The organism is Qipengyuania sp., assembly GCF_964227205.1.
Lineage (GTDB): Bacteria > Pseudomonadota > Alphaproteobacteria > Sphingomonadales > Sphingomonadaceae > Qipengyuania.
Window position 1 is genome coordinate 1 of the sequence record NZ_CAXQVB010000007.1, and the last position, 48754, is coordinate 48754.

At 66.8% G+C, this 48754-nt stretch carries 45 protein-coding genes; 17 read left to right on the forward strand and 28 right to left on the reverse strand.

Features of this window, described 5'->3' with window-relative positions; all coding sequences use genetic code 11:
- Positions 1 to 170 precede the first annotated feature (170 nt).
- From ACEQZ0_RS14305 to ACEQZ0_RS14315, 3 genes are all read right to left on the reverse strand, one after another.
- Entirely contained in the window at positions 171 to 1355 is a 1185-nt protein-coding gene (locus ACEQZ0_RS14305) for an acyl-CoA dehydrogenase family protein (RefSeq protein WP_370191727.1), read from the reverse strand.
- Complete coding sequence (locus tag ACEQZ0_RS14310) at positions 1352 to 1621, reverse strand: hypothetical protein (RefSeq protein ID WP_370191728.1); 270 nt, start codon at positions 1619 to 1621, stop codon at positions 1352 to 1354. Before ACEQZ0_RS14310 ends, ACEQZ0_RS14305 begins: the two co-directional genes overlap by 4 nt.
- Before the next feature lie 90 nt (positions 1622 to 1711).
- Complete coding sequence (locus tag ACEQZ0_RS14315) at positions 1712 to 2002, reverse strand: hypothetical protein (protein ID WP_370191729.1); 291 nt, start codon at positions 2000 to 2002, stop codon at positions 1712 to 1714.
- A gap of 120 nt (positions 2003 to 2122) precedes the next feature.
- Here ACEQZ0_RS14315 and recQ point away from each other — a divergent pair, with 120 nt between their 5' ends.
- The 5 genes from recQ to ACEQZ0_RS14340 all read left to right on the forward strand — a co-directional run bounded on the left by recQ (position 2123) and on the right by ACEQZ0_RS14340 (position 6473).
- Positions 2123 to 3898 (forward strand): DNA helicase RecQ, encoded by a 1776-nt coding sequence (gene recQ, locus ACEQZ0_RS14320; protein ID WP_370191730.1) that lies wholly within the window; start codon positions 2123 to 2125, stop codon positions 3896 to 3898.
- A 59-nt stretch (positions 3899 to 3957) separates the two neighbouring features.
- Positions 3958 to 4869, forward strand: coding sequence for an SPFH domain-containing protein (locus ACEQZ0_RS14325; RefSeq protein WP_370191731.1), 912 nt, complete (start codon positions 3958 to 3960; stop codon positions 4867 to 4869).
- A 22-nt stretch (positions 4870 to 4891) separates the two neighbouring features.
- Positions 4892 to 5086, forward strand: coding sequence for a toxin-antitoxin system HicB family antitoxin (locus ACEQZ0_RS14330; protein ID WP_370191732.1), 195 nt, complete (start codon positions 4892 to 4894; stop codon positions 5084 to 5086).
- 81 nt (positions 5087 to 5167) lie between these two features.
- On the forward strand, positions 5168 to 5431 hold the full coding sequence (locus ACEQZ0_RS14335; protein ID WP_370191733.1) for a hypothetical protein: 264 nt from the start codon (positions 5168 to 5170) through the stop codon (positions 5429 to 5431).
- Positions 5432 to 5465: 34 nt separating this feature from the next.
- Positions 5466 to 6473 (forward strand): right-handed parallel beta-helix repeat-containing protein, encoded by a 1008-nt coding sequence (locus ACEQZ0_RS14340; RefSeq protein ID WP_370191734.1) that lies wholly within the window; start codon positions 5466 to 5468, stop codon positions 6471 to 6473.
- A gap of 13 nt (positions 6474 to 6486) precedes the next feature.
- On the opposite strand, the gene ACEQZ0_RS14345 is transcribed toward ACEQZ0_RS14340, so the two are convergent.
- From ACEQZ0_RS14345 to xth, 3 genes are read right to left on the reverse strand one after another with little or no spacing between them, the layout of a single operon-like run.
- Positions 6487 to 6987, reverse strand: a complete 501-nt coding sequence (locus tag ACEQZ0_RS14345; RefSeq protein ID WP_370191735.1) for a GNAT family N-acetyltransferase — start codon at positions 6985 to 6987, stop codon at positions 6487 to 6489.
- The gene (gene ribA / locus ACEQZ0_RS14350) at positions 6984 to 8090 is read right to left on the reverse strand and encodes a GTP cyclohydrolase II (RefSeq protein ID WP_370191789.1); all 1107 of its coding nucleotides are present in this window, start codon (positions 8088 to 8090) and stop codon (positions 6984 to 6986) included. The genes ACEQZ0_RS14345 and ribA overlap by 4 nt, the downstream gene beginning before the upstream one ends.
- Complete coding sequence (gene xth / locus ACEQZ0_RS14355; RefSeq protein WP_370191736.1) at positions 8039 to 8830, reverse strand: exodeoxyribonuclease III; 792 nt, start codon at positions 8828 to 8830, stop codon at positions 8039 to 8041. The genes ribA and xth overlap by 52 nt, the downstream gene beginning before the upstream one ends.
- Positions 8831 to 8933: 103 nt before the next feature.
- Between xth and ACEQZ0_RS14360 the strand changes: the two genes are divergently transcribed.
- Positions 8934 to 10373: an alkaline phosphatase gene (locus ACEQZ0_RS14360; RefSeq protein WP_370191737.1), complete on the forward strand. Its 1440-nt coding sequence runs from the start codon at positions 8934 to 8936 to the stop codon at positions 10371 to 10373.
- A 318-nt stretch (positions 10374 to 10691) separates the two neighbouring features.
- Here the strand turns inward: ACEQZ0_RS14360 and ACEQZ0_RS14365 are convergent, their stop codons facing one another.
- The 5 genes from ACEQZ0_RS14365 to pabB form a co-directional block, all read right to left on the reverse strand.
- Positions 10692 to 11354 carry an outer membrane lipoprotein carrier protein LolA gene (locus ACEQZ0_RS14365; protein ID WP_370191739.1) on the reverse strand — a complete coding sequence of 221 codons (663 nt, stop codon included), beginning with the start codon at positions 11352 to 11354 and terminating at the stop codon, positions 10692 to 10694.
- A gap of 75 nt (positions 11355 to 11429) precedes the next feature.
- Positions 11430 to 11597, reverse strand: a complete 168-nt coding sequence (gene rpmG / locus ACEQZ0_RS14370; protein WP_103023992.1) for a 50S ribosomal protein L33 — start codon at positions 11595 to 11597, stop codon at positions 11430 to 11432.
- Positions 11598 to 11713: 116 nt separating this feature from the next.
- Positions 11714 to 12118, reverse strand: coding sequence for an alternative ribosome rescue aminoacyl-tRNA hydrolase ArfB (gene arfB / locus ACEQZ0_RS14375; RefSeq protein ID WP_370191740.1), 405 nt, complete (start codon positions 12116 to 12118; stop codon positions 11714 to 11716).
- Complete coding sequence (locus ACEQZ0_RS14380; protein ID WP_370191741.1) at positions 12119 to 12781, reverse strand: RluA family pseudouridine synthase; 663 nt, start codon at positions 12779 to 12781, stop codon at positions 12119 to 12121. It lies immediately after the preceding gene.
- A complete protein-coding gene (gene pabB, locus ACEQZ0_RS14385) occupies positions 12778 to 14589 on the reverse strand; it encodes an aminodeoxychorismate synthase component I (protein WP_370191742.1) in 1812 nt (603 codons plus the stop codon). The genes ACEQZ0_RS14380 and pabB overlap by 4 nt, the downstream gene beginning before the upstream one ends.
- A gap of 109 nt (positions 14590 to 14698) precedes the next feature.
- On the opposite strand from pabB, the gene ACEQZ0_RS14390 reads away from it, so the two are divergent.
- Entirely contained in the window at positions 14699 to 16237 is a 1539-nt protein-coding gene (locus ACEQZ0_RS14390) for a helicase HerA-like domain-containing protein (protein ID WP_370191743.1), read from the forward strand.
- 84 nt (positions 16238 to 16321) lie between these two features.
- Here ACEQZ0_RS14390 and ACEQZ0_RS14395 read toward each other — a convergent pair whose 3' ends face one another.
- The 5 genes from ACEQZ0_RS14395 to ACEQZ0_RS14415 all read right to left on the reverse strand — a co-directional run bounded on the left by ACEQZ0_RS14395 (position 16322) and on the right by ACEQZ0_RS14415 (position 21680).
- The gene (locus tag ACEQZ0_RS14395; RefSeq protein WP_370191745.1) at positions 16322 to 17707 is read right to left on the reverse strand and encodes an ATP-binding protein; all 1386 of its coding nucleotides are present in this window, start codon (positions 17705 to 17707) and stop codon (positions 16322 to 16324) included.
- On the reverse strand, positions 17707 to 18444 hold the full coding sequence (locus ACEQZ0_RS14400) for a response regulator (protein WP_370191747.1): 738 nt from the start codon (positions 18442 to 18444) through the stop codon (positions 17707 to 17709). The genes ACEQZ0_RS14395 and ACEQZ0_RS14400 overlap by 1 nt, the downstream gene beginning before the upstream one ends.
- Before the next feature lie 50 nt (positions 18445 to 18494).
- Positions 18495 to 19199 carry a hypothetical protein gene (locus tag ACEQZ0_RS14405; RefSeq protein WP_370191749.1) on the reverse strand — a complete coding sequence of 235 codons (705 nt, stop codon included), beginning with the start codon at positions 19197 to 19199 and terminating at the stop codon, positions 18495 to 18497.
- 214 nt (positions 19200 to 19413) lie between these two features.
- Positions 19414 to 19806 carry a VOC family protein gene (locus ACEQZ0_RS14410; protein WP_370191750.1) on the reverse strand — a complete coding sequence of 131 codons (393 nt, stop codon included), beginning with the start codon at positions 19804 to 19806 and terminating at the stop codon, positions 19414 to 19416.
- 71 nt (positions 19807 to 19877) lie between these two features.
- A complete protein-coding gene (locus tag ACEQZ0_RS14415) occupies positions 19878 to 21680 on the reverse strand; it encodes an aminopeptidase P family protein (RefSeq protein WP_370191752.1) in 1803 nt (600 codons plus the stop codon).
- Between the two features lie 158 nt (positions 21681 to 21838).
- Here ACEQZ0_RS14415 and ACEQZ0_RS14420 point away from each other — a divergent pair, with 158 nt between their 5' ends.
- Together ACEQZ0_RS14420 and ACEQZ0_RS14425 are read left to right on the forward strand one after the other, a co-directional pair.
- Positions 21839 to 23968, forward strand: coding sequence for a S9 family peptidase (locus ACEQZ0_RS14420; RefSeq protein WP_370191791.1), 2130 nt, complete (start codon positions 21839 to 21841; stop codon positions 23966 to 23968).
- Positions 23965 to 24357: an acyl-CoA thioesterase gene (locus ACEQZ0_RS14425; protein ID WP_370191753.1), complete on the forward strand. Its 393-nt coding sequence runs from the start codon at positions 23965 to 23967 to the stop codon at positions 24355 to 24357. The genes ACEQZ0_RS14420 and ACEQZ0_RS14425 overlap by 4 nt, the downstream gene beginning before the upstream one ends.
- On the opposite strand, the gene ald is transcribed toward ACEQZ0_RS14425, so the two are convergent.
- The 4 genes from ald to ACEQZ0_RS14445 form a co-directional block, all read right to left on the reverse strand.
- Complete coding sequence (gene ald, locus ACEQZ0_RS14430) at positions 24354 to 25469, reverse strand: alanine dehydrogenase (RefSeq protein WP_370191755.1); 1116 nt, start codon at positions 25467 to 25469, stop codon at positions 24354 to 24356. The genes ACEQZ0_RS14425 and ald overlap by 4 nt on opposite strands.
- Positions 25470 to 25537: 68 nt before the next feature.
- Positions 25538 to 27127: a DUF389 domain-containing protein gene (locus tag ACEQZ0_RS14435; RefSeq protein WP_370191757.1), complete on the reverse strand. Its 1590-nt coding sequence runs from the start codon at positions 27125 to 27127 to the stop codon at positions 25538 to 25540.
- Between the two features lie 55 nt (positions 27128 to 27182).
- Positions 27183 to 29525: a DNA translocase FtsK 4TM domain-containing protein gene (locus tag ACEQZ0_RS14440; RefSeq protein WP_370191758.1), complete on the reverse strand. Its 2343-nt coding sequence runs from the start codon at positions 29523 to 29525 to the stop codon at positions 27183 to 27185.
- A 56-nt stretch (positions 29526 to 29581) separates the two neighbouring features.
- A complete protein-coding gene (locus ACEQZ0_RS14445; protein ID WP_370191760.1) occupies positions 29582 to 30085 on the reverse strand; it encodes a thiamine phosphate synthase in 504 nt (167 codons plus the stop codon).
- 49 nt (positions 30086 to 30134) lie between these two features.
- On the opposite strand from ACEQZ0_RS14445, the gene ACEQZ0_RS14450 reads away from it, so the two are divergent.
- On the forward strand, positions 30135 to 30806 hold the full coding sequence (locus tag ACEQZ0_RS14450) for a YggS family pyridoxal phosphate-dependent enzyme (protein WP_370191762.1): 672 nt from the start codon (positions 30135 to 30137) through the stop codon (positions 30804 to 30806).
- Between the two features lie 25 nt (positions 30807 to 30831).
- Here the strand turns inward: ACEQZ0_RS14450 and ACEQZ0_RS14455 are convergent, their stop codons facing one another.
- Both ACEQZ0_RS14455 and ACEQZ0_RS14460 read right to left on the reverse strand, forming a co-directional pair.
- Entirely contained in the window at positions 30832 to 33591 is a 2760-nt protein-coding gene (locus ACEQZ0_RS14455) for a [protein-PII] uridylyltransferase (protein ID WP_370191763.1), read from the reverse strand.
- On the reverse strand, positions 33588 to 35282 hold the full coding sequence (locus ACEQZ0_RS14460; protein WP_370191765.1) for a class I adenylate-forming enzyme family protein: 1695 nt from the start codon (positions 35280 to 35282) through the stop codon (positions 33588 to 33590). Before ACEQZ0_RS14460 ends, ACEQZ0_RS14455 begins: the two co-directional genes overlap by 4 nt.
- A 163-nt stretch (positions 35283 to 35445) precedes the next feature.
- Here ACEQZ0_RS14460 and lgt point away from each other — a divergent pair, with 163 nt between their 5' ends.
- Both lgt and ACEQZ0_RS14470 read left to right on the forward strand, forming a co-directional pair.
- Entirely contained in the window at positions 35446 to 36321 is an 876-nt protein-coding gene (lgt, locus tag ACEQZ0_RS14465; RefSeq protein WP_370191767.1) for a prolipoprotein diacylglyceryl transferase, read from the forward strand.
- Entirely contained in the window at positions 36318 to 37406 is a 1089-nt protein-coding gene (locus ACEQZ0_RS14470) for a class I SAM-dependent methyltransferase (RefSeq protein WP_370191768.1), read from the forward strand. The genes lgt and ACEQZ0_RS14470 overlap by 4 nt, the downstream gene beginning before the upstream one ends.
- Here ACEQZ0_RS14470 and ACEQZ0_RS14475 read toward each other — a convergent pair.
- The 4 genes from ACEQZ0_RS14475 to ACEQZ0_RS14490 are packed head-to-tail and all read right to left on the reverse strand — an operon-like array spanning position 37403 to position 41763.
- A complete protein-coding gene (locus ACEQZ0_RS14475) occupies positions 37403 to 38947 on the reverse strand; it encodes an ABC transporter permease/substrate-binding protein (RefSeq protein WP_370191769.1) in 1545 nt (514 codons plus the stop codon). The two genes, ACEQZ0_RS14470 and ACEQZ0_RS14475, sit on opposite strands and share 4 nt — an antisense overlap.
- Complete coding sequence (locus ACEQZ0_RS14480; RefSeq protein ID WP_370191771.1) at positions 38944 to 39711, reverse strand: ATP-binding cassette domain-containing protein; 768 nt, start codon at positions 39709 to 39711, stop codon at positions 38944 to 38946. The genes ACEQZ0_RS14475 and ACEQZ0_RS14480 overlap by 4 nt, the downstream gene beginning before the upstream one ends.
- Entirely contained in the window at positions 39708 to 40187 is a 480-nt protein-coding gene (locus ACEQZ0_RS14485) for a hypothetical protein (protein ID WP_370191772.1), read from the reverse strand. The genes ACEQZ0_RS14480 and ACEQZ0_RS14485 overlap by 4 nt, the downstream gene beginning before the upstream one ends.
- Positions 40188 to 40236: 49 nt before the next feature.
- Positions 40237 to 41763 (reverse strand): sensor histidine kinase, encoded by a 1527-nt coding sequence (locus ACEQZ0_RS14490; RefSeq protein ID WP_370191773.1) that lies wholly within the window; start codon positions 41761 to 41763, stop codon positions 40237 to 40239.
- 152 nt (positions 41764 to 41915) lie between these two features.
- Here ACEQZ0_RS14490 and ACEQZ0_RS14495 point away from each other — a divergent pair, with 152 nt between their 5' ends.
- Entirely contained in the window at positions 41916 to 43097 is a 1182-nt protein-coding gene (locus ACEQZ0_RS14495) for an acyl-CoA dehydrogenase family protein (RefSeq protein WP_370191775.1), read from the forward strand.
- On the opposite strand, the gene ACEQZ0_RS14500 is transcribed toward ACEQZ0_RS14495, so the two are convergent.
- Complete coding sequence (locus ACEQZ0_RS14500) at positions 43094 to 43654, reverse strand: hypothetical protein (RefSeq protein ID WP_370191777.1); 561 nt, start codon at positions 43652 to 43654, stop codon at positions 43094 to 43096. The two genes, ACEQZ0_RS14495 and ACEQZ0_RS14500, sit on opposite strands and share 4 nt — an antisense overlap.
- Positions 43655 to 43720: 66 nt before the next feature.
- A complete protein-coding gene (locus ACEQZ0_RS14505) occupies positions 43721 to 44353 on the reverse strand; it encodes a hypothetical protein (protein ID WP_370191779.1) in 633 nt (210 codons plus the stop codon).
- 188 nt (positions 44354 to 44541) lie between these two features.
- Between ACEQZ0_RS14505 and ACEQZ0_RS14510 the strand changes: the two genes are divergently transcribed.
- From ACEQZ0_RS14510 to ACEQZ0_RS14525, 4 genes are all read left to right on the forward strand, one after another.
- Positions 44542 to 46149, forward strand: a complete 1608-nt coding sequence (locus ACEQZ0_RS14510; protein ID WP_370191781.1) for a carboxyl transferase domain-containing protein — start codon at positions 44542 to 44544, stop codon at positions 46147 to 46149.
- 46 nt (positions 46150 to 46195) lie between these two features.
- Positions 46196 to 46816, forward strand: a complete 621-nt coding sequence (locus tag ACEQZ0_RS14515) for a lysophospholipid acyltransferase family protein (protein WP_370191783.1) — start codon at positions 46196 to 46198, stop codon at positions 46814 to 46816.
- A complete protein-coding gene (locus ACEQZ0_RS14520; protein WP_370191785.1) occupies positions 46813 to 47616 on the forward strand; it encodes a DUF1295 domain-containing protein in 804 nt (267 codons plus the stop codon). Before ACEQZ0_RS14515 ends, ACEQZ0_RS14520 begins: the two co-directional genes overlap by 4 nt.
- Before the next feature lie 71 nt (positions 47617 to 47687).
- Positions 47688 to 48314: a hypothetical protein gene (locus tag ACEQZ0_RS14525; RefSeq protein WP_370191787.1), complete on the forward strand. Its 627-nt coding sequence runs from the start codon at positions 47688 to 47690 to the stop codon at positions 48312 to 48314.
- Positions 48315 to 48754 lie beyond the last annotated feature (440 nt).

Below are 48754 nucleotides of genomic sequence, written 5' to 3' on the forward strand. Positions count from 1 at the left end.
CTCCCGGCCACCCACGGCACTGTATCTTATGGGTGGCCGGGAGGGGGAGCGGGACGGAACAGCAAGGACCGGACGGATGTCCGGTCCGCACCCGACAAAAACGCCGGGTGGAGGAGTGGGCCGGTGCCGGGCGCGCAAGCGCCTTCACAACAGGAATGCGCGCGAGCAAATCAAAGGCCACTCGCATATTCGCGCAGCATATGTTTCGCGATCTGGAGCTGGAGGATCTGCGTCGTGCCCTCGTAGATGCGGTAGATGCGCGCGTCGCGGAAGAAGCGTTCGGCATCGTATTCGGCGAGATAGCCTGCGCCACCGTAGATCTGCACCACGCGGTCGACGACGCGGCCGCACATCTCGGAAGCGAAGACCTTGAACGCGGCGGCGTGCTTGACCGTGTTCTCGCCCCTGTCGACGCGTGCGGTGACGTCGGCCATCATCGCCTCGGCGGCGTAGATCTCGGTCCAGCTGTCGGCCAGCATCGCCTGGATCAGCTGGAAATTGGCGATCGGTTCACCGAAGGCCTGCCGCTCGTTGGCATATTTGATCGCGCTGTCGAGCGCGCGGCGGGCATAGCCCGTGCTCGCCGCGCCGACCGAGATGCGGCCGTTGTCGAGGCTCATCATCGCGAAGCGGAAGCCCTTGCCGGTCTCGCCGCCGAGCAGCGCCTCGCCCGGCACATGCACGTCGTCGAGCATCACGTCCGAGATATGGCTGCCCGACTGGCCCATCTTCTCGTCGGGGCTGCCGGTCGACACGCCCGGCGTCTCCATCGGCACGATGAAGGCGCTGACATGCGCGTTCTTGGGCAGCGCATCCTTCTCGGTGCGCGCCATGATCAGGCCGACATCGGCATGCGGGGCATTGGTGATGTAGCGCTTGGTCCCATTGAGGATCCAGCCGTTGCCATCGGGATCGGGCCGTGCAGTGGTCGCCATGGCGGCGCTGTCGCTGCCCGAACCGGGCTCGGTCAGGCCGAAGCAGGCGATTGCGCCCTCGGCGATTTTCGGCCACCACTCCGCCTTCTGCCCGTCTGTGCCGCCGTTCTTGATCGCCGAATTGAACATGCCGACATTGATCGAGAAGATCGAGCGGTATGCGGGCGCGGCATAGGCCATGGTCTTCACGACCTTGGCGTACTGCGTCGTGTTGAGGCCGGCGCCGCCGAATTCTTCCGGAACGGTCAGGCCGAACAGCCCCATTTCCTTCATTTCCTCGACGATCTCGTCGGGGATCTTGTCGTCGGCGATGACCTGCTTTTCCGCCGGGATCAACCGTTCGCGGACATAGCGCTCGAGCTGTTCGAGGAACTGGTCGAAAACATCGGCGTCCATGCCCGGGTTCACGGCGTCGCTCATTGCGGAAGCTCCATCTTTTCCGGCCCGCCCGATTCGCGTGGCGCGGGATCGGCGGGATCGGCGACCGCAGCGGGCGTGGACGAATCGCCGTCCTCGACCGGAACGACCCCGTCGGGCAGCCGCCGCGATTCGATCATCTCGGCGGCATCGTCTAGCGCGGCCGCCTCGCTCTGGCTGACCGCACCGATCGGCTCGTCCGCCTCCTGGTTGCCGGAGCATGCGGACAGCGCGGCGAGCGCGGCGACAAGGGGCGCGAGTCGGATCATGCGGCGCAAATTAGGCGCAGCCGCGCGTCACGCAAAGGACGCTACGGCGCGGCTGTGTGCGGGCGGGCGCGGGGCCCGCCCGAAATCCGCTCAGTTGCCTGCGTCTTCGCTCATCGCATCCATGGCGGCCGCCGCGGTATCGGCGGCCTTGTCGCCGGCTTCCTGGATCTGGGCCTGTTCGCTCGGCGACATGTCTTCCCTGGCGACCGGTTCGGCATTGGCTTGAGGATCTTCGACCGGCATTGCCTCGACATCGCTCAGCGCCTCGTCGGCGGGCATTTCGACGGTGTCGGCCTCGGCTTCGGTGGAGGCGTCTTCAGTGCTGCCGCAGGCGGCAAGCGCGAGCGTGGCGGCAGCAGTCAGGGCGATACGAAAGTTCATGGGTCTTCTCTCCGGATGGGGTGGGTTGCGCAGGGGATAAAGCGCAAGCGCGGGGCCGGGGGCAAGGGAAAATCGCCTCGCGCCGGTTGAACCCGCGCCGCCATCTGGCATCAGGCGGGCATGGATGCGATCGCGGGTGTACACCAGTCCCTCAAGGACGTCTTCGGCTTCGACGGGTTCCGTGGACGGCAGGAGGCGGTCGTCGCGCGCGTGCTCGAAGGACGCTCGACACTTGCGGTGATGCCGACCGGGGCGGGCAAGTCGCTGACCTACCAATTACCCGCAGTCATGCTGCCCGGCACCTGCGTGGTGGTGAGCCCGCTGATCGCACTGATGCACGACCAGCTGCGCAGCGCGCGCGCGAATGGCATCCGCGCGGCGACGCTGACCAGCGTCGATGCCGACTGGCGCGAAACGCAGGACGCGTTCCGGGCAGGCGAGTTGGACCTCCTCTATGTCGCGCCCGAGCGCGCCAGCCAGCCTGCCTTCCGCGAGTTTCTTTCCGCCGCACCGCTGTGCCTCTTCGCGGTGGACGAGGCGCATTGCGTCTCCGAATGGGGGCATGATTTCCGTCCCGACTACCGCCTGCTGCGCGGGTTGATGGATGCCTTCCCGCACGTGCCGCGGCTTGCGCTGACCGCCACCGCCGATCGCCAGACGCGCGCCGACGTGATGGCGCAGCTCGGCATTCCCGAGGACGGGCTCGTGCTTGCCGGCTTCGACCGTCCCAATATCCGCTATGCGATCCGCCACCGCGACAATCCGGTGCGCCAGCTGACCGGTCTGATGGCGAGCGAACCGGGCCCGGGGATCGTTTATGCGCCGACGCGGCGCAAGGTCGAGGATCTGGCCGAGAAGCTTGCCGCGGCGACCGGTCGGCCGGTGCTGCCCTATCATGCGGGGCTCGATGCCGATCTGCGCGCGGCCAACCAGGCCGGTTTCGTCGCCAGCGAAGACATGGTGATCGTCGCCACGGTCGCCTTCGGCATGGGCATCGACAAGCCGGACGTTCGCTTTGTCGCGCATGTCGGCGTGCCCAAGTCGATCGAGGGTTATTACCAGGAGACCGGCCGCGCGGGGCGCGACGGCGACCCGGCGCAGGCAGTGATGTTCTGGGGCGCAGGCGATTTCGTCACCGCGCGCCAGCGGCTCGCCGAGGTCGACGAGGCGCGCCGCAATGCCGAACGCGCGCGGCTCGACGCGCTTGCGGGCTTGGTCGAGACCGCCGAATGCCGCCGCGCGGTGCTGCTCAGGCATTTCGGGGAAGAGCCGCCGCAGGCCTGCGGGAATTGCGACAACTGCCTCGAACAGCCGAGCGTGACCGATGTTACCGAACTCGCGCGCAAGCTGCTCTCGGCGGTCTACCGCACGGGGCAGAGCTTCGGGATGGGTCATTTGCAGAAGGTGCTGACCGGCAGCGCGGACGAGCGCGTGCGCCAGCGCGGCCACGACACCTTGAGCGTTTTCGGCATCGTCGAGGGCGAGGAGGCGCGCCTGCTCCAGCCGCTCTCGCGGGCATTGCAGGCGCGCGGCGATCTGGTGGCGACCGAGCATGGCGGGCTCGCGCTGGGCGGGTCGGCGCGGTCGATCCTCAAGGGCGAGAGCGGCGTCGAGATCGTCGTCCCGCCCAAGCGCCAGCGGGGGCGCGGGCGGCGCGGCGATGCAACGCCCAACCCGGTCGGAGACCCGCTGTTCGAGGCGTTGCGGGGACTGCGCAAGGAGCTCGCCGAGGAGGGGCAGGTGCCGCCCTATGTCATCTTTCACGATTCGACCCTGCGCGAAATGGCCGCCCACCGCCCCGCAACGCTCGCACAATTGGCTCAACTGCCGGGCGTGGGGGCGAAAAAGCTCGAGGCCTATGGCGAGCGCTTCCTGATGGAGATCGCCCGCCATTGACGGTAGCCGCCGGCTGATATAAATATGATATCATAATTATATCGAAGGAGCGATTCGTCATGTCGGTCGAACTCAAGGGAATGAACACCAGCACCGAGCGCGCCGGGTCGAGCTTCAGCGGCTACCCGGTGCTCGCGCTGATCCTCGTCCTGCTGGCTCTGATGGTGTGGAACGTCGCGGGCAGCCTGCCGCCCTACGACGCGACCAAGGCGGAGAAGCTGACCTTTGCCGGCCTGCTGGTGGGGCCGCTGCTCGTGCTGGGTTTCCTCGCCGCCGGCTTCTTCATGATCCAGCCCAATCAGGCCGTCGTGCTGACGCTGTTCGGCGCCTATCGCGGGACCGAGCGGCGCGAGGGGCTGCGCTGGGTGTGGCCATGGATGGGCAAGGCCAAGATCTCGGTCCGCGCGCACAACATCCATTCCGAACGAGTCAAGATCAACGACCTGCGGGGAAATCCGATCGAGATCGCCTGCAACGTCGTCTGGCGCGTCGCCGACACCGCGCAGGCGAGCTTCGACGTCGACGATTACAAGGAGTTCGTGAACATCCAGATCGAGGCCGGCCTGCGCACCGTGGGATCGCGCCATCCCTATGACGATTTCGAGGGCGAGGAGGTGACGCTGCGCGGCAGCGCCGAGGTCATCAACCGCGAGCTGCTGGAGGAACTGAACGACCGGCTCAGGGTCGCCGGCATCCTCGTCGACGAGGCGGGCCTCACCCATCTCGCCTATGCCAGCGAAATCGCCAGCGCGATGCTCAAGCGCCAGCAGGCCGATGCGATCATCGCGGCGCGCGCCAAGATCGTGCTGGGTGCGGTCGGCATGGTCGAGGATGCGCTGACCAAGCTGGCGCAGGACGACATCGTCGACCTCGACGACGAGCGCCGCGCGGCGATGGTTTCCAACCTGATGGTGGTGCTGTGCGGCGACAAGGAAGCGCATCCGGTCGTCAACACCGGCACGCTCTACTGAACGAAGTCCCGCGCGGTCCGGCATGAGCAAGAAGAAGGCCTTCGCCCTGCGGCTCGATTCGGCGGTCCACGCCGCGATCGAGCGGCTGGCCGCGGCCGAATTGCGCAGCGCCAATGCGCAGATCGAAATGCTCCTGCGCGAAGCGCTCGCCCAGCGCGGGATCGAAGTGCCCGCATCGCGTCCGCCCCGCCGGGGTCGACCCAGAAAGGACGATTGAGATGACTGCGTCGCGGTTGTTTTTCGCCGCCGGCCCCTTGGCTGTCGACGGCCTCGACGGATCAGCACAGGAGACAGGCGAATGAGCAGTTCGAACGACCGCGCGTGGTTCGCCGCCAAGCGGTTTGGCTATGGCGCAGGGTGGCCGATCGCGTGGCAGGGCTGGGTCCTGCTCGCCCTCTACATGGCCGTGATGCTGGCCCCGGCGCCGCTGATCGAGTGGGATCCGATCATCGGTACCGGCGTGGCGATATGCATCTGGTTCGTCGCGACGATCGCCGTGATCGTCATCGCCAAGCGCAAGACGCGCGGCGGCTGGCGTTGGCGCGACGGCGAAGACGACTAGCGCGGGCCGGCAGCGCGTTATCCCGATATTAACCATGCCGATCTATCCCGCTGCTATGGACTCGCCTTTCGCCCAGCCCGCATCACGCCTGCCGCGCTGGCTCCTCGCCGCGGTCGGGGCCGTCGCAGTCAGCGCCATTCCGCTCGCCGCCCTGCTCGCACAGGGCCACGGGCCGGCCAGCTTCACCGTCGCCGAAACCGGGCGCGGCTACGGCTCGCTGCAGGACGCAGTCGATGCGATCGGCGATCGCGAGGGCACCGTGGTGATCGCTTCGGGCAATTGGAACCAGTGCGCCGTGCAGCAGGCCGGCGTGGTCCATTTCCGCGCCGCCGAACCAGGCAAGGCGCTACTCGGCGGCAAGGCCTGCGAAGGCAAGGCCGCGCTGGTCCTGCGCGGACGCGGCGCGAGCGTCGAGGGGCTCGTCTTCGCCGATCTGGCAGTCGATGACGGCAATGGCGCGGGCATCCGCCTGGAACGCGGGCCGCTGCGCGTCTCGCAGAGCTGGTTCCGCGACAGCCAGCAGGGCATCATGACCACCAATGGCGTCGACAGCGAACTGGTGGTCGACAAGTCGACCTTCACCCGCCTCGGCACCTGCGAGAACTCTGCCGGCTGCGCGCATTCGATCTATGCCGGCGATTATGGCCGCGTTACCGTGACCCGCAGCCGCTTCGAACAGGGCACCGGCGGGCATTACCTCAAATCGCGCGCGGCGCGTATCGTGGTCGAAGATTGCAGCTTCGACGATGCCAACGGCCACGGCACCAACTATCTCATCGACCTGCCCAATGGCGGCAGCGGCGCGATTCGCGGCAACTGGTTCGTCCAGGGGCGCGACAAGGATAATTGGTCGGCCATGATCGCGATCGGCGCAGAAGGCGCACGCTACACCTCCGACGGGCTGGTGATCGCCGACAACGACGCGCGGCTCGTGCCCGGCCTTGCGCGCAGCCCGGCCTTCGTCGCCGACTGGACCGGCGATACGCTGGTCTTCGGCAACAACACGCTCGGACCGGGCGTCCGCCGGTTCGAGCGTCGCTAGGCGCCGAGCGCGCTCAGCCGAACGCCCGCGCGTAGGATACGACACCGCTCGGCGGCTCGCCATCGAGTACGAGCCGCTGGAAATACTCGGGCGGCGGTCCGGGATAGCGCAGCGCCGGATCCGCTTCGAAACCGAAGCGCGCATAATAGGCCGGGTCGCCCAGCAGCACGATTCCCCGCGCGCCCCGCACCCGCAGATCGACAATTCCGCGCTTCACCAGCGCCGAGCCGATGCCCCGACCATGCAATTCGGGCCAGACGCTGACGGGTCCCAGCCCGAACCAGCCCTCGCTGCCATCGGAGAGCGTCACTGGCGAAAAGGCGATATGGCCGACGATCTGTTCGGCATCCTCGGCCACCAGCGAGAGCGCGAGGTCGCCATCGGCACGCAGGCGGTCGACCAGCTGCGCCTCGTCGCCGTCGCTGAAGGGCATGTTGCGGAAGGCCGCCTCGGTCAGCGCGGATATGGTCGCCGCGTCGCCCGGCGCTTCGGGGCGGATCGTCGCTGCGATCACAGGAGGTGGCCGGAACGGTCGCGCTTGGTGCCGAGATAGCGGGCGTTGTGCGGATTGTCGGGCAGCGTGTGCGGCACGCGTTCGGCGACCGAGACGCCCTCGGCCTCGAGCGCGGACACCTTGGCCGGGTTGTTGGTCATCAGGCGGATCGCCTTGATCCCGAGCAACTCGAGCATGCGTGCGGCGGTGGGAAAGTCGCGCGCCTCGTCGGGCAGGCCGAGCCTCGTGTTGGCATCGACCGTATCGTAGCCCTGATCCTGCAGGCGATAGGCGCGCAGCTTGTTGATCAGTCCGATCCCGCGCCCTTCCTGACGCAGGTAGAGCAGCACGCCCCAACCGCCCCTGTCGGCCTCTTCGGCCATGGCATGAAGCGCGGCGTCGAGCTGCGGCCCGCAATCGCATTTGAGGCTGCCGAGAATATCGCCGGTAAGGCATTCCGAATGCAGCCGCACCAGCGGGGCGCGGTCGGAGGACTGTTCGCCGATGACCAGCGCGACATGCTCGCGCGTGTCGTCGGGGCTGCGGAAGGCGACGATCCGCGCATCCTCGGCCGCGGATACCGGCAGCCGCGCGCGCGATGCGATCTGCAACCGCCGGGCATCGGCATAGGCCGCGACGTCGGTGGCGGTGAGCGCAACCGCCTCGCCGGCGCCCTGCGGATCGACGAGGAAGGCCGGGAGCACGCCCGCGAGGCGCGCGAGTTCGAGCGCGGCACGCGCCTGCTCTTCCCATGCGAGCGCGAGCGCCTTGAACGGACCCTTCATGGGATGCGCCATGTCGAGCGCGGGGTCGGCCACCGCCAGCGCGGCGGAGAGATCGAACCGCTCGGCTGCGCGCATCAGCACCGGCTGGCGCGGTGCGGCGGCTTCGATCTGGTTGATGAGCTTCAATGTCGCCGCGCGCGTTGCCGAAATCAGCATCGCTTCGCCCGACAGATCGCCGAACGCGGTCTCGACCGGCTGGAGCAGCGGTGCGCCCGCGATGGCGAGCGGCCAGCCATGGCGCAGCGCGTCTACCGCCTGCGCCGCACGGCGGGAGGCGCTCGGCTCGCTCAGAGCGTGAACTCCGTCACCAGCGGGACGTGGTCGGACGGCTTTTCCCAGTCGCGGGCATATTCGTGAACCGAATGCCCGATCGCCTGCCGCGCGAGCTCGGGGCTCGCCCACATATGGTCGAGCCGGCGGCCGCGGTCGTTCGCTTTCCAGTCCTTCGCGCGGTAGCTCCACCAGCTGTAATAGCGTTCGGGCGCCTTGATGTGCTCGCGCCCGATGTCGGCCCAGCCGTGCGCATCCATGAACCGCTGGAGGCTCTCGACCTCGACCGGCGTGTGGCTGACTACCTTGAGCAATTGCTTGTGGTTCCACACGTCGCTTTCGAGCGGCGCGATGTTGAAATCGCCGACGATCAGCGTCGGGCGGTCGACCGCATCGGCCCAGCGGGTCATCCGCTCGAGGAAGTCGAGCTTCTGGCCGAATTTGGGATTGACCTCGCGGTCGGGCTCGTCACCGCCGGCGGGAACATAGACGTTCTCGACGATCATTCCCTGGTGCTCGGTCAGCTCGACGCCGACATGGCGCGCCTCGCCATTGTCCTGCCAGTCGTGGCGCGAGAACTCCTTCAGCGGGGTCTTCGAAACGGTGGCGACGCCGTGATAGCCCTTCTGCCCGTGGACCGCGATATGCTCGTAGCCGAGCGCGCGGAATGCCTCGTAGGGGAACTGGTGCTCCTGGCACTTGATCTCCTGCAGGCACAACACGTCGGGCGCCTGTTCGGTGAGAAAGCGCTCGACGATCGGCATGCGCAGGCGGACGGAATTGATGTTCCAGGTAGCGATAGAAACCATGCCGAGCGGGTTAGGTGAGCGCCCCCGCTCCCGCAAGCGTCATACTTCCTTCGCACACCGCGCTGATATAGGGCGGCGCCACGAACCAGCCGGGAGAGCCTTTATGACCATCCGCACGATCTTCCTCGCCACCACCACCGCGGCCGCACTGGCGCTGGGGGGCTGCACCACCGTCAGCGCGCAGGATGTGCCGGCCACCGTCGCCGCACCCGCCCCGGCGCCGGCCAGGGCGAAGAACGTGATCCTCTTCATCGGCGACGGCATGGGCGTCTCCACCGTTACCGCAGCGCGGATCTATGCCGGGCAGAAGCTGGGGCACACCGGCGAGGAATATGTCCTCCCGTTCGAGACCTTCGAGCATCTCGCGCTGGTCAAGACCTACAATGTCAACGCGCAGGTGCCCGACAGCGCGGGGACGGCCAGTGCGATGAACACCGGGGTGAAGACCAATATAGGAATGCTCGGCTACGCGCCCAAGGCGCATCATGGCGACTGCGCTTCGGGCAGGGGGCACGAACTGCCGCTGGTCAGCGAAGAGGCGCGCGCCAACGGCAAGGCGCTCGGCATCGTCAGCACCGCACGCATCACCCATGCCACCCCGGCAGCGGTCTATGCCCGCAGCGTCAATCGCGACTGGGAAGGCGATTCGGCGATTCCGGAAGACCAGCGCGGGCTCGGCTGCAGCGATATCGCCCGCCAGCTCGTTGCCACCCCCTTCGACGTCGCGCTCGGCGGTGGCAGTGTCGCCTTCTTCGGCAGGGACAAGGGCGGACGCAGGCTCGACGATGGTGCCGATCTTCCGGCGGCCTGGGCCGCGGCGACCGGCGGGACCTATGTCACCAGCGCCGCCCAGATGGCGGCGGCCCCGGCCGGCAAGCCGGTGCTCGGGCTCTTCTCGCCGAGCCACATGACCTACATGGTCGACCGCAAGCCCGACACTGGCGAACCGACGCTGACCGCGATGACTCGGGCAGCGATCGGGCGGCTCGCAAGCGATCCCGACGGCTATTACCTGATGGTCGAAAGCGGGCGCATCGATCATGGCCACCATGCCGGGCAAGCCGGCTATGCGCTGGAGGAAGCGGTCGAATTCGCCCGCGCGATCCAGTGGGCGATCGACAACACCGACCCCGAAGAAACGCTGATCCTGGTGACCGCCGACCACAGCCACGTCTTCACCATCGCCGGCTATCCGCGGCGCGGCAACGACATCCTCGGGCTGGTGGTCCCGCCCGATGGCGGCGGCGAGGACGGCGATGCCGCCGAAGGCCCGACGCTTGCCGCCGACGGCAAGCCCTATACCACGCTCGGCTACGCCAATGGGCCGGGCGCGGTGAAGCCTGATGCCGAGGGTGGTCGTCCGGTGCCCGAGACCGGCGTGCACGCGCACCAGCAGTCGCTCGTTCCGACCGGTTCGGAAACGCATGCCGGCGAGGACGTGGCGCTCTATGCCAATGGCCCGGGGGCGGAAAACGTGCGCGGGGTGATGGAGCAGAACCTGATCTACGATGTGATCAGGAAGGCGTTTGGCTGGGCAGACTGAAGAACCCGGCGTTCGGGTTCGGGGATCTGAAGAACTGTAGTGCGTGCGGTCGGGACATTTGTCCCCGACATTGCGGCGGCACTCGCCCGGCTTACCCCCCCAGCACAAAAAACCCCCGCGCCGGGGGCATTGGCGCGGGGGTTTCCTGTGAGCGTTCGTCACGCTTGGAACGAGAAGAACCAGGTCGAGGGGGTCAACAGGGGGGAAACCCTCCTCGTGTCGTCTCGCAAGCTGGAGAATAAGGCGGCGGCGATTGCTGTTCTATGAACGCCCCCTTGCGAACCAACGCATGGATCGCTCCACTCGCCGCCGAGCCGTTCAGCCCGGGCGACGGGACGACCGGCGCGGGTCGCGGAAGGTGAACGCGCTGTCGGCCACCGCCACGCCATAGCGCTGGTTGGCGAGCCGCACGGTGGTGCGGTGGTTCTGCGAATCGAGCGCCACCCAGTGGGTGAGGCGCAGGCCGCCTGGTGCGGAGGCATCGCGCGCGAAGATCAGCGTGATCACGCCGAATTCGGGACGCTGCGTGTCGCGCACCTCGACGCTGACGACATCGGGATGGCTGGTCGGCACGAGGCGGCCGTATTTCTTCACGTCGCGGCTGGGATCGAGCAGCGCGCCTAGCGGCGAGTTCTTGATCGGCCAGCGCTGGACCTGGTTGACCTCGTAGTCGACCATGTACATCGACTTGCCGTTCGAGACGACGAGCATGGGCACGCCCTTCTCGTACTCGAAACGGATCTTGCCGGGGCGCTTCAGCGTCATCACGCCGCGCACGGTCTGGCCGTTGCGGTCGGTCTGGACGAAATCGGCCTTCATCGTGGCGATCCCGCGCAGTGCGGCGACCGCTTTGTCGAGATCGCCCTCGGCGGCTTCGACAGGCGCGGGGGCGAGGATGGCGGATGCGGGAAGCGCCGCAGCCAGCCCAAGGGCCAGCGCGGCGCGGATCGGGGTGTTCTTTTTCGAAGACAAGGTGCTCATGCTCCTGCGATTAGGGTCGGAGCATTGAACCATCACTGAACCCGGCTCGTTCCCGCGGTTCAGCTTGATAGCAGCTTACTTGATCTTGGCTTCCTTGAACTCGACGTGCTTGCGCGCGACGGGATCGTACTTGCGGAAGGTGAACTTTTCCGTGTGGTTACGCGGATTCTTCTTGGTCACGTAATAGAAGCCCGTTCCTTCGGTCGAGACGAGCTTGATCTTGACGGTTGCGGGCTTCGCCATGGCGTGTTCCTAAAGATCTGAAAGGGGCCGCTGGGCCCGAAAAAACAAGGGCGGCGCGCACAGCACCGCCGTTCCGGCGCGCCCTTTGTGTGATTCACCGGCAAAAGTCAAGCATTCTACCAGTCGACCTTGCCGCGCTTGGCCTTGACCTCGCCGCGTACCTTTTTGGCCTTCAATCGCTTGACCTTGCCGACGCGGTTGACGCGGCTCTTCTTGCGCTTGCGCGGCGGGGTGAGCGCGTCGGTGAGCAGCGCCAGCAGCCGTTCGCGCGCCGCTTCGCGATTCTGCTCCTGCGTGCGGTATTCGTTCGCGGTGAGGACGATTTCGCCGCCCTTGGTGAGCTTGCTGCCGGCGATCTCCCTGAGTCGCTCGAACGCTTCGGGCGGGAGGCCGAGCTGGAACACGTCCACGCGCAGCTGGACGGCGGTAGCGACCTTGTTGACGTTCTGACCGCCGGGGCCCGAGGAAGCGATGAATTTCTCCTCGGCGATTTCAAGGGCCCTGTCGGCGATGCGCCCCATTCAGACCGGGCCGTCCACGAAGCCGAGCGCCGCGAAATCCTGCGGCAGCGGCGCGCTGGCGGCGATCGGCGGCTTGCCCTCGCGGGGGACGCTGAGCGCGGCCGCGTGGAGCATGGTGCGCGGCGCACCCTTTCCATCGCCATAGACTGGGTCGCCGAGCAGCGGCAGGCCGAGCCCGGCCTGGCAATGGACGCGAATCTGGTGCGTGCGGCCGGTTTCGGGACGGAATTCGACCAGCGCTTTGCCGTCCACCTCCGAAAGCACGCGCCAGTGGGTGATCGAGGGCTTGCCCTTCTTCGCCGCGATCATCCGCCAGCCCTTGCCCGCGCTGCTGATCTTGGAAAGCGACAGCTCGATCGTCCCTTCGGCAGATTCGGGCACGCCCGCGAGCACGCCGAGATAGCGTTTTGCGACCAGCCGATCCTCGAAGCTCTTCGAAAAGCGCTTCAGCGCCTTGGGATTGCGCGCCAGCAGCAGGCAGCCGCTGGTGTCGGTATCGATCCGGTGGACGGGTACGGGCGCGCGCTGGAAACCCAGTTTCAGTTCCTCGAAATGGTCCTCGAGGCAGGGCCCGCCGCGGCGCGGGCGCTCGACCGGGAGGCCGGCGGGCTTGTCGATGATCAGCGCCTCGCCGTCTTCGAACAGGATCGGTATCTGGGTCATTCGGCAAGCCTCGCATCGATCATCAGGCGCAGCGCATTGCCGAGGAAGAAGCCCTTTTCCAAGTCCTCGATTCGCAATTCGGCTTCGCGCGCGCGCCCTTCGTCGAGCAGCGTCCGGCGGAAGACGCCGGGCAGCAGGCCGAGGCACGCCGGCGGGGTGAGCAGCACGCCATCCTCGCCGCGCACGAAGATATTGGTCACGCTGCCCTCGGTCAGCAACCCGTCCTCGCGCACGAACAGCGCTTCCTGAGCGCCGTGATCGCGGGCGATGCGCTGCGCCTCGTCGTAGAAGCCGCGATCGGTGGTCTTGTGCCGCAGGCGCCAGTCGCCCGCATCGACCGGCAGCGGCAGGACGATGCAGCGCGCGGGCTGCGGCCAGGGGTCGGGCATGTCCTGCACTTCGAGCGCGAGCGCACCCGAACGCGCCGCGAGCAAGCGCACCCGGCTCGGCTTTTCGAGCACGAAGCACAGCGCATGGAGCTGGTTGCGCGCCTCGTGCCGGTCGAAGGACAGGCCCAGCGCCGCCGCGCTCGCCTTCATCCGCTCGAGATGCGTCTCGAGGAAGGGAATGCCGCCCTCGGGGGTGAAGCGCATGGTCTCGATCAGGTCGAACTGCGCTGCGCGATGGTCGGGCGAACTGGTGCGGGTGAAGGCGCCCTTGAGCAGCGCCTCGCGCCATTCGCTGCGCGGTTCGCTGTCGGCGACGATCGCGCCGCCCACGCCGAGCACCGCCTTGCCGCGGGCGTTTTCGATCTCGGTCAGGCGCAGCGTGCGGATGGCGACGTTGAAGGCGGCATCGCCATCGGCGCCGATGCGCCCGATCGCCCCGCAATAGGGGCCGCGCGGATCGCGCTCGACCGCGCCGATCAATTCCATCGCGCGGATCTTGGGCGCGCCGGTGATCGAACCGCAGGGGAACAGCGCCCGGACGAGGTCGACCGCGTCCGCGCCCTCTTTCAGCCGCGCGCGCACCACGCTGACCATCTGGTGGACGGTGGGATAGCTCTCGACCGCGAACGGCTCGTCGACGCGCACGCTGCCGGCCTCGGCGACGCGTGCGAGATCGTTGCGCATCAGGTCAACGATCATCAGGTTCTCGGCCTTGTCCTTGACCGAACCGGCGAGTTCCTCCGCCAGCGCGCGGTCGGACGCCGCGTCGCCGCCGCGCGGGCGCGTGCCCTTCATCGGCTTGGCCTTGGCCTCGCGGCCCTTGAGCGAAACGAACAGCTCGGGGCTGAGGCTCAGCAGCCAGTGCGACCCGTCGAAGATGACCCCACCGTAGCCCGCCTGCGCGGCAGGGCGCAGCGCGGCATAGAGGCCCAGCGGATCGCCGGTGAAATTGCCCGCCAACGGAAACGTGAGGTTCGCCTGGTAGATGTCGCCTGCGCGGATCGCCTCTTGCAGCGTTTCGAAGGCTTTCGCATAGCCGCCGGGCGAGATCTGCGGGTCGAGCGGACCGACGCTGCCGCCGCCTTGCGCATGCGTCGCGAGCCATTCGGGCATCTGCTCTGCGGCGATGCGGCTGGGCGTATCGAACAGGCCGAGCCACACGAGTGGCCCCGCGCCGCCGCTGCGCGCCCCGGCCAGCGGCTGCAGCCGCTCTTCCAGCGCGAGCCCGGCTTCATAGGCGATATACCCCGCCAGTTCGCCGCCCGCCAGGCGTGCCGCTTCGGCGGCGGCGAGGACCGATTCGACCTGTTCGGGGCGGTGCGCGACGAAGACCTCGTGCGGGTTCTCGAACAGCAAGCCATCCGCAGCGCCGCTTTCGCGCGCATCGTCGAGCAGGACAAAGGGATGCCGTTCCGCCATCGGTGCCAGCCTTTACCGCCTGTCGCGCGCCTGTCGAGGGATTGCTTGACCGCGCCCACAAGCCTGCGCCACACCCCCGCGACTTGCGGGCAGCGGGAGCGGAATGCGGATGAGCGAAATTTTCCTCGGACTGGGTGCCAATGGCGAGCGCCAGCACCTCAGGCTGGGCCAGGCCAATCGCCACGGATTGATCGCTGGCGCCACCGGCACGGGCAAGACGGTGACGCTGCAGGGCCTTGCGGAGAGTTTCTCCGCCGCCGGGGTCCCGGTCTTCGTCGCCGATGTGAAGGGCGACCTTGCCGGCATCTCGATGGCCGGATCGCCGCAGTTCAAGCATGCCGACAAGCTCGAGGGGCGTGCGCGCGAGCTGGGCATGGACGACTATGCCTATGCCGACAACGCCGCGGTCTTTTGGGATCTTTATGGCGAGCAGGGCTTCCCGATCCGCACCACGATTTCCGAAATGGGCCCGCTGCTGCTCGCCCGGCTGCTCGACTTGAACGAGACGCAGGAGGGCGTGCTCAACATCGTCTTCCGCTATGCCGACGAGAACAACCTGCTTCTGCTCGACCTCGGCGACCTGCAGGCTATGCTCACCTTCGCCTATGACAATGCCTCGGACCTTTCGGGCAAATACGGCAATGTGTCGAAGGCCAGCGTGGGCGCGATCCAGCGCCAGCTGCTGAGCTTCGAAAGCCAGGGCGCCGACCTGTTTTTCGGCGAGCCCGCGCTCGAGATCGACGATTTCCTAAAGGTGGACGACCAGGGGCGCGGGGTGATCAACGTGCTCGCCGCCGACCGGCTGATGCGTGGGCCGAAGCTCTATGCGACATTCCTGCTGTGGCTGCTTGCCGAGCTGTTCGAGAGCCTGCCCGAGGTGGGCGACCCGGAAAAGCCCAAGCTGGTTTTCTTCTTCGACGAAGCGCACCTCTTGTTCGACGATGCCCCCGAAGCGCTGGAGGACAAGGTCGAACAGGTCGTGCGGCTGATTCGTTCGAAGGGGGTGGGGGTCTATTTCGTCACCCAGAACCCGATCGACATTCCCGAGAAGATCGCCGGGCAACTGGGCAACCGCGTGCAGCACGCCCTGCGCGCCTTCACCCCGCGCGACCAGCGCGCGATCAAGGCGGCGGCGGAAACCTTCCGCATCAACCCCGATCTCGACGTGGCGCAGGCGATCACCGAATTGAAGGTGGGCGAGGCGCTGGTCTCGACGCTCGACGAGGATGGCGCGCCCACCGTGGTCCAGCGCACGCTGATCAAGCCGCCGCGCTCGCGGCTGGGGCCGGTGACCGAGAAGGAGCGCAAGATCATCAATTCGGTGAGCGATCTCGACGGCAAATACGATACTGCGGTCGATCGCGAGAGCGCCGAGGAAGTGCTCGCGCAGAAGGCCGCCGATGCCGCCGCAACCGCCCAGGAGGTCGAGGCCAAGGGGCGCGAGGAAGTGGGCAAGCGCGAGCGCAAATCGACCACCTTGTGGGGCATCGACATTGGCAAGGCGGGCAAGAGCGCGATCAGGGCGGCGTCCGGATCGCTCGTCTCGATCGGCGTGGCAGCGGCGCTTGGCAAGAAGTCGAGTGCCGATCCGATCCGGACAGGCGCCAATGCCTTCGTGCGCAACATCATCGGCGGGCTGATGCGCTGAGCCTTCGATCGCGGCACCAGCCCGCACCCCCGCCAGGCCACTCATGACATCCTGATCGGGTGCGGGCCGCTACCGCTCGCTCGCTTACAAAGGAATACGGAATTCTGCGCGCAGGCCGCCCTCGGGGCGATTGGCGAGCACCAGCGTGCCGCCATGCTGCTCGGCCACCGCGCGCGCCAGCGTCAGGCCCAGTCCGGCGCCGCCGGTATCGCGATTGCGGCTCGCCTCGCCGCGCGTGAAGGGCTCGAGCATCGCGTCGATGCGGTCCGCGGGAATGCCGGGCCCGTCGTCGTCGACGCGGAGGATCGCCATGCCGTCGGCGTGCAGCACTTCGACCCGCGCCGTGCCGGCATAGCGCAGCGCATTGGTGATGAGGTTGCGCAACCCGCGCTTGAGCCAGGTGAGGTGGACCGGCGCCGCGAGGCGCCCCCGGGTCGCGAGCGTTACCGGGCGGCCCATATCTTCGAATTCCTCGACCACCGAAGTCGCGAGCGCGCCGAGTTCGGTCCTCTCAGCCGATGTGCCGTTGCGTCCGATGCGCGCGAGCGCGAGAATTTCGTCGAGCGTCTGCGTGATGTCTTCGATGCTCGCCGCCATCCGCGCGCGTGCGGCGTCGTCCTCGACGCTTTCGATGCGCACGCGCAGCGCGGCGAGCGGGGTCTTGAGATCATGCCCGATGGCACCGAGCATGACGTCCTTCTCGTCGAGCATCGTGACGATCCGCGCCTGCATCGCATTGTGCGCCTCGATCAGCTTGCGCACGTCGTCGGGCCCCGAGGCGGGCAGCGGCGGTTCGGCCGAACCCGATCCGGCAAAGCGCCGCGTGCGTTCGGCCAGTGCATGGAGCGGGCGGGTGATGCGGCGCAACACGACATAGAGCAGCCCGACGAGCACCGCGAAGAGGATCGCGGTCTGCAGCGCGAGCGTGCGCACCACGCCGCGATCGGGCGGGGGAACGGGCAGGCGCGCCACCTGCCAGACGTCGCTGCCCTGCTGGCGGAGCGCGACGACCATGAGGTCGCGCGGGAGGCGCGGCCGGGTATGCGCGAGTGCGCGTCCGATGCCGGGTTCGCTTGCCAGAGGCCGGACGGTGATGGCGAGGCTTTCCACCGCCATCCCCCGCGCTTCGAGCAGATTTGCCAGCACGGATTCGCGCCGCTCGTCGCGCGGAGCGTCGGCGGGCAGCGGAAAGGCGGCGGTCTCGCTGTAGCGGAAGCCGTGCGGAAGCCGCAGGCCGCCTTCTTCGGCGCGCAACCGGTGGCGCGGCAACATGTGAGCGCGCCGATGATGCTGGTTGCTGTTCCGCGCTCCGGTCAGCAACTGGAAGGCGGCGGCGTTCATGAAGGCGAGTTCGCGCCGCTCGTTGGCCGCGCGATAGAGCATGCCTGCCGAAATCGCCTGCGCGATCAGCAGCGCTGCGGCGAGCGCCAGCATCACCTGGCCGAGCAGGCTGCGCGGCCCGAGGCGCATCAGCCGTCGCCGTCGCGCGCCGCGCGGGTGACCTCGGCGCCGAACCGGTAGCCGCCACCGCGCACGGTCTGGATGAAATGCGGATTGCGGCTGTCGTTCTCGATCTTGCGGCGAAGGCGACTGACCTGGTTGTCGACCGCGCGGTCGAACAGATGCGCCTCGCGGCCCTGGACCAGGTCGAGCAGACGGTCGCGGTCGAGCACCTGGCGCGGATGGTCGCAGAATGCGCGCAGCATGCGGAATTCGGCGGTCGACAGCGGCACCAGCGCGCCTTCGGGATCGGTCAGCCGGCGTTTGAGCGGATCGAGCCGCCAGCCCTCGAATTCATAGGGTAGTTCTTCCGCAGGCGCGGGTGCGGGGCGCTCGGCGCGGCGCAGCACCGAGCGGATCCGCGCCACCAGTTCGCGCGGTTCAAAAGGCTTGGTGACATAGTCGTCGGCGCCGATTTCGAGCCCGATGATGCGATCCATCGCCTCGCCTTTGGCGGTCAGCAGGATGACCGGCAAGCGGCGCGCCTCGACCAGGTGGCGGCACAGCGAGAGCCCGTCCTCGCCCGGCATCATGATGTCGAGCAGGACGATGTCGGGCGTCTCGCGAGCGAGCAGCGTGCGCGCCGCGGCGGCGCTTTCGGCTTCCTGCACGGCGAACCCCTGGCGGGACAGATACTCCGCCAGGGGTTCGCGCAGCGTGCGCTCGTCGTCGACGAGCAGGATGGAAGTGGGGGCGGGGGTGGTCATGGTCTGTCTTCGTCCGGGCCTACCGCCCGCCCCGCTTCCGGATCAAGCGCCTACTGGTCGCGTCGCGTATCGCGCCGGGCCTTCCGCTCGGCGCGCATCGCGTCATGGGCGGCCTTGCGCTCGGCCTTGGTGATGCGCCCGTCGCCGTCGCTATCGACCTTGGCGAAATGGGCGGCGATCGCGGCGTCGAATTCGGCGCGGGTGACCGACTTGTCGCCATCGGCGTCGGCCATGCGCACCATCATGTGGCCGGGACCGCCCGCGCCGCCGTGCATGCCGCGGTGGCCGCGCTTGCCTTCACCGCGCCGACCGTGTTCGCCGCGCGCTTCGTGCATGGCCTTCATCTCAGCGGCCGAGAGACCGCCCGAGCCATCGGTATCCATCTTGGCGAAATGATCGGCCATGCGCTCGGCGCGGCGTTCGGCACGCGCCTCGCGGCGCTCTTCGTGGCGCTGCATGCGCGCTTCGCGCATGGTCTTCATTTCGGCCTGCGACAGCTCGCCGTCGCCATCGGTGTCGGCCTTGGCGAACATTCCGGCGGCGCGCGCCTCGCGGTCGGCGGCATCGATCACGCCGTCGCCATTGGCATCCATCCTGGCGAAGCCTTCGGCGGCCTGCGCGCGGATCTCGTCGAGCGTTACGACCCCGTCGCCATTGGCATCGGGATCGGGGTGCTCGCCATGATGGCGGGCGAGAGCGGCCGTGCCGGTCAGCGCGAGCGCCGCGGCGGAAAGGGTGAGGAATGTCCTGTTCATCTGCGTTTCTCCGAATGCTGGAGAGCTGCGACGGACCGGGGGTCTGAGGGGAAGTACAAACAGCCCGCCGCAGCTCGTGAGCCTCTTCTAGAGCGCCGATGTCGCACAACTATCCCGAACCGGGGTTGAATTGTAACGCTTTGCACCGGCAGGCGCAGATCGTTCAGCAGGACGCAAGCCGCCATTCACCCCGGCGCAAGGAAGGCCCGAGAGCTCACCCCTTGTCCATCACGAAGGCATTGAGCTTGTTGCCGTCCGGATCGCGGAAATAGGCAGCGTAGAACACCATGCCGTTCCCGTCCGGCTCGCCGCGCGGGCCGGGTTCGCCCTCGCAGCTGCCGCCATTGGCGAGCGCGATGTCGTAGAGCCGCTTCACCTGGTCGCGATCCTTCGCCTGCAGCGCGACCATCGTGCCGTTGCCGACGCTCGCTTCCTTGCCGTCGAACGGCTTGGTCGCGGCGATCCCGGCACCGCCGTCCATTTCGCCCCAGGCGATGAAGGTCTCGAACTCCATCATCCGCCCGACGCCCATCTCGGCGGCCAGCGGGTCGTAGAATCTGGCGGAACGCTCGAGGTCGTTGGACCCGAGGGTGACGTATCCGATCATGGCAATGCTCCTTGTTGGCGACTCGCGATCGCTCGCGACCCTGACGGAACATTACGGGAACATGGCGAAACCTACAAGGGCGCGCATTCGGCCTTCAGCCAGGCGAGGTCCTCGCCCTCGAGCTGCGGCGAGAGAATATCCCACACCTTGGCGTGATAATCGTTCCACCAGCCGATCTCGGCGGGCGAAAGCAGGTCCTTGTCGACCAGCCGGCGGTCGAGCGGGACGAAGGTCAGCGTCTCGAAGCCGAGATAGTCGCCCTCGCTCTCGATCCCGGCAGGGACGACGAGCACGAGATTCTCGATGCGGATGCCATAGGCGCCGGCCTTGTAATAGCCGGGTTCGTTCGAGAGGATCATGCCTTCGCGCAGCGGGGTCTCGGTGCCGGGGAAGGCGCCGCCGGGCTTCGAAATGCGCTGCGGCCCCTCGTGGACCGAAAGGAAGCTGCCGACACCGTGGCCGGTGCCGTGGCCGTAGTCGACTCCGCCGTTCCACAGATGCATGCGGGCCAGTGCGTCGAGCGCGCCACCGGTGGTGCGGTCGGGGAATTTCTGCATGTCGAGCTGGATATGGCCCTTGAGGACGCGCGTGTTGCGCTCGACCATTTCCGCCGTGGGCTCGCCCGGGCCGACCCACACGGTGCGGGTGATGTCGGTGGTGCCGTCGAGATACTGGCCGCCCGAATCGACGAGGTAGATCGAGGACGGTGGAATCGGAATATTGCTGTCCTCATCGACCTTGTAATGCGGCAGCGCGGCATGCGGGCCGGCGGCGCTGATCGTGTCGAAGCTGGCATCCTTGAGCACGCCCGAGGCTTCGCGGAATTCGCGCAGCTTGGCCGCAGCGGTCAGTTCGTCGATCCCGCCCTTGGGCGCCTCGATCGAAAGCCAGCGCAGGAAGCGCGCCACCGCCGCCCCGTCGCGCGCCTGTGCGTCGCGATGGCCCTGCTGTTCGGCTGCGTTCTTGATCGCCTTGGGCAGGACTGTCGGATCGTCGGTCCGCACGACCTTGGCGCCGCCTGCCGCGAGCGCGTGGAAGATGCCCGCCACCGCATGGTTCGGATCGACCGCCACGCTCTTCCCGGCAAGCTTCTCGAGCGCGGGGACGAATTCGTGGCGATCGCGCACGGTCACCGCATTGCCGAGATGCTGGATCAGTGCGGGCGTGACCTTTTCGGGCGCGATGAACAGCTCGGCGGTACCGTCGGCATGCGCGAGGACATAGGACAATGCGACGGGCGTGTTCTCGACGTCCTCGCCGCGGATGTTGAGCAGCCAGGCGACCGAATCGAGCGCGCTGATGACGGTCGCGTCATAGCCTTCGCGCTTGAGCCAGTCGGCCACCTCTGCGCGCTTGTCGGCGCTCGAGCGACCGGCGTGCTCGTCGGCATGGGGGACGGCCGGGGCGAGCGAGGCCTGCGGGCGGCCCTCCCAGATCGCGTCGATCGGATTGCCGTCGACCGGGACCAGTTCGATGCCCTTCTTGGCGAAAAGCTTCTCCGCATCCTCGGCCCAGCCGATGCCGTGGAGCCAGGCGTCGTAGCCGATCCTGGCCCCCTCGGGTGCGTGCTCTGCGATCCACTTCGCGGGCGAAGTGGCGGGAACGTTCTCGTAATCGTAGAGCTTGCCGTCGACCTGCTCACGCACCTGCACGGTGTAGCGGCCGTCGGTGAACATTGCCGCCCTGTCCTTGATCACCGCGGCGCTGCCCGCGCTGCCGCCGAAGCCCGTCAGCCACTTGAGCCGCTGGGCATAGGAGCCGACATATTCGCTCATATGCTCGTCGGAAATGGGGATGACGAAGCCGTCGAGCCCGCGCTTGCCCAGTTCCTTGCGCAATCCGTCGAGGCGGGCTTCATAGGTCTGCATCAGCATGGGCGGGGTATCCTTTGTATCCAGTGGTGGCGTCGGCTGCATCCCGGCGCTTGCGGCGCACCCCCTGCCATCTTAGATCGGGGCGCGCATAGTCATGCGCCCCACTTAGGCCCCTTGGTCGCCCTTTTCCACCCGTTCCCAAGCTCAGGAGTCTCCCCATTTCGACGAGCCGCCCCGCCGCCCTGCCGACCACCCCGCCCCGGGCCGAGAAACGCGACTTTTCCTATGCGCATCACGGCATCACCATCGCCGATCCCTATGCCTGGCTGCGCGATCCTGCCTATCCGGAGGTGACCGACAAGGAGGTGCTCGCGCATCTCGAGGCGGAGAATGCCTGGTTCGAGGCGCGGATGGCGCCGCACAAGGATCTGGTCGAAACGCTGTTCAAGGAGATGAAGGCGCGCATCAAGGAAGACGACTCGACCGTACCGCAACGCCGTGGCGAGTGGCTTTACTGGTCCGAATTCGAACAGGGCGCGGAGTATCGCAAATATTACCGCAAGCCTGTCCCCGGCGGCGCCGAGGGGCCGGTGGACGGGGGCGAGGGCGTGCTGATCCTCGACGAGAATGCGCTCGCCGAGGGTCACGACTATTTCCGCCTCGGGAGCTTTTCGGTCTCCAGGGACGGGAAACTGCTCGCCTATTCGGTAGATACCAACGGGTCCGAACGCTTCACCGCGCGGATCAAGGACCTCGAAACCGGCGAGCACCTGCCCGACGAGATACCCGGCACTCTGTCCGACCTCGTCTGGGTGATGGACGACACCGCGCTGGTCTACGGCCGCGCCGACGAACATTGGCGCGTCCACGATGCCACGCTGCATGTGCTCGGCACTCCGCTCGACCAGGACGTAGAACTCTATCGCGAGAACGAGGACGAGGGCTTCCGCGTCGGCGCGGGGCTCAGCGCGCAGGAAGACTGGCTCGTGATCGCCACCGGCGACAACGAGACCAGCGAGGTCAGGCTGGTCCCGGCGAACGATCCGACAGCCGAGCCGATCCTCGTCCGCCCGCGCGCGAAGGGCGTCGAATACGATGTCGACCTGCGGACCGACGGAGGCAAGACCACACTGTGGGTCCACACCAATGACGGGCATATCAATTTCCGGCTGGCGACCGCCTCGCTCGACGATCCCGGCACGTGGGAAACGCTGATCGAGGGGTCGGACGAGTTCTACCTCGACGGGTTCGAACTCTATCGCGACTTCTACGTCACCGAAGGGCGGCTGAACGGGCTCGACCAGATCCAGCTGCGTTCCTACGCCGATCCCAACCTGGTGAAGCCGATCGCCTTTGCCGAGGCGAGCTATACCACCGGCCTGACCAACAATCCCGAATACCACCAGGACAAGCTGCGGCTGTCGTACCAGAGCATGGTCACGCCCGATTCGGTCTATGACTACCATGTCGAAAGCGGCGAATTGGAACTGCTCAAGCAGCAGGAAATTCCCAGTGGCTACGATCCCTCGCTCTACGTCACCGAGCGGCTCGAGATCGAGGCTCGCGACGGGACCATGATCCCGGTGAGCGTGGTGATGCGCAAGGACCGTGCCGAGCGATACCCCGACGGGGGCGGCCCGCTGCATCTCTATGCCTATGGCGCCTATGGCTATGCCGTGCCGCCGGGCTTCTCGACCACGCGGCTCAGCCTCGTCGACCGCGGCTTCGCCTATGCCATCGCGCATATCCGCGGCGGCGACGATCTGGGGCGCAAATGGTATCTCCAGGGCAAGCTCAACGATCGGCTCAACACCTTCACCGATTTCGTCGACGTGGCGAAGGGGCTCGCGGCCAGGGGCTATACTGAAGAGGGCAGGATCAGCATTTCGGGCGGCTCTGCGGGCGGCGGGCTGATGGGTGTCGTCGCCAATACCGATCCCTCCCTGTGGGGCGCGGTGGTGGCGCATGTTCCCTTCGTCGACGTGCTTGCGACCATGCTCGATGCCGAATTGCCGCTGACCCCGGGCGAATGGCCCGAATGGGGCAATCCGATCCTGTCGAAACAGGCCTTCGCCTACATCCTCAGCTACAGCCCTTACGACCAGGTGGTGGCGCAGGACTACCCGCCGATGCTGGTGACCGCCGGCCTCAACGATCCGCGCGTGACCTATTGGGAACCCGCCAAATGGGTCGCCAAGCTGCGCGAGCTGAAGACCGACGACAACGAACTGCTCTTGAAGACCAACATGGGCGCGGGCCACGGCGGCAAGTCGGGCCGCTTCGAATCGATCCGCGAGACCGCCGAGGAGGTCGCCTTCGTGCTGTGGCAGCTCGGGGTGGCCGCATGACGAACATCTTCACGCGTGTCTTCACCGCCCAGGCAGAGCACATCGACGAACTCGGCCACGTCAACAATGCGGTCTGGGTGCAGTGGATCCAGGACATGGCCACCGCGCATTGGGATGCGGTGGCGCGGGCGGAAGACCGCGCAGCCTTCTTCTGGGTCGTGACCCGCCACGAGATCGATTATCGCGGCAATATCGATGCGGGCGAAAGCGTGACGGGCGAAACCTGGATCGAGGGGCCGGCGCGCGGCGCGACCTCGCTCCGCCGCGTCGATTTCCGCAACGCGGCGGGCAAGGTCATCGTCAGCGCGGCGACGACCTGGGCCATGCTCGATCGGGCCTCGGGCCGGCTGGTCCGCGTCCGGCCCGAGGTGCTCGAACCCTTCGCCTAACCGAGCAGGTCAGCGACCGGGCGGTAGTCGTAGCCGAGTTCGCTGGCGACGGCTTCGTAGGTCACCTGGCCCTTGTGGACGTTGAGACCTTCGGCGAGATGCGGGTCGGTGGCGAGCGCCGCCTTCCAGCCCAGCCGCGCGATCCGCAGGGCATGCGGCAGGGTGACGTTGTTGAGCGCATAGGTGCTGGTGCGCGCCACCGCGCCGGGCATGTTCGCGACGCAGTAGTGGACGACGTCTTCGACCACATAGGTCGGATCGGCGTGGGTGGTCGGCTCCGAGGTTTCGAAACAGCCGCCCTGGTCGATCGCGACATCGACGAGCACGGCGCCCTTCTGCATGTCCTTGAGCATGTCGCGCGTGACCAGCTTGGGGGCCGCCGCGCCGGGGATGAGGACCGCACCGATGACGAGATCGGCGGTGGTCACGGCGTCGTAGAGATTGGCCGCGTTCGAGAAGCGCGTCGCCGCGCGCGCCTCGAAATGCGTGCCGACCTTCTCGAGGACCTCGGGGTCGCGGTCGAGGATGGTGACGTCGGCGCCGAGGCCGACCGCCATCTGCGCGGCATTGAAGCCGACCACGCCGCCGCCGATCACCACGACCTTGCCCGGCATCACACCCGGCACGCCGCCGAGCAGCACGCCGCGTCCGCCATGCGCCTTTTCGAGCGCGGTGGCACCTGCCTGAACGCTCATGCGCCCGGCGACCTGGCTCATCGGCTTCAAGAGCGGCAGCTGGCCGCGCGGACCGGTGACGGTTTCATAGGCGATCGCGGTCACGCCGCTATCGACCAGGTCCTTCGTCTGCTCGGGATCGGGGGCGAGGTGAAGGTAGGTGTAGAGGATCTGCCCCTCGCGCAGCTTCTTGCGCTCGATCGCCTGCGGTTCCTTGACCTTCACTACCATTTCGCACTCGGCGAAGATCGGGTCGGGGCCGTCGACGATCCTGGCGCCGGCGGCGATATACTGCTCGTCGGTCGCATCGATGCCGCAGCCCGCCTGCGTCTCGATCCACACCTCGTGGCCCTGCATGACGAGCTCTTTCGCGCTCTCGGGCGTCAGGCCGACGCGATATTCGTGATTCTTGATTTCCTTGGGGCTGCCGATGAGCATTGGGGGACTCCTTGTCTGCGGCAGCCCGTTACAACTGCAACCAAGTCGGGGCAAGCCCGCGCCCTCTCCTAGGGCTGCGGCGTCTCGGCGATCGACCAGTTGGCGGTGACCACTGAGCCATTGTCGACGGTTCGCATGTCGACCAGTCCCGCGCTATCGCCCAGCGCCTGTTGCACGGCGGCCAGCGCATCCGCGCTGCCGCTCAGGCCGATCCGCAATCCGGTCCGCCGCGCGGCCCAGCCGATCAGCGCCACGCGGCGCAGGTTCTCGCCGTCGAGCCCCGCTTCGCCCACGCTGATCGAGGGCAGGGCGACGAGGGGAGGACGCAGCTCGACCGTCCAGCCGGGCGTCGACCGTTCGAGCCGGCGTTCGAGCTCGCGGTAGCCCGCCAGCGACAGGCCATCGAGCGGGCGGGCAGTGGCCTGCGCCCGGTTGCGCTCGCGGTCGAGCATCACATCGGCGCGTTCGACGCCGGCAATCAACGCCAGGCTGCGGCCCAGCGCGGCGATCTGCCGCTCGCTCGCCTCGGCCGCCTCGCGCGCGCGGGCCTGCGCCAGTGCTGCCTTTTCGGCGGCGCCCGGATCGGTGCCGACCTGGAACTGGTCGATCGCCACCCGCACCGGCCGGCCGAGCCGCGATTCGAGCCGCCGCGCGATCTCGGCATCGGCATTGGGATTGAACTCGGGCGTGAACACGCTCGCCGATACCGTTATCGGTTCGGCGGCCCAATTGACGATCGGCTGGTCGACGCGGGCGCGATTGGTGAAGGCCTCGGAGACCTCCTGGTTGACGATGCGCTGGCCATTGGCTTCCCAGGCAATGGTCCGCAGCGAAAATCCCAGCGGCACCGCCAGCGCGACGAAGATGGCGAGGATACCGAGCGATTGCACCCTGGTCTGGCGCTCGGTCAGGTCGGTCTGGAAACCGTAGAGTCGCGCCATCACCGCGGCCGTCAGGCCGATGGTCATAAGGTTGGTGATGAACAGGCCCAGCGCGCCGCCGAACACCGTCCAGTTGAAGGTGGCGAGGCCGAAACCGACCACCGCCAGCGGCGGCATGAGGGCGGTGGCGATCGCCACCCCGACAATGGTACCCTCGCGTCCGCGAATGACCGCATAGGACCCGGCGAGCGCCGAGAAGAGCGCGACGAGCAGGTCGAACAGGTTGGGTCTCGTGCGCGCGGCGATCTCCTCGGTCACCGTCTGCAGCGGCGAGAGATAGACGATCAGGGCGCAGAAGAGGATCGCGAAAAGCGAGCCCGCGACCAGCGCCTTGCCGCAGCGGCGCAACCAGGCGACATCGCCCGTGGCGAGCGAAAAGCCGGTGCCGATGATCGGGTTCATCAAAGGCGAGAGCAGCATGGCGCCGATGACCACCGCAGGCGAGGACAGCAGCAGGCCGAGGATGGCGATGCCCGCGCTCATCGCGGTCATGAAGATATAGCGGCTGGTCAGCAGCGATTCGCCGCGCACCCGCTCGATCGTCGCGACATGGTCGAGATCGGCGATTACCCCGTCGCGCCACCACATGCGGATTTCAACAAGCGCGCGCAGGATCGTCCACCGGCTGATCGGGCGGCGCTTGGGGTGGTCGGCGCCGGGCTTGCCGTTGGTTTCTTCGGACCAGTCGTCGGCGGGAATGTCGGAAGGATGAGCCATCGCCGGGCGATTTAGCGGCATGACTCGTGAAAGTCCCGCCTCATCTGCGGGATCGTCAGATCGGGTTGCCGTCCTGGTCGCGGAAGATTTCGCGGCGGCCGACATGGTTCGCCGGGCCGACCAGCCCTTCGCTCTCCATCCGCTCGATCCACTTTGCGGCGGTGTTGTAGCCGACGCCCATCTGGCGCTGCAGCCACGATCCCGAAGCCTTCTGGTTCTCGATCACGATCTGGCAGGCCTGGCGGTACTTGCGTTCCTCGGGATTGTCGGAGGCGGTGAACTCGTCCTCGAAGTTGAATCCGCCGTCCTCGGGCTCCTCGGTAACCGCATCGACATAATCGGGCTTGCCCTGCGCGCGCCAGTGATCGGCGACCCGCTCGACCTCCTCGTCGCTGACGAAGGGACCGTGGACGCGGATCATCGCGCCGGTGTTGGGCTTGTAGAGCATGTCGCCCTTGCCCAGCAGCTGTTCGGCACCCTGTTCGCCCAGGATCGTGCGGCTGTCGATGCGGCTGGTGACCTTGAAGCTGATGCGGGTGGGCAGGTTCGCCTTAATCACCCCGGTAATGACGTCGACCGAGGGGCGCTGCGTCGCCATGATGAGGTGGATGCCCGCCGCGCGGCTCTTCTGCGACAGCCGCTGGATCAGCACCTCGATTTCCTTGCCCACGGTGACCATGAGGTCGGCCAGCTCGTCGACGATCAGGACGATCAGCGGCAGCGGTTCGTAATCGAGCTGCTCTTCCTCGTAGAGCTCCTCGCCGGTTTCGGGGTCGAAGCCGGTCTGCACCCTGCGGCCGAGCGGCTTGCCCTTCTCGATCGCCTTCTTCACTTTCTCGTTGAAGCCCGCGATGTTGCGCGAGTTCACGCTACTCATCATGCGGTAGCGCTTCTCCATTTCCTCGACCGCCCATTTGAGCGCGCGTACCGACTTGTGCGGTTCGGTCACCACCGGGCTGAGCAGATGCGGGATGTCGTCGTAGGTCTTGAGCTCGAGCACCTTGGGGTCGATCAGGATCAGGCGGCACTCGTCGGGGGTGAAGCGGTAGAGCAGCGACAGCAGGATCGCGTTGAGGCCGACCGACTTGCCCGAGCCGGTGGTTCCCGCGACCAGCAGGTGCGGCATGGCGGCGAGGTCGGCGACGATCGGTTCGCCCGCGATGTCCTTGCCGAGGATCATCGGCAGGCTGCCCTTGTGCTCGACGAAGGCGGCGGAGTTCGCCAGCTGCTTGTAGCTGACCATCTGGCGGTCGGCATTGGGCAGTTCGATGCCGATCACCGTCTTTCCCGGAATGGGCGAGACGCGCGCGGAGATGGCCGACATGTTGCGCGCGATATCCTCGGCCAGCCCGACCACGCGGCTGGCCTTGATGCCGGGTGCAGGCTCGAGTTCGTACATGGTGACCACCGGGCCGGCGCGCACCGCGGTGATCTCGCCCTTCACGTTGAAATCGTCGAGCACGTTTTCGAGCAGTCGGGCGTTACGCTCGAGCGCCATCTTGTCGAGCTTGGGCGCCGAATTCTCGGGCGCGTCGTCGAGCAAATCGTGGCTCGGAAGCTGGAAGCTTGCGAACATGTCGCGCTGCTTGGGCTTGGCCGGCTTCGACTGCGCGGGCAGCGGCGCGGGATCGGCGATCTCGGGCGCACGGCGCGATTCGCGTGGCTGAGCCGTTTCGGTGTCGGTGTCCTCGTCCTCGTCGTCGAGCAGCCTGGCGCGCTTCTGTTTCTTGGGCGCGAGCGGCAGGTCGAGTTCCGGCAACGCTGCCTTGCGCTTCACGAACTCGGGCAGCGTCAGGAACTGCGCCCAGTCGATCGCGAACACGCGGGTTACCAGCGCGATCCCGCCGCCGAGCGCGACCAGCGCCAGCGCAAGCACGATCCAGCCGGCGAAATCGCCGCCGAAGCGATCGGCCACCGCCTCGATACCTAGCCCGCCGAGCTGGCCGAAGAGACCGCCATAACCGGCCGGAAGGCTCCCGCCGGTTTCCTCGAAGACCAGCGCCAGGACCGTGCCGAGCAAGCCCATCGCCGCCAGCAGCAGCGCGAAGGGGCCCCACCAGCGACCGGGCGTCTCTTGCTCTTCCTCGTGCTCGACACCGCTCCACAGCCGGCGCGCCGAAATATACAGCAGCGGCAGCAGCAGCACGGCGGTGATGCCGAAGAAGTTGAGCGCGCGCTCGCTGATCCAGGCGCCGCTCGCCCCCATCCAGTTGCGGATGTCCGTGCCGCTCGCGGCGGTCGAGGGGCTGGGGTCGGTCTGCGTATAGCTCGCCAGCGCCAGCGTGAGGAATACGAGCATGGCAAACAGCAGCCCCGCGCCCGCCATATGCGTGGCGCGGCGGAAGCTGCGGCGGAAGGCCGCGCGCCAATCGGGTGCTGCGCCTGCGCGCGTAGCCATGAAAATTCCCCTGATCCGTCGGATGCGCGCAGTATGAATCCTCGGGGACTCGCGCGTCAAGCGACCTTCGCCGAAGCGAGTCCGTCGATCGCCCCCCAGCGCGGCCAGTCGAGGTCGCGCGCGCGTTCGTGCGTCATCCCGCCGAGCGCGATGACCGGCACGGGCGATTGCTGGGCAAGCACGTGAAAGCCGTGCACGCCGAGTGTCGCGGCGCCGGGGTGCGAGGCTGTGGCGAAGACCGGCGACAGAAATATCCCGTCTGCTCCCGCCGCAATGGCCGCCTGCAGTTCCGCACCATCATGCGCAGTGGCGAGGCGGAGCCCCGCGCCGAGGCTGCGGGGAGGGCCGTAATGCCCGTCCGCTCCCCAGTCCTGCGCACCCGACAGTATCACCACATGGCCGCATTGCCGCGCGAGATCGGCCAGCGCGGTGAAGCGAGCGTACCGCGCTGCGGGATCGAGGTGGTAGTGACGGAACACGAAGCCCGATCCACGCGGCAGTGCGCGCAGCGCCTCCTCGATCGTCGTATCGTTGCGCGCATCGCTGAGCAGCCAGAGCATGGGAAGGGAGGGCTGTTCTCGTGTCACGCACACGCTATAGCGCGCCGCGATGGAAAAGGCAGATACCCCGCTTCAGCAGGTACAGGCGAATATCGCCAAGGCCTGCAAAATTGCCCGTAGGGAAGCCGAGGAGGTGACCCTCGTTGCAGTCAGCAAGACGCATCCCGCCGAGGCGATCGAGCCGCTGCTGCGCCAAGGCCAGCGCCATTTCGGCGAGAACCGCGTGCAGGAAGCGCAGGGCAAATGGCCCGCGCTGCGCGAGGCCTTTCCCGCAGTGCAGCTCCACCTGATCGGTCAGCTCCAGTCGAACAAGGCGGAGGATGCCGTGGCACTGTTCGATGTTATCCATTCGCTCGACCGGCCGAGCCTGGTCAAGGCTCTGGCCAAGGCGATGGACAAGCTCGACCGGCGCGTTCCCTGCTTCGTCCAGGTCGATGTCGGCGAGGAAAAGCAAAAGGGCGGCTGTCCGGTGGCCGAGCTTTCCGCGCTGCTCGAACAAGCGCGCGCGGCCGACATTCCGCTTGCCGGGCTGATGTGCATCCCGCCTTTCGACATCGAGCCCGCGCCCTTCTTCGCCTTCCTCGACAAGCTCGCGCGAGATCACGGGTTGGACGGCCGCAGCATGGGCATGAGCGGCGACTACGAAACCGCGATCAAGCTCGGGGCGACGCATGTCCGCGTCGGCACCGCGCTGTTCGGCGAGCGCCCCGCCCTCACGTAGCGAAGCGGTAGGGCTGCAAGAATCCCTACGCGTTCTCGAGCCGGTCCTGCAGCGCATCGCTGGCGGCTTCCATCAGCCGCGCCTCGATCCGGTTCATCCGCTCGCCGGGCTCGAGCTTCCCGCCGGTGAGATCAGTGACGTAGAAGGTGTCCGCCGCGCGTTCGCCGTAATTGGTGACATGGGCCGACTGGACCACCAGCCGGCTTTCGAACAGCACGCGCGCGAGGCGGTTGAGCAGCGCCGGACGATCACGCGCATTGACCTCGATCACGGTGAAGCGGTTCGATGCCTTGTTGTCGAACAGCACTCGCGGGGCGACGTCGAAGGCGCGTGCGCGGCTGTGCGCCAGCGGGCGCTGGGCCAGGCGCGGTGCCAGGTCGACCTTGTTGGCGAGCGCATCGGCGATGCTCTGTTCGAGCCGCGCGAGCTGGCTGTCTTCGGCAAAGGGTTCGCCATGCGGGTCCTGGACGAGGAAGTTGTCGAGCGCCCAGCCAGCCCGCGTGGTGTGGATGCGGGCGTCGATGATGTTGCCCCCGGCGAGATGGATGCCGCCGGCGATGCGGTAGAACAGGCCCGGGTGGTCGGCGGCGATGACTGTCACCAGCGTCGCCCCGCGCGCTTCGTAGAACTCGCAGTGGATCGACAACTCGTGCTCGAGTTCGCGCGCCGCAGCATAATGGACCAGATTGAGCGCGATGATATCGACCGGTTCGGCGATCCAGTAGGCATCGCCCATGGTCTTGGCGAGGTCCTCGACCAGCCCCGCTTTCGCGCCGAGCAGCTCGGCCACTTCGGCCTGCTTGTGGGCGATCTTCTGCTTGCGGCCATGGCGCATGTGGCCGAGCCGCAATCGCTCGCTCGATATATCGTAGAGCTCGCCGAGCAGCTGGCCCTTCCAGCTGTTCCACGTGCCCGGCCCGACTGCGCGGATATCGACCGCGGTAAGGATGGCGAGATGCCGCAGCCGCTCGGCGCTCTGCACCTGGCCGACGAAATCCTCGATCGTCTTGGGGTCGGTCAGGTCGCGCTTCTGCGCGGTGTGGCTCATCAGCAAATGGTTGCGCACCAGCCACGCGACGATCTCGGTCTCGCTCGCGGTCAGGCCGAAGCGCGGGCACAATTCCTCTGCCACTTCGGCGCCGAGCACCGAATGGTCGCCGCCGCGCCCCTTGGCGATATCGTGCAGCAGCGCCGCGACATAGGCGACCCGGCGGGAATTGACCTTGTGGATCAGCCGCGTGGCGCGCGGGTGGTCGTCGGCCAGTTCGCCCTTCTCGATCCGGTTGAGCAGGCCGATCGCGCGGATGGTGTGCTCGTCCACCGTATAATGGTGGTACATGTCGAACTGCATCTGTGCGTTGACCTTGCCGAAATCGGGCACGAATTTCCCGAACACGCCCGTCTCGTTCATCCAGCGCAGCACGGTTTCGGGATCGTTGCGCCCGCACAGCAGATCGAGGAACAGCGCGTTGGCGCGGGCATCCTCGCGGATCGCGGCGTCGATCAGCCCGCTGTCGCGATTGGCCTGGCGCATCGTCTCGGGGTGGATCTCGAGCCCCTCGGCCTCGGCCAGCTGGAAGATCTCGATCAACCGCACCGGATTGCGCCTGAACCAGTCGTCCGACGGGGCGCCGATCTTGCCCCCATGGACGCGGTACCCCTTGATTTGCCGTGCCTTGGCCTTCCAGCCGGCGAAGAACCCGCGGCGGGCGGTCTTGGCCTCGAACTCGTCGTCGATATGCGCGAGGAACACCCCGGTGAGCGAGCCGACGCGTTTCGCCTGGAGGAAATAGAACTGCATGAAGCGCTCGACTGCGCTCTTGCCCGGCCGCTCGGCGAAATTCATCCGTTCGGCGATCCGGCGTTGCAGGTCGAAGGTCAGCCTGTCCTCGGCCCGGCCGGTCACCACATGCATGTGGCTGCGCACCGCGAGGAGGAAGTTTTCCGCCTTGCGGAAACTGCGGTATTCCTCGGGCGTGAACAGGCCGACATCGACGAGTTCGGACGCGGTCCGCACGCGGTGGATGAACTTGCCGATCCAGTAGAGCGTGTGGAGGTCGCGCAGGCCGCCCTTGCCGTCCTTCACATTGGGTTCGACGACATAGCGGCTGTCGCCCATCCGCTTGTGGCGGGCATTGCGTTCGGCCAGCTTCTCGCTGACGAACTGGCGTTCGTTCCCGCGCACCACCTCGGCGGTGTACCGGCGCGATCCTTCATCGTAGAGTTCCTGGTCGCCCCAAACATAGCGCCCTTCGAGGAGGGCCGTACGAATGGTGAGGTCGCTCTTCGACAGGCGGATCACCTCGTCGAGCGTGCGCGTCGAATGCCCGACCTTCAGCCCCAGGTCCCACAGCAGGTAGAGCATCGCCTCGACCACCTGTTCGCACCAGGCGGTCTTGCGCCCGCCGACGATGAAGGCGATGTCGACGTCCGAATGCGGCGCCATCTCCGCGCGGCCGTAGCCCCCTACCGCCATGATCGCGAGCCGCTCGGCTTGCGACCGGTTGGCGCTGGGATAGAGGTGCGTGACCGCATGGTCGTGGATCACGCGGACCAGCTGGTCGATCAGGAAGGCGAAGCCCCCGGCATTCTCGTGGCCGGCCGAGGGCTTTTCCTCGAGCCGGCGCGCGAGCTCGGCGCGCCCGCTGTCGAGCGCACCCTTGAGCAGCGCGACGATCTCCGGACGGGCCTTGTCGCCCCGCTCACCCGCCAGCGAGTCGATCTCGGCAGCCAGCCGCCGCCGGTCGACGATCGCGCGCTGGCGGGGAATGCGGGCGGTGCTCAAGCGGCGAGATGCTCCTTGGCAAAGGCCGCCTTGACGCTGCGCTTGTCGACCTTCTGCGTGCCGAGGCGCGGCAGCTGCTCCTCGCTCTTCCACACCACGGTCGGCACCTTGAAGGCGGCGATGTGTTCACGCAGGAATTCCTGCAGGTCCTCGACCGTCACATCCTTGCCTTCATGCGTGTAGTAGACCGCCGCGGGGATCTCGCCGAAGCGTTCGTCGGGCAGGCCGAAGACCGAGCATTCGGCCACTGCCGGATGCGCGTAGATCGCTTCCTCGACCTCGAGGCAGGAGATGTTCTCGCCGCCCCGGATGATGATGTCTTTCTTGCGGTCGACGATGAACAGGTAATTGTCCTCGTCGAGATAGCCGAGGTCGCCGGTGCGGAAATAGGCCTGGTCCGAATAGGCGGCGCTGGTCGCTTCCTCGTTCTTCCAATAGCCGAGGAAGTTGCACACCGAGCGGATCGAGACTTCGCCCACCTTGCCCTGCGCCATCGGCTGGCCGTCGTCGTCGAGGATCGCCATGTCGACCAGCGGCAGCGAGGGCATGCCTGTGCTGCTCGGCTTGGCGAGGTAATTCTCGTTCAAATTGCCCGCGCCCACGCCATTGGTTTCGGTAAGGCCGTAGCCGAGCACCGGATAGCCGTCCTGGAAGGCGTCCTTGATCTTCTTGACGTGTTCGATCGGCCGCGCGGCACCGCCGCCGGCGAAGGTCTTGCATTGCGACAAATCGTATTGCTCGCGCTCGGGATGGACCGCGATCTCGTAGCTCATCAACGGCACGCCGACGAAATAGGTGATCTGTTCCTTCTCGAGCAGGCGCAACGCTTCGGTCGCGTCCCATTTGGGCATCAGCACCAGCTTGCGCCCCATGGCGAAGCTCTGCAGCAGCAGCGGGACCTCGCCCGTCACGTGGAACAGCGGCACCGCGACCAGTGCGCTCGGCTGGACGGTGGGCGCCTCGTTACGCTCGGTCAGCAGCTGGAGGATCATCGCCGTCTGGCAGACGTAGTTCATCGTCCCCGAGACCACCCCGAGATGGTCCGAATAGGCGCCCTTGGGATGGCCGGTGGAGCCCGAGGTGTAGAGGATGGTGGCGAGATCGTCGGGCCCGATCTGGCCGAGCATCCGCATTGCCGTATCGCCCTCGGCCCAGACCGGCGCGAGCCCTTCGGCCGGCTGGCCGTGGTCGAAGGTGATCAGCTTGGCCGAATGCGCGATTCCCTCGAGCCGGGCCGCGCGCTGCGGATCGGCGAGCACCAGCTTGCACTCGCACAGATCGATGCCGTAGGCGAGCTCCTCGCCGGTCCACCAGCCGTTCAAGAGCGTGGCGCAGCCGCCGGCCATCAACACGCCCATATAGGCGATGATCCAGTTGGCCGAATTGCGTGCGGCGATGCCGACGCGGTCCCCCTTCTCGATCGCGTGGGTTGTGGCGAGCCCGTGCGCGACATGGCTGGCGGCTTGCCAGACCTCGCCGAATGTCAGCCGCATCTCGCCATCGACGATGAACAGCTCGTCCTTCTTCTCGTTGCAGAAATGCGCGAAGTAGTGGGCGAGGCTCGGCGGGGCGTTCTTGAACGCGGGCATGGCGACCCCGCGACGGGTGACTTCGGTCAGCTCGAACATCTGGCCGGGTGCGGTGACGGCCTCGGTGATGCGGTGGATGTCCTTGTCGAGTTGTGTCGGCATGGGTTGTTTCGTGTCCTCTCCAATCGGCGCGCGGCCTCGGGCCCGAGGCTCGCGCATGAACTGCGGCTCGACGCAGGCTTTCCCCAAAACCCCTGCTATGCCAAAAGCCGCCCCGATGGGTCGCCGGTCGCGGCCTTGGCACCACCTCTAAGGGGATAAGCACTTGCTGTCACTACTGGCTGCATCGGGCGCGGCGGAACCGATCTATTGGGAAAATCTCGGCCTCAGGCCCTATCTTTTCGAGATCGGCGGCTTCCAGCTCCGCTTCTACTCGCTCGCCTACCTGCTCGGCATCCTCCTCGCCTACTGGCACCTGTCGAAGATGATCAAGGCGCCCGGCGCACCGATGGCGCAGCGCCACGCCGACGACCTGTTCTTCTATTGTACGCTCGGCGTGATCCTCGGCGGGCGGCTCGGCTATGTCGCTTTCTACCGCCCCGAACTGTTCGGCACGCTCGATATGTTCAAGCTGTGGGAAGGCGGGATGAGCTTCCATGGCGGGGTGATCGGGGTGATCGTGGCGATCAGCTGGGTCGCCTGGCGGGGCGGGCTGAACTGGCTGCGGGTGAGCGATTACATCGCTGTCAACGTCCCCATCGGCTACATGCTCGGGCGGCTGGCGAACTTCGTCAATGGCGAGCTCTACGGGCGTCCCGTCGAGAGCGATTTCCCGCTGGCAATGGTCTTCCCGACCGATCCCGACCAGCTGCCGCGCCATCCCAGCCAGCTCTACCAGGCGGGTTTCGAAGGTCTGCTGTTGGGCCTGCTGCTGCTGGCGTTGTTCTGGAAGACGCGCGCGCGCTATCGGCCCGGCCTGCTGGTGGCGATTTTCACCATCGGCATGGGGGTGGGCCGTTTCCTGATGGAATTCTTCCGCGCACCCGATGCCTATCTCGCCTATGTCGTCACCGAAACCGGACTGTCGCGCGGGCAATGGCTTAGCTTGCCGATGATCGGCATCGGGATCGTGGTGCTGGTCTATGCGCTGATGAAGCCGCCGGTCGGCGGAGCGCCCAAGGTCGCGTCGCCTTCGGCATGAACGAGGGCGGCGAGACCGGGCTCGCGACAAGCTTTCGCCGGCTGATCGCGCAGCATGGGCCGATGCCCGTGTCGCGCTACATGGGCGAGAGCAATGCGCGCTACTACACCACGCGCGACCCGCTGGGGGCGGCGGGCGATTTCACCACCGCGCCCGAAATTAGCCAGATGTTCGGCGAAATGGCAGGGCTGTGGCTGGCCGATATCTGGGCGCGTGCGGGGCGACCGGAAGAGGCGATCTATATCGAGCTCGGCCCCGGTCGCGGGACGCTGGCGAAGGATGCGCTGCGGGCAATGGCGAGCCAGAGCCTGCGGCCGCAAGTGCATCTCGTCGAGGGGTCCGAGGCGCTGCGCCGCATCCAGGGCGGGGCGCTGGCGGATGCGCGGTTCCACGACACGCTCGATACCCTGCCCGACGACCGACCGATCCTGCTGTTGGCGAATGAATTCCTCGACGCGTTGCCGGTGCGCCAGCTGGTCATGACCGAGCAGGGCTGGCGCGAGCGTATGGTTGGACTCGACGATAGCGGGGCTTTCGCCTTCGTCACGGGGCCCAATCCGATTGACGATGCGGTGCCCGAAGCGCAGCGCGCCGCACCACCAGGCACGGTGATAGAGACCTGTCCGGCGGCGGCGACCTTGGTCGAGGCGCTGGCCCGGCGGCTCGACCTCCAGGGCGGGGCGGCGCTGTTTATCGACTACGGCCACCTCGCGCCGCGCAGCGGCTCGACCCTGCAGGCGGTCCGCGCGCACGAGAAGGTCGATGTTTTCGCCGCGCCGGGCGAAATGGACCTCACCGCGCATGTCGATTTCGCCACGCTCGATGCGATCGCCCGGCGTGAGGGCGTCGCCAGCTCGCTGACCACGCAGGGCGCCTGGCTCACCGCGATGGGGATCGGCCTGCGCGCGCAGGCGCTGGCCAGGGCGACACCGGATCGCGCCGGCGAGCTGGCGGCGGCGCACGACCGCCTCGTCCAGCCCGGTGACATGGGCGAGTTGTTCAAATGCATGGCGCTGGGTGCGCGCGACTGGCCGCGCGGGGCCGGCTTCCCCGAAGGCGAACGCCGCAAGTCCGGCAAGGGTTAGGGGGTCTCGACCCCCGCACGCTGTGCCAGCCGGCGCGCTGCCTCTTCGAACGAGACTTTGTTCTCCTCGCGGTCGACCGAGAGGTTGGCCTCGCGCATTGCCGCAACATCGATCGCGCCGACTAGCGGGCGGAGGGCCTCGAGCAGGCGTTCGTCCTTGCCCGTCTCGGGTGCGAGGAGGACGATAGCATCGTAATTGGGGAAGGCGCCCTGCGGATCGTCGAGGATCACGAGGTCGTCCGCTGCGATACGCCCGTCGGAGGTATAGGCACCGATCACGTCGGCCTCGCCCGACTGCAGCGCGTTGTACATGAAGGTGGGGGCAAAATTGCGCCGCGCGGCGAAGCGCAGGCCATAGGTATCGCGCACCGCAATCCATTCGGGCCTTTCGAAGAACTCGGGATCACCCCCGATTGTCATCCCCTGCCCCTTTGTCGCCAGATCGCCGATCCCGGAAATGCCCGCGCTCGCCGCCGCGGCGCGCGGCATGGCCAGGCCATAGGCGTTCTCGAAGCCCAGCCGGCCGAGCACATGCGTGCCGCTGGTGCGGCTTTCCCAGTCGATGATTTCGGCCAGCATCGCATCGCGCGTGGGGTTGTCGCTGCGCTCCATCTGGTTGGTCCAGATCGTGCCGGTGTAGTCGACGAGGATGTCGATCGCCCCGGTCGACACCGCGCGATGCGCCACTGCCGATCCCAGACCGTCGCGATAGCCGACCGCATAGCCCGCCTTCTCAAGTCGCTGGCCGATCAGCCGGGCGAGGATGTATTGCTCGGAAAAGCCCTTGGCGCCGATGACGATGCGATCCTCGCTGCGCCCGGCGAATTGGACCGCTAGTGCGGCAAGGATGCCGAGCGCCACCGCGCCGAGCCCTCCGGCAGTGAGCAGCCGTCGGCGTGTCCTCAGGCCCCGTTCGATCGTGCCGAGCAGCGCGTCCGCCACCAGTGCCAGTCCGGCGCTGGCGATACAGCCGGCGAGTACCAGCACCCAATTCTGGGTCTGCAAACCGGCGAAGATCGGATCGCCCAGGCTCGGCTGGCCGATGGTTGTCGACAGGGTCGCCGCCCCGATCGTCCACACCGCTGCGGTGCGGATGCCGGCCATGATGTATGGTGCGGCGAGCGGGGCCTCGACCAGCCGCAGGCGCTGCCAGAAGCTCATCCCGACTCCGTCGGCCGCCTCGATCACGCCGGGATCGAGATTGGCCTGGGCGGTCACCGCGTTGCGCAGGATCGGCAGCAGCGCATAGAGCGCAAGCGCGAGCAGTGCGGGGAGGAAACCGAGCGTCGGCAACCCCTCGCCGAAGACCGCGCGCAGGCTCAGCAGGATCGGGAAGAACAGCGCCAGCAGCGCGAGTGCCGGGATCGTCTGGACGAGGCTGGCGAATCCCAGCGTGGCGCGCGCGACCGTTTCCGAACGGCTCGCCCAGATTGCCAGCGGCAGCGCAAGCGCGATGCCCAGCGCGATCGCCGCGGACGACAGCAGGACATGCGCGGCGAGCTTGTCGCCGAGACCGAGCAAGGTGGCCCAGATGCTGTTCACCGGGCGAGTTCCGCCAGTCGGTCGGCCTGACCGCGCGGGACCGATACCAGCGCCTGGGCGATCTCACCGCCGGCCCCGTCGAGAAGCGCATGCGGAGTCTCGTCGGCGACGATCCTGCCACCGTCCATCACCAGTATGCGGTCGGCGAGCAGCAGCGCCTCGGCCATGTCATGCGTGACCATCACCGTGGTCAGGCCGAGTTCGGCGTGAAGTTTGCGCACGCGCTGGCCGAGTGCGTCGCGGGTGACCGGGTCGAGTGCGCCGAAGGGCTCGTCCATCAGCAGCAGTTGCGGCTCGCTCGCCAGCGCCCGCGCGACACCGACGCGCTGGCGCTGGCCGCCCGACAACTCGTCGGGCATGCGCGGCGCCATGGCGGGGTCGAGATCGACCAGCTCGAGCAGCTCGGCGATGCGCGAAGCGGGCAGCCGTTCGCCGACCAGTCGCGGGCCGATGGCGATGTTCTCGGCGACGCTCATATGCGGGAATAGCCCGACGGACTGGAAGACGTAGCCGATCCGGCGGCGCAGGGCGGCCAGCGGGAGGCCGGCAACATCCGCACCTTCGAACAGCACCGTGCCGCCGCTCGGCTCGACCAGCCGGTTGACTGTCTTGAGGAGCGTCGACTTGCCCGACCCCGAAGCGCCGACCAGCGCCACGAAGGCGCCGGGCGCGATGGCGAGCGAGATACCGGCAACCGCGGGTGTGGCGCCGTAACGTTTGCGCAGGTCGCGGAATTCGAGCGGGGCCTGCTGCGCGTGGTTCACGCCGCTGCGTCGTCGGCTTCCGCAGGAGGCTGGTATTCTACCCGCTTGAGTTCGATCGTAACCCCGCCGTCGCCCTTGGCGCGCAGCCTATCGCCCGACATGCGGCCCGGTTGCCAGCATCGCTCGAGGCCGTTTTCGTCATCGGGCTTGAAGCAGAGCCGCTTGTCGCCCTCGCTATCGAGATAGCGCCAGCTGCCGGTCTGCCACGGATCGCCGTTGCGCAAGTCGCGATAGGTGCCGTCCGGGTCGAGATAGGTGGTATAGCGTGCCCCGTCCTCGGCAAGCGCACGCCAGCCGGTGGCGGCGAAAGCTTCGGGAGCCGGTTCGCCGGATGGCGTGGCCGTGGCGCTCGCACCGGTCTCGCCCGTGTCTGTCGACAACGGCTGGTCCGCCTTCTGGCCGGTGCAGGCGGCGAGCGCGAGCGGCCCGATCGCCGCGGCCAGCCAGCGTCCCGTAATTGTTACACCCCGTCGCATGGAAGGAGGCAAAGCACAGGCGGCCATGCGGTGCAAGCCGCGCGGACGATCAGCTATCGATCGACTTGCGCGGGAAGCCGATCCTGACGTGCAGCCCGTCGTCCGAATAGCTGCGCTCGAAAGTCCCGCCGAGCTGCCCTTCGACGGCCATGCGTAGCAATCGCGAACCGAAGCCCTCGTGCGCGCCTGGCGCGGGAATGTCGCAGCTGCGTGCACTCTCTTCCCAGACGACGCTGATATCGCCTCCATCCGCGCCCGTTTCCTCGACGAGGACGGTCACCTGGCCCTCGGGACACGAAAGCGCGCCGTATTTTGCCGAATTGGTCGCCAGCTCGTGGAAGATCAGCGCCAGCGGCGTCGCTGCCCGGGGGCTGATGGCAATGCCGGGGCCGGCGATAGTGAAGCGCGTCTCCTCGGCCGAACCATAGGGCGCTAGCAGGTCGCTCAGCAGGCCGGTGAGCGTGCCTTCGCGATGTCCGTGGTCGGGCCGCACGTAATTGTGTGCCGCACCGAGCGCGCGGATCGCCTGGTTGAGCTCGTCTGCGAATTTGGCGGCTTCGGGACGCCGGCGTGCGCGGATCGAGACGAGGCCCGAGACGACCGCGAAGATGTTCTTGATCCGGTGCGACAGTTCGTTCGCCAGCAGGTCGCGCGCTTCGGACAGCCGCCGCTGGCGGTCGATCTCGATTACAGTGCCGAACCAGCGGCTCTCGCCATTGCCGACCTCCGATTTCACCGCACGCGACAGCATCCAGCGGAATGCGCCATCGGCCAGTTTCAGCCGCCATTCGTATTCGAAGGGCGCGCCGCTGGTGAGCGAATGCTGGAAGGCGCCCGCCGCATTCTCCCAGTCCTCGGGGTGGACCGCCGCCCGCCAGTCGGCCAGCGTTCGCGGTGCCGGCAAGCCGGTGAGCTCGGTCCATTGCGGATTGATGTAGTCGAACTTGCCCGCGGCATCGGTCGACCAGGCGATGCCCGGGACGCTGTCGATCATCCGCTTGAGATAGCTTTCGCGCAAGTGCACGGCCTGCTTGGCGGTCGCTCCCAGCCGATGCTGCGAGAGGCGCCGCATCACCGATTTGGCCAGCACGGCCAGCGTGTTGCGCTGCAGCGCGGTAAGGCCTTCCGCGCGGGGCACGGTGTCGATCACGCACAGCGCGCCGAACGGTGCGCCTTCGGCCGAAACGAGCGGATACCCGGCATAGAAGCGGATATGCGGCTCGCCGGTCACCAGCGGATTGTCGGTGAAGCGCGCATCCTCGCGGGCATCGGCAACCACCAGCGGTTCGGCGCCAAGCATGGCGTGGGCGCAGAAACTCGTCGAACGGGGCGTTTCGCGGGCCTCGAGCCCGGTTCGCGCCAGGAACTGCTGGCGCCCTTCTTCAACCATGGTGACCATGGCCATCGGCGTATTGCAGATCCTGGCGGCGAGCTCGGCAATTTCCTGCAGCTCCGGATCATCGACCATCGACGCCGTGCCATAGGCGGCCAGAATCGCGAGGCGCTCGTCCTCGTCGCAATAAGCGTCCGAGGGCGGTGTGCCCTCGGGCCACAGGAAGGTATCGCTGCGGTACATGACCCTTCTCGCGCGTCTAGGCGCCAGCGCCAATCCGGTAAAGCTTTTCCGAACGAAGGCAGAAAGCGGCTGCTATTGGAATTGCCCCTCGTTGCACGCTCGGCTATCGGCTCGCCCGCATACGATTTTCGCGAGGCATTTGAGGAGACACCATGCGCGCGACCCCCGATTTCGACTTCCAGCTCGGCGAAAGCGCCGAGATGATCCGCGACACCGTCGCCCGCTTCGCCGACGAACAGATCGCTCCGCTGGCCGAGAAGATCGATCGCGAGGACTGGTTCCCGCGCGACGAGCTGTGGCAGGCGATGGGCGAGCTCGGCCTGCACGGCATTACCGTGGACGAGGAAGACGGCGGGCTCGGCCTCGGCTATCTCGAACATGTCGTCGCGGTCGAGGAAGTCAGCCGGGCTTCGGCCTCGCTCGGCCTCAGCTATGGCGCGCACTCGAATCTCTGCGTCAACCAGATCCGCCGCTGGGGCAACGAGGAGCAGAAGGCCAAATACCTCGCCCCGCTGATCAGCGGCGAGCACGTCGGCAGTCTCGCCATGTCGGAAGCCTCCGCCGGGTCGGACGTCGTTTCCATGAAGCTCAAGGCCGAGGCCACCTCGCGCGATGGCGTGGACGGCTACGTCCTCAACGGCACCAAGTTCTGGATCACCAATGCGCCCTATGCCGATACGCTGGTCGTCTATGCCAAGACCGACGGCAATGCCGGCAGCCGCGGCATCACTGCCTTCCTGATCGAGAAGGGTGACGAGGGCTTCTCGATCGGCCAGAAGATCGAGAAGGTCGGCATGCGCGGCTCGCCCACGGCCGAACTGGTGTTCGACGACTGCTTCGTGCCCGAGGACCGCGTGATGGGGCCCGTCAACGGCGGCGTGGGCGTGTTGATGAGCGGGCTCGACTACGAGCGCGTGGTGCTTGCCGGGCTTCAGCTCGGCATCATGCAGGCCTGCCTCGACACGGTCCTTCCCTACCTGCGCGAGCGTACCCAGTTTGGCAAACCGATCGGCAGTTTCCAGCTGATGCAGGCGAAGGTCGCCGACATGTATGTCGCGCTGCAATCGGCGCGCGCCTACACCTATGCGGTGGCCAAGAGCTGCGACGCCGGCCACACCACCCGTTTCGACGCGGCGGGCGCCATCCTGCTGGCGTCGGAAAATGCCTTCCGCGTGGCCGCCGAAAGTGTCCAGGCACTGGGCGGTGCAGGCTACACGCTCGACTGGCCGGTCGAACGCTACATGCGCGATGCCAAGCTGCTCGATATCGGCGCCGGCACGAACGAAATCCGCCGCATGCTGATCGGGCGCGAACTGATCGGGGCGGCGGGTTAAAGCGTTCGAAGGATCATCGTTCCGCCCAGGTGGAGGCAGGCAAGGGCGTATCCAGCACGGTGCAACCGGATATTACGGGTCAGCAAAAGCCAGACGAAAATGACGATCAGCGGAGCTTTGAAAACCGCGGTCGCAATCAGGATCGCCGGAAACATGTCGTTGAAATAGAAAAGATTGAAGGCCGAGGCCGCCAGCGGCGGGATGAGCAGGGCGATGAGTATCTCGATCTTGTTTTCGAGATAGAAGGTTTCGATCTCACCGACTTCAGCGAAGCTTTCCGGCATCATCGCCCGGCCCACGAAGATGTAGGGCAAGGCCATGCACAGCATGGTGACCAGCATCAATGGCGAGAAAGTGAAGACGTCTCGAAGCACGGCCATCGCCGTCCATTGTTCCACCACGCACAGGAGGATGTAGGCGCCGATGAGGATCGGCACATATCCCAGTTTCACCTGGCGCCGGGATTTCAGTGCATCGGCGAGATTTGTAGTGATGGTGGCGACGGCCAGCCCGAGCAGCAGTCCGTAGAACCCGTAGATGATCTCGATATCGGTCATCAGGCCCCCTTCCCAATCGGCGCGATAATCGGCTTGTCAGCTTATAAAACGAACGCGGCTTTTGCCCTAATCGGCACCCGCATGATGTTCGCAGCTCACATCCGGGTTGAACGGCTTGAAGATGCCGTTGGGATTGTCGCGATAGAGCCAGACGTGCCGGTCGTAATGCGGCATGAAATTGTGCGCTTCGTCGGCCTCTGTCTCCGGATTGTCCTCCATCGCGTCATAGGCGAGGCCGTGAAAGCTCGGCGGTGCATCGTGCCCTGCTTCGTGCCAGGCCTTGCGGAAGACGAGGTTCTCGACCGCGACCAGCTCCATCGACCCGTCGGCCTGCGGCTCGTAGATGAGGATCGCCGGATCGCGGAAATCGGTATGCGTCCCTGTGCCGTCCACCCGCGGGTTGGGCGGTCCGTCGACCCCCAGCATATCGGGGCGGAAATAGTGTACGCCCATCGCGCCCAGCGCGGGATCGCGACCCATGTCCTCGGCGGTCTCGCACAGGTTGGCCGGGTCGCGGATGTAGCCTTCGGCCAGTGCAACATCGACATCGCGGAAACGTTCGGTCGCCGCGCGTATCTCGGCAAGGGTCGGCTCGTCCGGACCGGGGTCGGCGAGCGAGGCAGACGGGATCGACAGGCTCGCCGCTGCGATCAGGCTCGCAAGGATCGAAGGCGACAAGCGTTCTACGGCAGGTGCCATGATGGCTTCCTTTCCGCGACCCCTGGTTGATCGAATCCGCCGGCACCCTCCACTTCGCGATCCCCGGGGGTGCCTTTGCGGTGCGCGCGCCCATACCAAATTCGCAAGGTGATGTCATTTCAGCCCGGCATGCTTGGCTTGGCCGTGAGGCGCCGCTAGGTGACGCGCTCTCACCACAGGACTTTTTGATGACCGCACCCGTTCTCACATCCACGCTCGACCGCGATGCCCCCGACGCCAAGGCGCGTTTCGAGCACAACCAGTCGCTTGCCGCGCAATTGCGCTCGAGCGTGGCAGCTGCCGCGCTGGGCGGATCCGAGGGAAGTCGCGAGCGGCATGTCGGGCGCGGCAAGCTGCTTCCGCGCGAGCGTGTCGAACGCCTGCTCGATCCGGGCAGCCCCTTCCTCGAGATCGGCCAGCTCGCCGCCAACGGCATGTACGAGGACGCAATCAACGGCGCGGGGATGATCGCCGGGATCGGCCGCGTCTCGGGTCGGCAGGTGATGATCGTCTGCAACGATGCCACCGTGAAGGGCGGCACCTACTACCCGATGACAGTCAAGAAGCACCTGCGCGCGCAGGAGATCGCGCAGGAAAACCGCCTGCCGTGCATCTATCTCGTCGACAGCGGCGGCGCGAACCTGCCGCACCAGGCCGAAGTCTTTCCCGACCGCGACCATTTCGGGCGCATCTTCTTCAACCAGGCGAATATGTCGGCGCTCGGCATCCCGCAGATCGCCTGCGTGATGGGTTCGTGCACCGCGGGCGGCGCCTACGTCCCCGCAATGTCCGACGAGACGGTGATCGTGCGCAATCAGGGCACGATCTTCCTTGCCGGACCGCCGCTGGTTAAGGCGGCGACGGGCGAGGAAATCAGCGCCGAGGATCTTGGCGGCGGCGACCTCCATGCAAAGAAATCGGGCGTGGTCGATCACCTCGCCGAAAACGACGAACACGCGCTCACCATAGTGCGCGATATCGTCAGCCATCTCGGCGACAACCATGCGGCGGCCAAGGCAGTCGAGCTGAAGGAACCGCGCCCACCCAAGTTCGACGCCGAGGACCTCTACGCCATCGTGCCGGAAGACGTGCGCGCGCCCTATGACGTGCACGAAGTGATCGCGCGCCTTGTCGACGGCAGCGAGTTCCACGAATTCAAGCAGCACTACGGCAGCACGCTGGTCTGCGGCTTCGCGCATATCTGGGGCATGCCCGTGGCGATCCTCGCCAACAACGGCGTGCTGTTCTCCGAAAGCGCACAGAAAGGCGCGCATTTCATCGAGCTCGCCTGCCAGCGCCGCATCCCGCTGCTGTTCCTCCAGAACATCTCCGGCTTCATGGTCGGCGGCAAGTACGAGGCCGAAGGCATCGCCAAGCATGGCGCCAAGCTGGTGACAGCGGTCGCCACTGCCACCGTGCCCAAGGTCACCGTGGTCATCGGCGGCAGCTTCGGCGCGGGCAATTACGGCATGTGCGGCCGCGCCTATTCGCCGCGTTTCCTCTTCACCTGGCCCAATGCGCGCATCAGCGTAATGGGCGGCGAACAGGCCGCAAGCGTCCTCGCCACCGTCCACCGCGACGCCGACAGCTGGACCCCCGAACAGGCAGAGGAATTCAAGGCCCCGATCCGCCAGAAATACGAGGACGAGGGCAACCCCTATTACGCCACCGCGCGGCTGTGGGACGACGGCGTGATCGATCCCGTCCAGACCCGCGACGTGCTCGGCCTCGCCTTCGCTGCCTGCCTCGAGGCGCCGATCCCCGAGCGCCCGCAGTTCGGCGTGTTCCGGATGTAGGCTCGCAATCCGCCGGCTCTGTGCTAGGCGGGAGCGGGGAGAGACAATGCCGACCGATCCGAACCGTCAGCCTTCGCTGCTGTCGCGCCTGGTGCGGCGCATGCTTGTGGCGCTCTATCGCTGGAAGGGCTGGCAGCTCGAGGGGGGCCGGCCCGCCTGCGACAAGTTCATCATCCTCGGTGCGCCGCATACCTCGAACTGGGACTTCGTGTTTTTTCTCGGCGCGACGCATGAACTCGGCATCCGGCCGAGCTTCATGGGCAAGCTCAGCCTTTTCAAATGGCCCGCGACCAATTTCATGCTCGACATGGGCGGCATCCCGGTCGACCGCTCGAAGAGCGGCAATTACGTCGAGCAGGTCGCCGATGCCTTCACCCGGGCCGACAATCTCGCGCTGGTCATCGCGCCCGAGGGATCGCGCACCTTCAAGGGCGGCTGGCGCAGCGGCTTCTACCACATCGCAATGGCCGCGGGCGTCCCGATCGTTCCGGCATGGGTCAACAATGAAACCATGCGCGGCGGAATGGGCGAACCGCTGATGCCGAGCGGCGATTACGAGGCCGATCTCGCCCGGTTGGCGCAATTCTACCGCCGCAAAATGCCCGATTGCGATCGCTTCCGCGCTCTGGAAGACAGTATCGGGCTGCAGGGGAAGGAGAGGACATGATCGTCGAATCGCTGATCGCCAACGCGGTGATCCTCGTCGGGCTGGCACTGCTGCTGTGGGTGCTTGCCATCCAGATCGACGACGTCAGCTTCGTCGATGCCTATTGGGGCGGCGGCATGGCGCTGCTGGCGCTGGTCAGCTGGCTGCGACTCTACGATCCCGGCCCGCTGGCAACGCTGCTGATGGCTATGACGGCGATCTGGGGGCTGAGGCTGTGCCTCTATCTGCTGCTGCGCTGGCGGCGCGAGGGCGAGGACAAGCGCTATGCGCGCATCCTCAGGAAGGATCGCGAGAAGGGGCGCTTCGCCGTGGCCGCGCTGACCAAGGTGTTCCTCGGCCAGTCGGTGCTGCTGTTCATCGTTTCCAGCCCCGCGCAATACGGCATTCTCGAGGCCAGTGCGCTGACCCCGGTCAGCGGACTGGCGCTGGTCGGCGTGGCCCTTTGGGCACTGGGGATATTCTTCGAATGGGTCGGTGACTGGCAGCTCGCCCGATTCAAGGCGGATCCTGCCAATGCCGGCAAGGTGATGGACCGTGGCCTGTGGCGCTATACCCGCCACCCCAATTATTTCGGCGATGCCTGCGTCTGGTGGGGAATCTGGATCGCGGCCGCCTCGGCCGGCTGGTGGGTCGCGGCGGCGACGGTGATCGGCCCGCTGTTCCTGACCTTCACGCTCACCCGCTGGTCGGGCGCGCCGCTGCTCGAAGGCGGGATGAAGAAATCGCGCCCCGACTACGCCGATTATCGGGCGCGCACTTCGGCCTTCATCCCGCTCCCGCCGAAGAAATCCGCCCGCTAGACCGGAAAGGGGTTTCACCCGCCCCAAAGCGTCCCTAATTTGCGAGTCGAACCGATGGGAGCGCGCGAGGCGTGAGCGAGAAGGAAATCGACGAATTGCGCAGCCGCTTCGCGCGCGAGGCGATGGCGCTGATGGAGCGTACCGGCGAAGAGGTCACGCGGACGCGGCTCGCCGCCGAATTGAAGATCGCCCGCGCCCGGCTCGACGTTGTTTTTCCCGAAGAAGGCGACCTGCTCGAGGCGGTAACCGGCGAATGGTTCGCGCCCAAGCTGGCGGTGATGGACGAGGTCATGGCCTCCGACCTGCCGCCGCCGCGCAAGATGTACGAATTTTTCGCCCGGCGTTTCCGCCTGCTGCGGCAGAACTTCCGCGACGATCCGGCAACCTTCAACCTCTATGTCGAGATGGGCGAGCGCTATTTCGAATATGCGCGCAGCTATATCGACCTCGGCGACCACTATCTGTGCGAACTGGTCGCCGAAGCGCAGGCCGAGGGGTTCCTCGCAGGGCTCGATGTCGACACGGCGATGTCGCTCATCAACCAGATGGTGAACTGCTATCTTCAGCCCTACATGATCGCGATGATCGACGACCGGCTGAGCGAGGAGAAGCTGGCGCTGATCGTCGGTGCGATCTTCGACGGGCTCGACGCCAAGGATGGCGGCGCGCGCGGCACCCAAGATATCCGCGCCGCCTGACCGCGTGCTGCCAGCTGCCGGTCGACGGTGCGCTGCCCGGCGCCAGCTCTGCCTGTTCGACGAGCGGGATGTCGGCCTGCGCGATCTGCCGCCGCACTTCGCCTCGATCGGGGGATGACAGCGGAGACGGCGCCTCCCGGGACTGGATTCTCGAAGCGGGAATCGTCTCCGACTCCCGCTCGTTTGCAGCCGCGATTCTCCGTTCAAGGCGCCTTCGCGGTGGTGGCGTACCGCAGGTGTGGTGAGGTGGCCTGGGGAGGCGCGGCCTGGGAATGGCGGAATTCCGCTGTTTTTCGCCATTCGTGGAAATATCCTGCAAAAAGCCATTGACCGAATCCCGGGTCGCGCCTAGATGGCGCTCACCGACGCGGCGCTGGCGGTTTCGACAGCCTGCCGCGATGGTCGCCAACAGAGACGGATAGCCGGTCCCCCGGTGTTAA

Coding starts and splice junctions, on each gene's coding strand:
- ACEQZ0_RS14500 (WP_370191777.1), bottom strand. CDS start 43,654: ATGACCGATATCGAGATCATCTACGGGTTCTACGGACTGCTGCTCGGG.
- ACEQZ0_RS14325 (WP_370191731.1), top strand. CDS start 3,958: ATGTCGGTCGAACTCAAGGGAATGAACACCAGCACCGAGCGCGCCGGG.
- ACEQZ0_RS14505 (WP_370191779.1), bottom strand. CDS start 44,353: ATGGCACCTGCCGTAGAACGCTTGTCGCCTTCGATCCTTGCGAGCCTG.
- ACEQZ0_RS14470 (WP_370191768.1), top strand. CDS start 36,318: ATGAACGAGGGCGGCGAGACCGGGCTCGCGACAAGCTTTCGCCGGCTG.
- ACEQZ0_RS14360 (WP_370191737.1), top strand. CDS start 8,934: ATGACCATCCGCACGATCTTCCTCGCCACCACCACCGCGGCCGCACTG.
- ACEQZ0_RS14440 (WP_370191758.1), bottom strand. CDS start 29,525: ATGGCTACGCGCGCAGGCGCAGCACCCGATTGGCGCGCGGCCTTCCGC.
- ACEQZ0_RS14490 (WP_370191773.1), bottom strand. CDS start 41,763: ATGTACCGCAGCGATACCTTCCTGTGGCCCGAGGGCACACCGCCCTCG.
- pabB (WP_370191742.1), bottom strand. CDS start 14,589: ATGGCGGAACGGCATCCCTTTGTCCTGCTCGACGATGCGCGCGAAAGC.
- xth (WP_370191736.1), bottom strand. CDS start 8,830: ATGGTTTCTATCGCTACCTGGAACATCAATTCCGTCCGCCTGCGCATG.
- ACEQZ0_RS14485 (WP_370191772.1), bottom strand. CDS start 40,187: ATGCGACGGGGTGTAACAATTACGGGACGCTGGCTGGCCGCGGCGATC.
- ACEQZ0_RS14435 (WP_370191757.1), bottom strand. CDS start 27,127: ATGGCTCATCCTTCCGACATTCCCGCCGACGACTGGTCCGAAGAAACC.
- ACEQZ0_RS14460 (WP_370191765.1), bottom strand. CDS start 35,282: ATGCCGACACAACTCGACAAGGACATCCACCGCATCACCGAGGCCGTC.
- ACEQZ0_RS14415 (WP_370191752.1), bottom strand. CDS start 21,680: ATGCTGATGCAGACCTATGAAGCCCGCCTCGACGGATTGCGCAAGGAA.
- rpmG (WP_103023992.1), bottom strand. CDS start 11,597: ATGGCGAAGCCCGCAACCGTCAAGATCAAGCTCGTCTCGACCGAAGGA.
- ACEQZ0_RS14340 (WP_370191734.1), top strand. CDS start 5,466: ATGCCGATCTATCCCGCTGCTATGGACTCGCCTTTCGCCCAGCCCGCA.
- arfB (WP_370191740.1), bottom strand. CDS start 12,118: ATGGGGCGCATCGCCGACAGGGCCCTTGAAATCGCCGAGGAGAAATTC.
- ACEQZ0_RS14390 (WP_370191743.1), top strand. CDS start 14,699: ATGAGCGAAATTTTCCTCGGACTGGGTGCCAATGGCGAGCGCCAGCAC.
- ACEQZ0_RS14410 (WP_370191750.1), bottom strand. CDS start 19,806: ATGATCGGATACGTCACCCTCGGGTCCAACGACCTCGAGCGTTCCGCC.
- ACEQZ0_RS14510 (WP_370191781.1), top strand. CDS start 44,542: ATGACCGCACCCGTTCTCACATCCACGCTCGACCGCGATGCCCCCGAC.
- ACEQZ0_RS14330 (WP_370191732.1), top strand. CDS start 4,892: ATGAGCAAGAAGAAGGCCTTCGCCCTGCGGCTCGATTCGGCGGTCCAC.
- ald (WP_370191755.1), bottom strand. CDS start 25,469: ATGCTCATCGGCAGCCCCAAGGAAATCAAGAATCACGAATATCGCGTC.
- ACEQZ0_RS14315 (WP_370191729.1), bottom strand. CDS start 2,002: ATGAACTTTCGTATCGCCCTGACTGCTGCCGCCACGCTCGCGCTTGCC.
- ACEQZ0_RS14405 (WP_370191749.1), bottom strand. CDS start 19,199: ATGAACAGGACATTCCTCACCCTTTCCGCCGCGGCGCTCGCGCTGACC.
- ACEQZ0_RS14515 (WP_370191783.1), top strand. CDS start 46,196: ATGCCGACCGATCCGAACCGTCAGCCTTCGCTGCTGTCGCGCCTGGTG.
- ACEQZ0_RS14450 (WP_370191762.1), top strand. CDS start 30,135: ATGGAAAAGGCAGATACCCCGCTTCAGCAGGTACAGGCGAATATCGCC.
- recQ (WP_370191730.1), top strand. CDS start 2,123: ATGGATGCGATCGCGGGTGTACACCAGTCCCTCAAGGACGTCTTCGGC.
- ACEQZ0_RS14310 (WP_370191728.1), bottom strand. CDS start 1,621: ATGATCCGACTCGCGCCCCTTGTCGCCGCGCTCGCCGCGCTGTCCGCA.
- ACEQZ0_RS14305 (WP_370191727.1), bottom strand. CDS start 1,355: ATGAGCGACGCCGTGAACCCGGGCATGGACGCCGATGTTTTCGACCAG.
- ACEQZ0_RS14445 (WP_370191760.1), bottom strand. CDS start 30,085: ATGCTCTGGCTGCTCAGCGATGCGCGCAACGATACGACGATCGAGGAG.
- ACEQZ0_RS14425 (WP_370191753.1), top strand. CDS start 23,965: ATGACGAACATCTTCACGCGTGTCTTCACCGCCCAGGCAGAGCACATC.
- ACEQZ0_RS14365 (WP_370191739.1), bottom strand. CDS start 11,354: ATGAGCACCTTGTCTTCGAAAAAGAACACCCCGATCCGCGCCGCGCTG.
- ACEQZ0_RS14335 (WP_370191733.1), top strand. CDS start 5,168: ATGAGCAGTTCGAACGACCGCGCGTGGTTCGCCGCCAAGCGGTTTGGC.
- ACEQZ0_RS14495 (WP_370191775.1), top strand. CDS start 41,916: ATGCGCGCGACCCCCGATTTCGACTTCCAGCTCGGCGAAAGCGCCGAG.
- ACEQZ0_RS14395 (WP_370191745.1), bottom strand. CDS start 17,707: ATGCGCCTCGGGCCGCGCAGCCTGCTCGGCCAGGTGATGCTGGCGCTC.
- ACEQZ0_RS14520 (WP_370191785.1), top strand. CDS start 46,813: ATGATCGTCGAATCGCTGATCGCCAACGCGGTGATCCTCGTCGGGCTG.
- ACEQZ0_RS14400 (WP_370191747.1), bottom strand. CDS start 18,444: ATGACCACCCCCGCCCCCACTTCCATCCTGCTCGTCGACGACGAGCGC.
- ACEQZ0_RS14380 (WP_370191741.1), bottom strand. CDS start 12,781: ATGACCCAGATACCGATCCTGTTCGAAGACGGCGAGGCGCTGATCATC.